Here is a 56,103-nt window from a genome sequence, read left to right as displayed (position 1 = left end):
ACACCGAGTGACCGCCCAGATAGGCGATGTCGTGAACTTTGCCCCGCGACCAGTTGTGCTCGAACGTCGGCTGTTCGGTGGTCACCAGCAACTTTTCAGGACGCAGCGCGTAGGTAATACGCTTGTCTTCCACCGACGTGGTAACGCCGTGGCCGACATAGATTTTGCGTTCCAGCTCAGGGCTGCTGATCAGCGCGTGGCCTTCCATGTCTTCGATGACTTCGCCGTCGAACAGGTTGACGTTGCCGATGAACTCACAGACCAGGCGGCTGGTCGGCGTCTCGTAGATATCGATCGGGCTGCCGATCTGCGCGATCCAGCCCAGGTGCATGATCGCAATGCGCTCGGCCATGGTCATGGCCTCTTCCTGGTCGTGGGTCACCATCACGCAGGTCACGCCAACACGCTCGATGATTTCCACCAGCTCCAGTTGCATCTGCGAACGCAGCTTTTTATCCAGTGCGCCCATGGGTTCGTCGAGCAGCAGCAGCTTCGGCTTCTTCGCCAGCGAACGTGCCAGCGCCACACGCTGACGCTGTCCGCCCGACAATTGGTGCGGTTTGCGCTTGGCGTACTGGGTCATCTGCACCAGCTTGAGCATCTCGGCCACGCGGGCCTCGACTTCGGCCTTGGGCAGCTTGTCCTGCTTGAGGCCAAAAGCGATGTTGTCCGCCACGGTCATGTGCGGAAACAGCGCGTAGGACTGGAACATCATGTTGATCGGACGTTCGTACGGCGGCATATCGGTGATGTCGACGCCGTCGAGGTAAATGCGCCCTTCGGTCGGGCGCTCGAAGCCGGCAAGCATGCGCAGCAGGGTGGATTTCCCCGAGCCGGAGCCGCCGAGCAGGGCAAAGATTTCACCCTTGTTGATCTGCAGAGACACGTCGTCCACAGCAATCGTCTCATCGAACTTTTTCGTGACCCGATCGATTTTGACCAGCACCTGTTTCGGTTGCTGACCACCCTCAAGGGATTTCTTGTAGGCGCCGGAGGCAACTGCCATGGGTGAAACTCCCAACTGTTTTTGCGCCCGGCCAATGGGGTCGGGCGCCAAGGTCTTTATTTACCGGTTTTGATCTTCGTCCAGCTGCGCGTCATGACGCGCTGGATCTTCGGCGGCAGCTCGGAGTTGACGTACAGGCGCTCCTGTATCTCCTTCGACGGGTAAACCGCCTCGTCGTTGCGAATTTCCTGATCCATCAGCTCGCCCGAAGCCGGGTTCGGGTTGGCATAACCCACCTGGTCACTGACCTTGGCGATTACGTCAGGCTTGAGGATGTAGTTGATGAACGCGTGCGCGGCCTTCACGTCCGGCGCATCCGACGGGATGGCGAGCATGTCGAACCACAGATTGCCGCCCTCTTTCGGGATCGAGTAAGCGATGTTGACGCCCTTGCCGGCTTCTGCGGCACGGGCCTTGGCCTGGAAGACGTCACCGGAGAAACCGGCTGCGATGCAGATGTCGCCGTTGGCCAGGTCAGTGATGTATTTGGACGAGTTGAAATAGGTCACGTACGGGCGGACTTTGAGCAGCTTGGCTTCAGCGGCTTTGTAGTCTTTCTCGTCGGTGCTATTCGGGTTTTTGCCCATGTAGTTAAGGACTGCGGGCAGCATCTCGTCAGCCGAGTCGAGGAACGCGACGCCGCACTTCTGCAGCTTCTTGATGTTCTCGGGCTCGAACAGCGTGGCCCAGGAGTCGATGGTGTCGACGCCCAGCACTTCCTTGATCTTGTCGACGTTGTAGCCGATGCCGTTGGTGCCCCACAGATACGGCACGGCGTACTGGTTGCCCGGGTCGTTCTTTTCCAGGCGCTTGAGCAGTTCGGGGTCGAGGTTGGAGTAATTCGGCAGCTGTGATTTGTCGAGCTTCTGAAACGCCCCCGCCTTGATCTGTTTGCCGAGGAAGTGGTTGGACGGGACGACCACGTCATAACCGGTGTGGCCGGCCAGCAGCTTGCCTTCCAGGGTTTCGTTGGAGTCGAAGACGTCGTATTTGGTCTTGATGCCGGTGGTGGACGTGAAGTCCTCCAGCGTTGTGGTGCCGATGTAATCGGACCAGTTATAAATGCGAACGGTGGAATCCGCGTAGGCACCGGCGGCGAGCGTGAGCCCTGCGCCGAGCAGCAAGCCTTTTGAAAATAAAGAAATAGACACGTGTGCAGTCCTTTTTTAGTAGGTGGGCCTGTTGCCCGTACCGATGACAGTAACGACTGCCTGTGACCCATCCGGCGCGCAACTTACCTTCGATAAACCCTTCTCGCAAAAAAACTTTTTGTGACGCGGGTGTCATGACGGGTGACGCAAAACCTGTAGGAGTGAGCTTGCTCGCGATTGCGGTGTGTCAGTCATGCATCCGGCTCAGGCAAACCGCATTCGCGAGCAAGCTCACTCCCACAGTTTGGGTGGGGCACTTGCCCCACCCGGTCAGGCTTATTTACCCGATTTGATGTTGGTCCAGCTGCGGGTCATCAAGCGCTGAGTCGCCGCTGGCAAGTCGGCGATCGCGTACAACTTGGCCAGGACGTCTGCCGGCGGGTAAACGCCCGGATCAGAGGTGATGTCCTTGTCGACGAACTCGGTTGCCGCCTTGTTGCCGTTCGGGAAGTGAACGGAGTTGGTGATTTCAGCCATCACCTTCGGTTGCAGGATGAAGTTCATGAACTTGTAGGCGCCTTCGACGTTTTCGGCATCTTTCGGGATGGCGACCATGTCGTAGAAGCTGCCTGCACCTTCTTTCGGAATGTTGTAGCTGACTTTGACCTTGCCGCCCGCCTCTTCAGCGCGCGCCTTGGCCTGGTAGATGTCACCCGAGTAGCCCACGGCTACGCAGATGTTGCCGTTGGCCAGGTCCGAGATGTACTTGGACGAGTGGAAGTAGGTGATCGAAGGACGAATTTTCTTAAACAGATCCTCGGCCTTCTGGATGTCTTCCTTCTTCTGGCTATCGGTCGGCAGGCCCAGGTAATGCAGCGCCACTGGCAGCATTTCGGTCGGCGAGTCGAGGAAGCTGATCCCGCAGCCTTTCAGCTTGGCAGCGTTTTCCGGCTTGAACAGCAGGTCCCACGAGTTGACCGGTGCATCAGCGCCCAAAGCGGCTTTGACTTTTTCAGCGTTGTAGCCGATGCCGATCGAGCCCCACATGTACGGGAATGCGTGCTTGTTGTCCGGGTCGCTGATGGACACGGCTTTCAACAAGGCAGGGTCGAGGTTTTTGTAATTTGGCAGCTTGGACTTGTCCAGCTCTTGGTAGACGCCGGCCTTGATCTGCTTGGCCAGGAAGTTGTTCGACGGAACGACGACGTCGTAGCCCGATTTACCGGCCAGCAGCTTGGCTTCCAGGGTCTCGTTGCTGTCGAACACGTCGTACACCACTTTGATGCCCGACTCTTTTTCGAAGTCGGCGATGGTGTTCGGTGCGATGTAATCGGACCAGTTATAGACGTGGAGGACTTTGTCATCGGCGTGTGCAGCAGCGGCCACTGCGCCCATGAGGGACAAGGCCAGGAGGGTTTTGCCAAATTTCTTCATGCGTACGGCTCCAGTGTTTTTATGTAAGCGGCGTCTAGACGGCGGACAGTCTGGCAATTTCCGGAAAAAAATTCAGCCTTGCAATGACTCAAGCGTCAGGTCCAGGCACTTGCGCGCCTTTTCGATCAACTCGTCGATCTCGGCGAAGGTAATCACCAGCGGCGGCGAGATAATCATGGTGTCGCCCACGGCCCGCATGATCAGGCCGTTATTGAAGCAAAAAGTGCGGCAAATCATGCCTGCGCCTTTGCCGACATAACGCTCGCGAGTGGCCTTGTCTTTCACCAGTTCGATTGCGCCCAGCATGCCGACGCCCCGCACTTCACCCACCAGCGGGTGATCGCTCAGCTCGCGCAGACGCTTTTGCAAATAGGGTGCCGTTTCGGACTTCACCCGTTCGACGATCTTTTCTTCACTCAGAATGCGAATGTTCTCCAGGCCCACTGCCGCCGCCACCGGGTGACCGGAGTAGGTGAAGCCGTGGTTGAAGTCGCCGCCCTCGTTCAACACCTTGACCACGTCGTCGCGCACGATGACGCCACCCATGGGGATGTAACCCGAAGTCAGGCCCTTGGCGATGGTCATAAGGTCCGGCTTGAGGTCGTAGAAGTCGCTGCCGAACCATTCCCCGGTGCGGCCAAAGCCACAGATCACTTCGTCGGCCACAAAGAGGATGTCGTACTTGGCGAGGATCTCTTTGATCTTCGGCCAGTAGGTGTCGGGCGGAACGATAACGCCGCCCGCGCCCTGAATCGGCTCGGCGATGAACGCGCCGACGTTGTCTACGCCCAGTTCGAGAATCTTCTTCTCCAGCTGTTCGGCCGCCCAGACGCCGAATTCGTCGGGCGTCATGTCACCGCCTTCACCGAACCAGTAAGGCTGCGGAATGTGCACGATGCCCGGAATCGGCAAATCGCCCTGCTCGTGCATGTAGGTCATGCCGCCCAGGCTGGCGCCGGCGACGGTCGAACCGTGGTAACCGTTGACGCGGCTGATGATGACTTTCTTGCTCGGCTGGCCTTTGATCGCCCAGTAATGGCGAACCAGGCGCAGCACCGTGTCGTTGCCTTCTGAGCCGGAACCGGTGAAGAACACGTGGTTCATGCCCTCGGGGGCGATGTCGGAAATGGCCTTCGCCAACTGCAGTGCCGGCGGGTGAGCGGTCTGGAAGAACAGGTTGTAGTAAGGCAGCTCGCGCATCTGCTTGCTGGCAGCGTCCGCCAGTTCTTCACGACCATAACCAATGGCGACACACCAGAGCCCGGCCATGCCGTCGAGGATCTTGTTGCCTTCGCTGTCCCAGAGGTAAACGCCCTTGGCGTTGGTGATGATGCGCGGGCCTTTCTCTTTCAACTGCTTGAAATCGCTAAACGGCGCCAAGTGATGATCACTGCTGAGGGCTTGCCATTCGCGGGTTTGCGGGTTGTTGGAACTCATGAATCACTCCAGTCAGGTATCGCGTGTGGGGCGCCGTGGATCCACTGGAATCGACGACGCCCCGGTACGTCAGACGGCAAAGAGCAGGAATTCCCGCTCCCACGAACTGATCACACGCTTGAAGTTCTCGTGCTCGGCGCGCTTGACCGCGACGTAGCCGGTGATGAATTTCTTGCCGAGGTACTTTTCGACCGTCTTGCTGTTTTCCATGCGCTCCAGCGCGTCTTCGATTGTCAACGGCAGGCGCAGGTTGCGGCGTTCGTAACCACGGCCGACGACGGGGGCGCTGGGGTTAAGCCCCTCGACCATGCCGATGAAACCGCACAGCAGGCTGGCGGCGATGGCCAGATACGGGTTGGCATCGGCGCCGGGCAGACGGTTTTCCACGCGACGGTTCTGCGGGCCGGCATCCGGAACGCGCAGGCCAACGGTGCGGTTTTCTTCGCCCCACTCCACGTTCACCGGCGCGGAGGTGTCCGGCAGGAAGCGGCGGAACGAGTTGACGTTGGGCGCGAACAGCGGCAATAGCTCGGGGATCAGCTTCTGCAAGCCACCGATGTGTTGCAGGAACAGCTGACTCATCGTGCCGTCTTCATTGGAGAAGATGTTCTTGCCGGTCTCGATGTCAATGATGCTCTGGTGCAGGTGCATCGCGCTGCCGGGCTCGCCGGTCATGGGCTTGGCCATGAAGGTCGCGGCCACATCGTGCTTGAGCGCGGCTTCGCGCATGGTGCGCTTGAACACCAGGATCTGGTCGGCCAGAGACAGCGCGTCGCCGTGACGGAAGTTGATTTCCATCTGCGCGGTGCCGTCTTCGTGAATCAGCGTGTCCAGGTCGAGGTTCTGCAGTTCGCACCAGTCGTAGACGTCTTCGAAGAGCGGGTCGAATTCGTTGGCGGCTTCGATGGAGAACGACTGACGACCGGTTTCCGGACGACCCGAGCGACCCACCGGTGGCTGCAGCGGGTAGTCGGGGTCGTCGCTGCGCTTGGTCAGGTAGAACTCCATCTCCGGCGCCACAATGGGCTGCCAACCTTGATCAGCGTAGAGCTTGAGAACTTTCTTGAGGACGTTGCGCGGGGACAGCTCGATGGGGTTGCCTTGCTTGTCGTAGGTGTCGTGAATCACCTGCGCAGTCGGCTCGATGGCCCAGGGCACCAGAAACACCGCGCTCTGGTCAGGACGGCAGAACATGTCGATGTCTGCGGGGTCCAGCAATTCGTAGTAGATGTCGTCTTCGACGTAATCGCCCGTCACGGTCTGGAGCAGTACGCTTTCCGGCAAGCGCATGCCCTTTTCAGCAATGAACTTGTTGGTCGGTGAAATCTTGCCCCGTGTGATACCGGTGAGGTCGGCGATCATGCATTCGACTTCGGTAATCCTGTGTTCTTTCAACCAATCGGTGAGCTGGTCGAGGTTGGTACTCATAAATACCTCAGGGTTTTAATTCCTGGTCGCCGTCATGGCGGTCAGGCGTTCTTTGAAGCGCTGGCGTTACGGTGCTGCTCGTTTTCCACAGGCATCGCCAATTGCCTGGAAGACTCAAAGATAGTCGTGCTTGTGTATAAAGCGCGGCGACGGATGCCGCGGAAAGTCAGGGCCGGATACGTCAGCGGAAGCAAAAGACGCGCCCGCTGGAACCGCTGCGCGGATAAAGAGTAAGGTGTCGAGGTGCCGCACAGAGGCATGCGCAGTGCCCGGCGCGCTGACTGGGCCGCTACACTGAAAGCATGTGATGTGAAAAAGCAGGTGCCCGAATGGCTGAGTGCAGGCGGTGAGGCCGATCAGCGGAAGGCGAAGCATGAGACCCCCGGTATTATTGCTGTTATGGGTTGCAATCGAGCTTAGCGTTGTTCATTTTTTTCCACAACACACCCGTAAAAAATAAAACACGCCCTGCTCAAACCCGCAGTTTGCATGACCTTCGGCGCACAACATTTGCCCTAAAGTGCGGCGAAAATAGCTCTTTGGCGCCCTTTTAGGGCAAATCAGGGCTCCCTTGACTTCGTCTGGCCTTTCGGATTGACTGAAACCCGTAATGCTCGATGATTGATATTTTCAACAACAAAGGTGTTGCATCATGTCGGTACCCCCGCGTGCCGTTCAGCTCAACGAAGCGAACGCGTTCCTTAAGGAACATCCTGAGGTTCTATACGTTGACCTTCTGATTGCAGATATGAATGGAGTGGTGCGCGGCAAGCGCATCGAACGCACCAGCCTTCATAAGGTTTACGAAAAAGGCATCAACCTCCCAGCTTCCCTATTCGCACTGGATATCAACGGCTCGACGGTGGAAAGCACCGGTCTGGGTCTGGACATCGGTGACGCTGACCGAATCTGCTATCCAATCCCCGACACTCTCTGCAATGAGCCCTGGCAGAAGCGTCCTACCGCACAACTCCTGATGACCATGCACGAGCTGGAAGGCACGCCCTTCTTCGCCGATCCGCGCGAAGTGCTGCGCCAGGTTGTCAGCAAGTTCGACGAGATGGGCCTGACCATCTGCGCTGCATTCGAGCTTGAGTTCTACCTGATCGATCAGGAAAACGTGAACGGCCGTCCGCAACCGCCACGTTCGCCGATTTCCGGCAAACGTCCGCACTCGACACAGGTCTACCTGATCGATGACTTGGACGAGTACGTCGACTGCCTCCAGGACATTCTGGAAGGTGCAAAAGAGCAAGGCATTCCGGCCGACGCGATCGTCAAGGAAAGTGCTCCGGCGCAGTTCGAAGTGAACCTGCACCACACTGCAGATGCGCTGAAAGCCTGTGATTACGCGGTACTGCTCAAACGCCTGATCAAGAACATCGCCTACGACCATGAGATGGACACCACCTTCATGGCCAAGCCGTATCCAGGCCAGGCGGGTAACGGCCTGCACGTGCACATTTCGATCCTTGATCGCGATGGCAAAAACATCTTCACCAGCGAGGATCCCGAGCAGAACGCCGCATTGCGTCATGCGATCGGCGGTGTGCTCGAGACCCTGCCCGCGCAGATGGCGTTCCTTTGCCCGAACGTCAATTCGTACCGCAGGTTTGGTGCTCAGTTCTACGTTCCAAACTCGCCGTGCTGGGGTCTGGATAACCGCACCGTGGCCGTGCGCGTGCCTACCGGGACGGCTGACTCGGTACGTATCGAGCACCGGGTTGCCGGTGCGGATGCCAACCCGTATCTGCTGATGGCATCGGTGCTGGCAGGCATTCACCACGGCCTGACCAACCAGATCGAGCCCGGTCCGCCCGTAGAAGGCAACTCCTACGAGCAGAACGAGCAAAGCTTGCCGAACAACCTGCGTGATGCACTGCGCGAGCTGGACGACAGCGAAGTCATGGCCAAGTACATCGATCCGAAGTACATCGATATCTTCGTTGCGTGCAAGGAAAGTGAGCTGGAGGAGTTCGAGCACTCCATCTCCGACCTTGAATACAATTGGTATCTGCACACGGTTTGATGGCTGCACGAGTTACGAAAACGCCACCTTTTCGAGAGAATCGGTGGCGTTTTTCATTCTCCCGGCTGCCACTGTAGAATGCCCGCGCCACCGACCGAGAGAGCGCCGATGACCCGCCTTGCCCCACCCCGCAAACCGCGTGCACGCAGTCAGGCGCGGATCGACTCGATCCTCGATGCCGCACGTGCGCTGCTGGCCTCCGACGGCGTGGCAAGCCTCTCCATCTACAGCGTCGCCGAGCGGGCCGAGATTCCGCCCTCCTCCGTGTATCACTTCTTCGCCAGCGTTCCGGCGTTGCTGGAAGCGCTGACGGCTGATGTCCACGAGGCGTTTCGCGAAAGCCTGCAGCAGCCCATCGATCATGATCAATTGAACCAGTGGCGAGACCTGTCCCATGTGGTGGAGTCGCGCATGCTCGCGATTTACAGCGACGACGCTGCCGCGCGACAGCTGATCCTCGCCCAGCACGGTTTGACTGAAGTCACTCAGGCGGATCGTCAGCACGACATTGAACTGGGCAACCTCATGCACGCGCTGTTCGCCCGGCATTTCCAACTGCCGACGCTGCCCGATGATGTTGAGGTGTTTGCCCTGGCGCTGGAACTGGCCGACCGGGTGTACGCGCGCTCGGTGCAACTGCACAACGCGATTACCCCGCGCATGGCCGAGGAAGGATTGCGGGTATTTGATGCGTATCTGGGGTTGTACCTGCCGGCGTATTTACCGAAGCGTTCCATCGAGCAATAACGCAGGTCAGTTGTGGGGGCGCCACCCCGATCACGCCCACACGTCCTCGACCAGCCCGAAGCCCGAGTCAGACGCTAAACCTGTGGGAGCGACCGGGGTGGCGCTCCACCTTGCTCGCGAGAGCATTCTGTCAGACAGCCTAACTATTACTGACCCACCGCATTCGTGAGCAAGCTCACTCCCACAAATCCTCGATCAGCCCGAGGCCCGAGTCAGACGCTGGAGTTGTGGGAGATCGCTTGGGATCCAGCATCGATCACAACTTGGCGATCGACACCTCGGTGGACTTCACGAACGCGATCACTTCGCTGCCGACCACCAGCTCCAGCTCTTTGACGGAGCGAGTGGTGATAACGGAAGTGACGACGCCCGACGCGGTCTGCACGTCGATCTCGGACAGCACATCGCCGGTGACGATTTCCTTGATGGTGCCTTTGAACTGGTTACGCACGTTGATGGCTTTGATAGTCATGGTAAGGCTTCCTTTGTGAGATCAGTTCCGGAGGCAAGATTGCCTCTGGAGTTAGTTGGCCCATCGCAGTTGCGTGGGCAGCGGTGAAGTCGGTTCGGGTTCGGGCGGGCTGCCGGGCAGCGACAACACGCGGTTAAGCACTTCGGTTTCCAGCGCGGCCAGTCGGTAAGAGCCGCGTGCCCTCGGACGGGCCAGATCAACCTGCAGGTCAAGACCGATGCGGCCCTCTTCAATCAGCAAGACCCGGTCGGCAATGGCGACCGCTTCGCTGACGTCGTGGGTCACCAGCAACACCGTGAAACCATGCTTCTTCCACAGGTTTTCGATCAGTTGCTGCATCTCGATTCGGGTCAGGGCATCCAGCGCGCCAAGGGGTTCATCGAGCAACAACAAGCGCGGCTGGTGAATCAGCGCACGGGCCAGCGCCACCCGTTGTTTTTGCCCACCTGATAACGCAGCCGGCCATTCATTGGCGCGCTCGGCCAAACCCACGGCCTCCAGCGCTTCCAACGCTTTGCCACGCCAGTCGCCGCTGAGACCAAGGCCGACGTTGTCGATGATCTTTTTCCAGGGCAGCAAGCGCGCTTCCTGGAACATCAGTCGCGTGTCTTCCCGCGCATCCGCCAACGAGCCATTACCCGCCAGCAGTTGGCCGCTCGACGGTTGATCGAGTCCTGCCAGCAGACGCAACAAAGTGCTCTTGCCGCAGCCGCTTCGGCCCACGACCGCGACGAACTGGCCGGCCGGGATGTGCAGATCGATGTCTTTCAGTACTTCCCGCGAGCCGAACGTCTTTTTCAGCTTGCGGACCTGCAAGGGAATCCCGCGCAACAGGTTTGCCGGTTGTTGGAGATTGCTCATTGCGCGCCACCTTTAGCCACTTGATACGCCGGGTGCCAACGCAGGCAGACCCGTTCCAGACCACGCGCCGCGAGGTCTGCCAATTTGCCGAGTACGGCGTAGAGCACGATCGCCAGCACCACCACGTCGGTCTGTAGAAACTCTCGGGCGTTCATCGCCAGATAGCCGATGCCGGAGCTGGCCGAGATGGTTTCCGCGACGATCAGGGTCAGCCACATGAAGCCCAGCGCGAACCGCACGCCGACCAGAATCGAAGGCATCGCGCCCGGCAGAATCACATGGCGGAACAGTCCGAAGCCGCTCAAACCGTAGCTGCGGGACATCTCCACCAACGCCGGATCGATGTTGCGAATGCCGTGGTACGTGTTCAGGTAAATCGGGAACAGCGTGCCGAGCGCGACCAGAAATATCTTCGCGGTCTCGTCGATGCCGAACCACAGGATGACCAGCGGAATCAGCGCCAGGTGGGGCACGTTGCGGATCATCTGTACGGAGCTGTCCAGCAGGCGTTCGCCCCATTTCGACAGCCCGGTGATGAAGCCCAGAGCCAGGCCGATCCCGCCGCCGATGGCAAAGCCGATCCCGGCACGCCAGCCACTGATCGCCAGATGAGTCCAGATTTCCCCGCTGCGCACCAGCGTGACGCCGGCCTCAATCACAGCGCTCGGCGCCGGCAGAATGCGGGTCGACAGCCAGCCCGCGGTGACCGCCAGTTGCCATATCGCCAACAACAGGACCGGTAGCAACCAGGGCGCCAGTCTGTGGGTGATTTTTTCCACGCTCATGGAGTTGTCTCCTTCCAATGCCGGGCTTACTGGGCTTTCGCGACAGCAGCGGGTGGCGTCCAGATCACATCAGCGATGCGCAACGGTTTAGGGATCAGCTTGAGCTGATAGAAGGTGTCGGCGATTTTCTGTTGCGCGGCGACGGTTTCAGGCGTGATGAACGAGGCGCCGTAGCCCTGACGCTTCACCGATGTGCGGGTGATGTCTTCCGGCAGGCCGAGCAGTGGCGCGACCTGTTTGGTCACCTCTTCCGGGTTGGCCTTGGACCATTCGCCGACCGCGCGCACTTCTTCCACCAGGGTCTGAATCACCTTGGGATGCTGCTGCGCATAGGGTTTCGTCGCCAGGTAGAACTGGTTGTTGTCGACGATGCCTTTGCCGTCGCGCAGTGTCTTGGCTTGAAGCTGCTGCTCGGCGGCAGCCTGGTACGGATCCCAGATCACCCAGGCATCGACGCTGCCGCGCTCGAAGGCCGCACGCGCATCGGCGGGCGGCAGGAAAACGGTCTGGATATCGGTGTACTTCAGGCCGGCGTCTTCCAGCGCGCGCACCAACAGGTAGTGCACGTTGGAGCCCTTGTTGAGGACGACTTTCTTGCCTTTGAGGTCTTTGACCGAGGTAATCGGCGAATCCTTCGGCACCAGAATCGCTTCGCTGGTGGGCGCCGGCGGCTCGGAGGCGACGTACAGCAGATCAGCGCCAGCGGCCTGGGCAAACACAGGCGGTGTTTCGCCCGTCACGCCGAAGTCGATCGAACCCACGTTCAGGCCTTCAAGCAACTGCGGACCACCGGGAAACTCGGTCCACTGAACCTGCACGCCTTGATCGGCGAGTTTCTTCTCGAGCGAGCCTTTGGCCTTGAGCAATACCAGCGTGCCGTATTTCTGGTAACCGATGCGCAAGGTATCGGCCTGGGCCTGAGTAAGGACGCCGCAGGAAACCGCCGCAACAAACAGAGCGACCAGGCTTCGACGCAAAATAACGGTGCCCATGGCACGCTCCTTTGGTGTGTAGCTAACAGGTGGCACCTGCTCGTCCGATGGCGGACCAGTAAGGCGGAAAGGGATTCATTGCCGGCGATCTCGCCAGGACGGAGAGACCATAACAGGGGATAGTTATTCTCTAAAATCATATTTATTCATTTGGTTAGCACCAAAACGAATATACGGATTGTTTAGCTCTTCGGTAATACGCGATCCCGTGGGAGCGAGCTTGCTCGCGAATCGGCCGATACATGCACTGAAATTCGCGGCGGCTGGAATACAGCATTCGTGAGCAAGCTCACTCCCACATGGGCTGTGTTGGCTGTGCGATAGCGCTGTGTCAGAACCCTCGTAAATAGCCAACATGTTCAGCGTTCACAGCACAAAAAAAGGGCCGATAAATCGGCCCGAATGTCATGGTTGAAACCGGTGTATCAGCGATTCGGTTGTGGCGTCAGGCGCAGGTAAGGGGTAACGGCGGTATAGCCTTTAGGGAAGCGTTCCTTGATCTCTGCTTCGTCTTTGATCGACGGCACGATGACAACGTCTTCACCATCCTTCCAGTTAGCCGGCGTGGCGACTTTGTAGTTGTCGGTCAGCTGCAGCGAATCGATTACCCGCAGGATCTCGTGGAAGTTGCGACCGGTGCTGGCCGGGTAGGTGATGGTCAGGCGCACCTTCTTGTTCGGATCGATCACGAACAGCGAACGCACCGTCAGGGTTTCGCTGGCATTGGGGTGAATCAGGTCATAGAGCTCGGAAACCTTGCGATCTTCGTCCGCCAGGATCGGGAAGTTCACAAGGGTGTTCTGCGTGGTGTTGATGTCGCCGATCCACTGGGTGTGGGATTCGGCCGAGTCCACGGACAGGGCAATCGCCTTGACGTTGCGCTTGTCGAATTCGTCTTTGAGTTTTGCGGTGAAGCCCAGCTCGGTGGTGCATACCGGGGTGAAATCGGCAGGATGAGAGAACAATACCGCCCATTTACCGTCAAGCCATTCGTGAAACTTGATCGGTCCTTCGCTGGAGTTCTGTTCGAAGTCGGGTGCGATGTCGCCAAGTTTGAGGCCCATTCAGTCGTGCTCCTTGGATGGTGAGGTATGAATCACTGTGCATGCCAGCATCTGAAAACAAAAGGAACGATTGGTGCTGGATGACATTGTTTCAGGCATAAAAAAGCCCCGCCGAAGCGGGGCTCTCTTCAACACATCACGCTTATTTGAACGCGTAGGTGTAGTTGAGGACCACACGAGTCTGGTCGGTATTCTGCTGCGAAGCGTACAGATCTGTATCGGAGCGCAGGTTCGCGCGACGAACTGTAACGCCGAAGCCTTTCATGAAGCCGTCCTGGAACACGTAGTCGATGCGCATGTCACGTTCCCACTCCGAACCACGACCCAGCGATGCGTTCTGCAGACGAATCTGATCGCCATACAGGTAAGCGATGGCAGCTTTCAGACCAGGGACGCCCAGGCGTGCGAAGTCATACGAGTACTGACCGAACTTGGTCTGCTCACCGGCGCGGGTGAAGTTGGTGATCATGCTGTCGGTGAACAGGTAAACGCTGTTACCGCCTTCACCTTCGTTACGACCATTGGAGAGGTTGTTGCGGGTAACGTTGCCGTTGCTCATGACCGGCATGCCGCCGTCATCGCTCACCGACTGGTAACCCAAGAGGAATGCGTTGCCACCCAGGGTGTAGGTGAACATGGCAGTCCAGGTGTCGTTGTCAACTTCGCCCTGGCCGTCTTTGCTGTAGCCGTTGGAGAAGCGATAGCCGGTGTTGACTTCCTGATGGGCGTTCTTGCCATCGGAAGTGCTGTGGAAGTAACGCAGGTCGGTCTTGAACGACTGGTCCTCTGCGATCGGCAGAATGTGGACCAGGCCCAGGAAGTGCTGCTTGTAGTAGTCTTCCAGGTTCGCGTAGTAGTACTGAACGGTCAGGTCTTTGGTGACTTTGTAGTCGCCGCCTGCGAACTGGAAGTTGTTCGAACCTTTGTAACCACCGGCCAGGGACATGTCAGCGTAGTTACTGGAAGCACGACCGGCAGCTTGGGTCAGCTTACCGGCGGTCAGTGTCAGACCGTCGAGTTCCTTGGAAGTGACGATGCCACCTTGGAAGGTCTGCGGCAGCAGACGACCGTCGTTCGATACGAGGATCGGCAGGTTAGGCTGCAGAGCGTTACCGACTTTCAACTCGGTCTTCGAGACTTTGACCTTGGCGTTGGCCCCAGCGCGAGCCCAGTCAGCCACCGGCGTACCGTCGGAAGTTGTAGGGGAAACGGTGTTCGCAGTACTGCCGTTAGCGGCACGGTTGTCGATACCGCCGCTCAGGTTGATGCCGTACATGCCCTGAACGTCGAGGCCGAACCCAACAGTACCCGGGGTGTAACCCGAGATAAAGTTGAACAGGAAACCCTGAGTGGTCTGACGCTGGTCTTGCCCTTTGGCGCCAGTCGACGACGGCTCGCGCGGATCACCTTCGAAATACAAAGTACGGGAACTGAGTGTCGCTTTGCTGTCATCCAGGAAACCAGCTGCACCGGCCTGAGTAGCCAAGACACCTGCGTATACGGCCAAGGCCAGGGTGGACTTCTTCATTGTGTATCGCTCCTCATGAATCTAATTTTTGTAGTTCCCGGGCCAGAGCCTAAGGCTCAAAACCGAGGATGCGCGATTAGCGCCGGACCTGACTCGGCGAGTCAATGGCCCCAAGACTAATTGACTAGACCGCGGTACAGCTGGCTGCAAGGTAAGGGAAATCCTTTAAACCTAAAAAGACTTGTTAGACCTGCTTTTATGCCAAGCAGTTATATGTCACAAGCCGTTTCAGCCGTCCGTTGCGGAGTGTATCGGCCCGAATCCCTAATTCCCAAAACATATTTCATTGCCGTTCGTCAGATCGATATGTTTAGCGGTGACGTACGACCGGAACTTGACCGGCAAGTCACGGTCTTCCTGCGAAGTCGGGTGAGAATTGCCTCTCCAACCGACTGAAATACATGGAATTTCTTTTCCGGTAGTCGCAAACGTTGCAGTTGTCACCCTGCTCCCCGTCTGTTTTCTGACGAAGCCAGAAAAAACCTCATCGGGGAGAAAACCACGGCAAAACTCGGCGCCGTATCGTGCATCCATCCAGATCAATCCGTGAGAAACGCCCCATCCCTGCAGGTACATCGCTGAACAGGCGTCGCGATCGTATTTACAAATTGTGACGATTCGATGAATCGTCCATGAGCTCGGTGTTTTTCCTCTCGCGATGCTCACCCATCAAGCCCGCGCGTATAGGAATTAACACTAAGCAAATTCCAAAAGGTTATTTATTTCGACTTTCTTAGATCATTTACGCTCTGCGGCATTCGAAGGCGGTGTGCCTTTCTACGGAGCGTCACCATGAAACTGCTCAAACCCCTACGCGTCCTGGCCGCCTTGTGGCTTGCCGGCTCGGCACTCTTCGCCCAGGCCGCTGACTTCACCGTCGCCTACCAGACCACCGTGGATCCGGCGAAGGTCGCTCAGGCTGATGGCGCCTATGAAAAGGCGACGGGCTCGAAGATTTCATGGCGCAAATTCGATAATGGCGCGGACGTGATCACGGCGATCGCGTCGGGTGACGTCCAGATCGGCTACCTCGGCTCCAGCCCTCTCACCGCGGCGGCAACGCGCAAAGTACCGGTGGAAACGTTCCTTATTGCCACCCAGATCGGCGCTGCCGAGGCGCTGGTTGCGCGTAATGGCTCCGGCATCAACGGCCCACAGGATTTGATCGGGAAGAAGATCGCCGTGCCGTTCGTATCGACGGGCCACTACAGCCTGCTCGCTGCCCTGAAGTACTGGAAAATCGACCCGGCGAAAGTGACCATCCTCAATCTCGCCCCACCGGCCATTGCGGCGGCATGGAAGCGCGGCGACATCGACGCCACATACGTCTGGGACCCGGCGCTCGGCGTGGCTAAGGAGACTGGCAAAGTGCTGATCACCTCGGGCGAGCTGGCGAAAGTCGGCGCGCCGACCTTTGATGCGTGGATCGTGCGCAAGGACTTCGCCGACAAGCATCCTGAGGTCGTCAAAGCCTTCGCCAAAACCACCCTGGAAGCCTACGCCGCCTATCGCAAGGACCCCGCCGCTTGGCTGGCCGATGCCAGCAATGTCGACAAGCTGGTGAAACTCTCCGGCGCCAAACCTGGCGACATCCCGGGCCTGTTGCAGGGCAACGTCTACCCGCTGGCGGCTGATCAGGTAACTGAACTGGGCGCGCCGACCACCGACGCCATCACCAAGACCGCAGCGTTCCTCAAGGAACAAGGCAAGGTCGACGCCGTCCTGGCCGATTACACCCCTTACGTGAGCGCGAAGTTCGTCACCCAGTAAGCGAAGGCGTCCACCCGATACCGAGCCGGCTTCGACAGCCATGCCGTTGACGCACATCTATTAGAAGCGGAGTCCATGCCATGGCCCTGTTACAGCTGGAGCGCATCAGCGCACAGTATCCCGGTGCGGCCGAGCCGGTGCTGTCGGATATTTCCCTGACCCTTGGTCCGCAGCAACTGCTTGTTGCCCTGGGCCCATCCGGCAGCGGCAAGACTTCGTTGTTGAACCTGATTGCCGGGTTCGTCGCGCCAAGCGCAGGCCGCATCACCCTTGATGGCGTCCCGGTGAACGGCCCCGGCGCCGAGCGCGGCGTCGTGTTTCAGGATGACGCTCTGCTGCCTTGGCAGGATGTACTGGCCAACGTTGCATTCGGGCTGGAGCTGGCGGGCATGCCCCGTGAAAAACGCGAGAACAAAGCGCGGGACATGCTGGCGCTGGTCGATCTCGCCGGCTTCGAGAAGCGCCGTATCTGGGAATTGTCCGGCGGGCAGAAACAACGTGTGGGCCTTGCCCGCGCATTGGCGGCCGATCCGCGCGTGCTGCTGATGGACGAACCTTTCGGCGCCCTCGACGCCTTCACCCGCGAACAGATGCAAGAACTGCTGCTGCAAGTCTGGCAACGCAGCGCCAAACCGGTCTTCCTGATCACCCACGACATTGAAGAAGCGGTGTTCCTGTCGACCGATCTGATTCTGCTTGCACCCAACCCCGGTCACATCGTCGAGCACCTGAAGCTGGACTTCGGTCAGCGTTACAGCGCAGGTGAATCGGCCCGTGCCATCAAGTCCGACCCTCGCTTCATCGAAACCCGTGAGCACGTGCTCGCGCGGGTATTTTCCCAGCGGCAAAGCATTCGGGAGCAACGGGCATGAGTATTTATCAATCGCCGGAGCCCGCCCTCACTCGCGCGCCGGTGCAAACAGCACCGCGCCAGCCCTCTTCTTTCTATGTGAGCACGCGCGCCATCAGCGTGCTGACCCTCGCTTTCCTGCTGGGCGGCTGGTGGTTGGTCACAGCCCTTGAGTGGGTCGAACCGCTGTTTCTTCCGCCGCCTGCCGCTGTGCTGGAAAAAGCCTGGCTGTTGATGACCAAAGGTTACATGGACTCCACGCTGTGGCAGCACTTGGGGGCGAGCCTGCAACGCATCGGACTGGCGCTGTTCTTCGCCGTGCTGACGGCCATTCCCGTCGGCATCGCCATTGGTCATAACCGAATCGCGCGTGGGATTTTCGACCCGCTGATCGAGTTCTACCGCCCGGTGCCGCCCCTGGCCTACCTGCCGTTGATCGTGATCTGGTGCGGCATTGGCGAATTCTCCAAGGTCCTGCTGATTTATCTGGCGATCTTCGCGCCGATCGCCATCGCCACCGCGACCGGTGTGCGCACGGTCGACAGCGCAAAGCTGCGCGCAGCTCAGTCTCTGGGCGCCAGCCGCTGGCAGCTCATCCGTCACGTCATCCTGCCCAGCGCGCTGCCCGACATCCTGACCGGCGTGCGCATCGGCCTTGGCGTGGGTTGGTCGACGCTGGTGGCGGCCGAGTTGATCGCCGCCACCAGTGGCCTCGGCTTCATGGTCCAGTCCGCCGCGCAGTTTCTGGTGACCGATGTAGTAGTGCTGGGAATTCTGATCATCGCGCTTGTCGCCTTCGCGCTGGAAATGGGCCTGCGCGCACTGCAACGCAAGCTTGTGCCCTGGCACGGCCAGAATCACTGAATCCAAGACCTTATTACTGACCACGCCGACACTTCGGCGCCGAACACACGAGAACACCATGAGCATTGACATCCACCCGCTCAGCCCGGCGTTGGGCGCACAGATCAGCGGCGTTGACCTCAGCCGCGACCTGACCGATGAACAACGCAACGCCATCGAGCAAGCGCTGCTTGATCATCAGGTGCTGTTCTTCCGGGATCAGCCGATCACGCCGCAACAACAAGCGCGATTCGCCGCCAACTTTGGTGACCTGCACATCCATCCGATCTACCCCAACGTGCCGGAACAGCCTGAAGTGCTGATCCTCGATACCGCGGTCACTGACGTGCGCGACAACGCCATCTGGCACACCGACGTCACCTTTCTGCCGACCCCTGCGCTGGGCGCGGTGCTTAGCGCCAAGCAGGTGCCGGCTTACGGTGGGGATACGTTGTGGGCGAGCGGCATCGCTGCGTTCGAGGCGCTGTCCCGGCCGATGCAGATGTTGCTCGATGGCCTCACCGCGACCCATGACTTCACCCGGTCATTCCCGCTGGAGCGCTTTGGCAATACGGCTGAAGACCTCGCGCGTTGGGAGGAGACCCGCCGCAAGAACCCGCCGCTGTCGCACCCGGTCATTCGCACGCACCCGGTGAGCGGTCGTAAAGCATTGTTCGTGAACGACGGCTTCACCACCCGGATCAATGAATTGGAAGCCGGCGAGAGTGAGGCGATCCTGAAATTACTGTTCGCCCACGGTACGCGTCCGGAATTCACCCTGCGCTGGCGCTGGCAGGCAAACGACGTGGCGATGTGGGACAACCGCGTAACCCAGCATTACGCAGTCGACGATTACCGCCCGCAGCGCCGCGTGATGCACCGCGCAACGATTCTGGGGGATGCGCCGTTTTGATAAAACGCCGGCAGGCGCGCTATGGATTTGCGTCATAACGCCTGACGCCTTCCCGGCTAAAGCCGGTCCCACAATTTAGGATTCAGCGAGCCCACTGCAGGCGCGCTGATGCGTTTAGTGGGACCGGCTTCAGCCGGGAAGAGGCCACTAGGTGCGCTATGGATTTGCGGCATAACGCCTGACGCCTTCCCGGCTAAAGCCGGTCCCACAATTTAGGGTCAGCGAGCACACTGCATGCACGCGACGCTTTTAGGGGGACCGGCTTCAGCCGGGAAGAGGCCACTAGGTGCGCTATAGATTTGCGGCATAACGCCTGACGCCTTCCCGGCTAAAGCCGGTCCCACAAATTTGAGGGTCAGCGAGCCCAAAGACATCCATGTACCCAGATGTAATGGAGGCCGATAGTTGATGCGCAACCTTGCCGCTCCGTTTTGGCGTGCATCACTTTGGTCACTCGGCACGGGTAAATGCGCGAATAGCGTGCAAAAACGCTCACCAAATATCCAACTCCGAAAGTCGATTCGAACCTCGTCCCTATACCCGTCTATAAAAGGCGCGGCCTGAAAGGCCCTAAACCCGTCTCCTGCAGGACATTACGAATATTCCTACAGAAATTTCTTAAAACTGGCACGCACGCTGCAATAGGTTATACATCACCAGTTTTGGGGACCTTGGTACAGGCAGGCCGGGGATTCCCCTCTTTTATTCCTCCCGGAGACTGACCTCCAGTCTCCAGCGCCCGTCCTGGGTCGCACCGCGCCAGTCGCCGTGCAGAGGACGGGCCGCCAGCAGGTTCAGCAACAACCCCTTATCACTTCGTTGCACCCTCCAGCGCACATCTTTGCCGTTGAGCTTCAGCTCGCCTTTCTGCGCCTGACCCTGGGCGTTGAACAGCAGCGCCACAGCACCGTCGATGTGTTCACCATGAAGCTGCGGCTCGCGGTTGAACCACACGGCAACGCCGTTCGGCAGCACTTCGACGGTTTGCAGCTGGATGGGGTCCGGGGTCGTCACGCGGCCGATCATCAGCCCGACCATCACACCAACGATCGCCACCGAGCCCAGAAACTTGGGCCATAGCTTCGGCCTGGGGTCTTCTTCAGGGGTAGAATGCATCCCGTCCTTTCGTTCGGAGCCGTGCATGTTTCACGTGATCCTTTTTCAACCAGAAATTCCGCCGAATACCGGCAACATCATCAGGCTCTGCGCCAACAGCGGCTGCAGCCTGCATTTGATCGAGCCGCTGGGCTTCGAGCTGGATGACAAGCGCCTGCGTCGAGCCGGCCTTGATTACCACGAATACGCCACGCTGCATCGTCACGCCGACCTGCCGAGCTGCCTTGAAAGCATCGGCCACCCGCGGCTGTTTGCTTTTACCACAAAGGGCTCGCGGGTTTTCCACGATGCGCAATTCGAGGAGGGTGATGCCTTCCTCTTCGGCCCGGAAAGCCGAGGGCTGCCGCCGGAGGTGCTGGATCCGCTGTCGAGCGACCAACGCCTGCGCCTGCCGATGCGCGACGGCTGCCGCAGCCTGAATCTGTCGAATACTGTCGCGGTAGCGGTGTATGAAGGCTGGCGGCAGTTGGGGTTCAAGTAACCCACCCGCAGCACCGTCGAATGCCGCCCACAAAAAAGCGCCCTCACAGGCGCTTTTTTATTGCAGCGACAACGCTTACTGAACGGTAGGCGTTGGCGTTTCGCCGCTTTCCTGCATGCGTTGCAGTTCTTGCGCGTACAGGGCGTCGAAGTTCACCGGCGCAAGCATCAGCGCAGGGAACGAGCCACGGACAACCAGGCTGTCGATGGTTTCGCGAGCGTACGGGAAAAGAATGTTCGGGCAGAACGCGCCCAGGGTGTGGCTCATCGAGCTGGCATCCAGGCCCTTGATCAGGAAGATACCGGCTTGCTGGACTTCAGCGATGAAGGCGATTTCGTCGCCGTTCTTCACTTCGACCGACAGGGTCAGCACGACTTCGTAGAAGTCATTTTCCAGCTGCTTCTGGCGGGTGTTCAGGTCCAGGCTGACGCTCGGGGTCCATTCTTGACGGAAGATCGCCGGGCTTTTTGGCGCTTCGAACGACAGGTCACGGACGTAGATGCGTTGCAGGGAAAACTGCGGTGCTTCTTCTTCGTTGGAAGTGGCGCCGTTATTCGGTTGATCAGTCATCTCAGATCCTTACATTGGGGTCTTGTAGGCTTCCGGGCTGTGCAAAAAACCATCGTTTCCACATCCCGGTTCGAATTCAGGCGCTCAGCAGCTTATCCAGCTTGCCGGCGCGCTCCAGCGCGAACAGGTCATCGCAACCGCCAACATGGAACGGACCGATCCAGATCTGCGGAACCGAGGTACGCCCGGATTTCTTGGTCATTTCAGCGCGAATCTGTGGCTTGCCGTCGACCTTGATCTCTTGGAAGCCGACACCCTTGCCCGCCAGCAACGACTTGGCGCGGGAGCAATAAGGGCAGTAATCGCTGGAGTAGACGACGACGTCAGTCATTTCACTTCACCAGCGGCAGGTTGTCACCGCGCCATGACGAAATACCACCGGACAGCTTGGCGGCGTTGAAGCCCGCTTTCAGCAGTTCGCGTGCGGTATGGCCGGCGTGCTGGCCAGCGGCGTCGACGATGATCAGGGTTTTAGGCTTGAATTTCTCCAGCTCCGAAGTGCGAGTCAGGATTTTGTCCTGGGGGAAATTCACCGCGCCGACGATGTGGCCGGCAGTGAAGTCTTTCTTGGCGCGGACGTCGATGACAACGGCTTCGTCGCGGTTGACCAGAGCGGTCAATTCGCCGGTGCTCAGGCTGCGGCCGCCTTTGCTAAGCTCGGTTGCGATCAGCAGGCCCAGCAGGATGACGAAAGCACCCGTCAGCAAATAGTGATTCGTGGCAAATTCAATCAGGTGAGCAACCATCATCAGGTTCCAGGGCGTTAAAATGTCGGCCAGTATACACAGCACCCAAGGTCGGCCAAAGCCCGTACGGCAGTGACGTCGTTTAGCTTGTTGCCGATTTGAACTTGTCCCTAAACTGTCGATCTTTTTTCTACTTCACCTATTAGCCAAGAGTGGGATTCATGACTACCACGCCTAAACCTTTGGTTCTGATCATCCTGGACGGCTTCGGTCACAGCGACAGCCACCACGGCAATGCGGTCTACGCAGCGAAGATGCCGGTCTTCGATCGCTTGTACCAGACCATGCCAAACGGCTTGATCTCCGGGTCCGGCATGGATGTCGGTCTGCCTGACGGGCAGATGGGCAACTCCGAAGTCGGCCACATGAACCTGGGCGCCGGCCGCGTGGTGTATCAGGACTTCACCCGCGTGACCAAAGCGATCCGCGACGGCGAGTTCTTCGAAAATCCCGCCATCTGCAAAGCAGTCGATCAAGCGGTCGGCGCCGGCAAGGCCGTGCACATCCTCGGCCTGTTGTCCGATGGCGGCGTTCACAGCCATGAAGATCACCTGGTGGCGATGGTCGAGCTGGCCGCCAAGCGCGGCGCCGACAAGATCTACCTGCACGCCTTCCTCGATGGTCGCGACACGCCACCGCGCAGTGCCCATCAATACCTGCAGACCATGGAAGCAGCCTACGCGCGCCTGGGCAAAGGTCGCACCGCCACGATCATCGGCCGTTACTTCGCCATGGACCGCGACAATCGCTGGGACCGTGTCGAATCCGCCTACAACCTGATCGTCGACGGCACTTCGGAATTCCACGCCGACAACGCCAAGGCCGCGCTGGACGCCGCTTATGAGCGAGGCGAGAACGACGAATTCGTTAAAGCCACCAGCATCGGCGCGCCGGTGACAGTCGAAGACGGCGACGCGGTGGTGTTCATGAACTTCCGTTCCGACCGCGCCCGCGAACTGACCCGCGTATTTGTCGAAGACGATTTCGCGGACTTCGCCCGTCGCCGTCAGGCCAAGCTGGCCGGCTTCGTCACGCTGACCAAGTACGCCGCCAACATCGACGCACCCGCGGCGTTCGAAAAGGCCGGCCTGCACAACGTGCTCGGCGAATACCTGTCGAACAACGGCAAGACTCAGCTGCGCATCGCCGAGACCGAGAAGTACGCCCACGTGACGTTCTTCTTCTCCGGTGGCCGTGAAGAACCCTTCCCTGGCGAAGAGCGCATCCTGATCCCTTCACCCAAAGTGGCGACTTACGACCTGCAGCCAGAAATGAGCGCGCCGGAAGTCACCGACCGAATCGTCGACGCCATCGAACATCAGCGTTATGACGTGATCGTCGTCAACTACGCCAACGGCGACATGGTGGGCCACAGCGGGATCATGGAAGCAGCCGTCAAGGCCGTTGAGTGCCTGGACGTTTGCGTCGGGCGCATCACCCAGGCGCTGGAAAAGGTCGGCGGCGAAGCGCTGATCACGGCCGACCACGGTAACGTCGAACAGATGACCAACGAGGAGACCCACCAGCCTCACACCGCTCACACCACCGAGCCGGTGCCGTTCATTTATGTCGGCAAGCGTGACCTGAAGGTGCGCGAAGGCGGCGTCCTGGCGGACGTCGCGCCCACCATGCTGACGCTGCTTGGCATGGAAATCCCGCAAGAAATGACCGGCACGTCGATTCTGGTCGCCAAGTAAGCCTCTCGAACCGGTCCGCCAGTCGCTGGCGGGCCGGTTTTGTATGAAATCTCTGACGGCCAAGTCGTCCGAGCGTTTTTTTTGCAGCCACCGCCGGGCATACTAGTCCCGTCTTCACTCCTGGTATCGCCCAACCTCATGCTTCGCGCCCTGATCACCCTCGCTTTGATTTGTATGCTCAATCCGGCCTTCGCCGACGATGATCGCGCACAAACGCAGAAACAGCTGGATGCCACGCGTCAGGACATCACCGAACTGAAGAAAGCGCTGAGCCAGCTGCAGGAAGAAAAGTCAGGCGTTCAGAAAGACCTGCGCTCCACTGAAACGGAGATGGGCAAGCTGGAAAAGCAGGTGGAGGCCCTGCAAAAAGAACTAAAAAAGACTGAAAGCGAGCTGCAACGGCTCGACCAGGAGAAAAAAAAACTCCAAAGCGCACGCGTTGAACAACAACGACTGATCGCCATTCAGGCCCGCGCTGCGTACCAGAGCGGCCGCCAGGAATACCTCAAACTGCTGCTCAATCAGCAGAACCCAGAGAAATTCGCCCGCACCCTCACCTATTACGATTACCTGAGCCAGGCGCGCCTGGAGCAGTTGCGCAACTTCAATGAAACCCTGCGCCAGCTGGCCGGCGTCGAGAAAGACATCGACCTGCAGCAAGCGCAGCTCCTGGTGCAGAAGAGCTCGCTGGATGACCAGAAAGCCCAGCTCGATACCGTGCGCCAGGAACGGCAGGTGGCGCTGGCCAAGTTGAATCAGGACTACAAGGTTCGCGACCAGAAGCTGCAGTCGCGGCAGCAGGATCAAGCCGATCTGACCAAGGTCCTCAAGACCATCGAAGAAACCCTCGCCCGCCAGGCCCGCGAAGCCGAAGAGGCGCGCCAGAAGGCGTTGCTCGCGCAGCAAGAGGCCGAGAAACGACAGCGCGAGCAGGAAGCGCTGGCGAAAAGCCGTGAAAAAGACAACAGCAAGGACGACAGCGATGAAGCGCCGCGTCGTCCGATCAAAGCGCCCGGCGCGATGGTTTCCAGTGCCGGTCAGTCGTACGGCGGCGCTTTTGAGCAAGCAAAGGGAAAACTTCCTTGGCCCGTCGATGGTCGATTGTTGGCGCGATTCGGTGAAAGCCGTGGCGATGACGAGCGCACCAAGTGGGACGGCGTGTTGATCAGTGCCGCTGCAGGCAGCCAGGTCCGCGCGGTGCACGGTGGTCGGGTGGTCTTTGCCGACTGGTTGCGCGGCGCCGGGCTTCTGGTCATTCTCGACCACGGCAATGGTTATTTGAGTCTGTACGGTCACAACCAGAGCCTGTTGAAAGAGGCCGGTGACGTCGTAAAAGCTGGAGAAGCGATCTCCACTGTCGGTAACAGTGGTGGCGGTCAGGACACTCCGGCGTTGTATTTCGCTATTCGTCAGCAGGGTCGCCCTAGTGATCCGGCCCAATGGTGTCGCACTCAAGGATAAGTCGACACCTCACTCAGGAGTTCGTAAGACATGCTGTTTTCGTCCCGCCTCACCTCGCTGGCCCTGACTATCGCCGTCGTTATCGGTGCTCCTCTGGCCCAGGCTGCCGGTGCCGCCCCTGCTGCTGCGCCAGCCGCCACTGCGCCCGCCAATGCCGCGAACATCAAGGCGCCGCTGCCGCTCGACGAGCTGCGCACCTTCGCCGAGGTCATGGACCGGATCAAAGCCGCGTACGTCGAACCCGTAGATGACAAGACCCTGCTGGAAAACGCCATCAAGGGCATGCTCAGCAATCTCGATCCCCACTCCGCTTACCTGGGCCCGGAAGATTTCCAGGAGCTGCAGGAAAGCACCAGCGGCGAGTTCGGCGGGCTGGGCATCGAAGTGGGCGTCGAAGACGGCTTTGTAAAGGTGGTCTCTCCCATCGATGACACCCCTGCGTCCAAGGCTGGCATTGAGGCAGGCGACTTGATCGTCAAGATCAACGGCACGCCGACCCAGGGCCAGACCATGCAGGAAGCCGTGGACAAGATGCGCGGCAAGCTCGGCGAGAAGATCACCCTCACGCTGGTACGTGACGGCGGCACCCCGTTCGACGTGACGCTGGCGCGTGCGACCATTCAGGTGAAGAGCGTGAAGGCGCAGATGCTGGAGCCGGGTTACGGCTACATCCGCATCACCCAATTCCAGGTCAAGACCGGTGAGGAAGTGGGCAAGGCGCTGGCCAAGCTGCGCAAAGACAACGGCAAGAAGATGAGCGGCCTGATCCTCGACCTGCGCAACAACCCGGGTGGCGTGTTGCAGGCGGCAGTCGAAGTGGCTGACCACTTTCTGACCAAGGGCCTGATCGTTTACACCAAAGGCCGCATCGCCAACTCCGAACTGCGCTTCTCGGCAGACCCGGCCGACGCCAGCGAAGGCGTGCCTCTGGTTGTGCTGATCAACGGCGGCAGCGCCTCGGCGTCGGAGATCGTCGCCGGTGCCTTGCAAGACCAGAAGCGCGGCATCCTGATGGGCACCGATACGTTCGGCAAAGGCTCGGTGCAAACCGTTCTGCCCCTGGCCAACGACCGCGCGCTGAAGATCACCACGGCGCTGTATTACACGCCGAACGGCCGCTCGATTCAGGCTCAGGGCATCAACCCGGACATCGAAGTCAAACGCGCCAAGCTCACCGCCGAAGCCGATGGCGACAACTACAAAGAGGCCGATCTGCTCGGTCACTTGGGCAACGGCAACGGCGGCGCGGACAAACCGACCACCAAGGCCAAGGCTGGCAAGGCGCGTCCGCAGGACGATGACTACCAGATGAACCAGGCCCTCAGCTTGCTCAAGGGTTTGAGTGTCACGCGCGGCAATTGAGATGCGCGTCTGGTTGACCGGGCTTATTTGCGCCCTTGCCGTCACAACGGGTGCTGCACACGCAGCGCCCGCCGAATCCTCAGCGACCGCCGGCAAAGCGCCGAAGGTCGCCTATCTCAGTTTGATCATCGACGATCTCGGGCAAAACCCTGAACGGGACAGCCGCGCGCTGGCCCTTCCCGGCCCCGTGACGCTGGCGATCATGCCCGACACCCCCCACGCCACCGACTTCGCCCGCCAGGCGCACAAGGCTGGCAAGACGGTCATGCTGCACATGCCCATGGATCCGGCGACCGGGCCCTACGCCTGGCATCCCGAACTGCCCCTGCCCGAGCTCGAATCGCGCCTGAACGCTGCGCTGCTGAAAGTCCCCTACGCCGCTGGCATCAATAACCACATGGGCAGCCGCATGACCGCTGAGCCGGTGGCCATGGGCTGGCTGGTAGGTGAGCTGCAGCGACGTCATCTGTTTCTTGTCGACAGCCGCACCAGCGCCAAAACCGTTGCGGCGGCTGAAGCCCAGAAGATTGGGCTGGCCAGCGTGTCCCGGGATGTCTTCCTCGACGACGAGCGCACCGCAGAGGCCATTAGCGGCCAGCTTCAGACGGCGATCAAGCTCGCTCACAAGCAAGGCTCGGCCGTAATGATCGGCCATCCCTATCCGGTGACGCTCGACGTGCTTGAGCGCGAGCTGCCCAAGCTTAAATCCCAAGGTATAGAGCTGATCGAGATCCGCCACATGGTCACTGAGCGCGGAAATGAGGCGATGGCCGGCCATGGCAAGAACGGGCGTTATCGCTAGGCCGAAGGCGCTTCGCCAGAGGTCCGATAAGTGATCAGAGGTATTTGGCGAAAATCGAATCGGCCACGCCTTCCTTGCGGAGCTGGTCCAGCGCGTTTTGCAAGCGGGTGACTACGGCATCGGGGGTGTCTTTGTTCAGCGCCAAAAACAGTTCGGCGCTGTTGAAGCGCAGCACGGTCTTCAATCCCGTAATGCCCTCCTGCCGCGCCAGGTACCGCCCCGCCGGATCGCCGGTGGCCCACAGATCGAGCTGACCATCGACCAGCTTCCTGGCGTTGTCTTTGTCGCTGAGCACGGTGATCGGCTTCATGCCCTGACGCGCAAGCTCCACTGCGATGGCGTCGCCCTTGTAGGCCCCGATTCGGTAAGACCGCGCGGCCTCAAGCGTGCTCAGCTGGATTGGGCTGTCAGCCCGCGCCAGAAGAATCCAATCGTCGGGGCCAATGGGGCCGACCCACTTGAAGAGCGTTTCGCGCTCGGGCAATCGCGCAGTCACAAAGACGCCGTAGCCGGGATTGTCCATCGCCAGTTTGTAGATGCGATCCCAAGGGAAGCGCAGGGTCATGTTGTAGCCGATACCGGCGCGCTTGAAGGTCTCGCGCACCACTTCGACGGCGATGCCCTTGATGTTGGCTTCCTGGGCGAAATTCTTGCCGTCGGTGGCCATGTTGTAAGGGGGGAAGTTTTCGGTCAGAAGGACCATCGAATAGGCCGGTGCATCGTCGGCCCGGGCGGCTCCTGACAGCAACGTCGCGACGCTGATCAGTGCAAGAAAAACACCTTTGAACATATCCCTGGCACCTGATCCTGACGACGGCAAGAGAGTGCCGTTAACGATCTGCAAAGTCCAGTTCGGCGGTAGGCATGGTCGTTTTCGGAGCAGGTCGGTCATGACCCCGCCGCGGCGCACGCCCCCCAATGTGGGAGCGAGCTTGCCCGCGAAGAATGCTAAGCGGCCGCCGATATTCAGCGGCTGAACGGCCGGAGGCGCCTCAGCGAACCACGATCCCTTGGGCCGCCATGTACGCCTTCGCTTCTGGCACGGTGTATTCGCCGAAATGGAAGATACTCGCTGCCAGCACGGCGCTGGCGTGGCCTTCCAGCACGCCGGCGGCCAGATGTTCAAGATTGCCCACACCACCCGATGCGATGACCGGGATGCCAAGGGCATCGCTGATCGCCCGGGTCACGCCAAGGTCGAAACCGTTCTTCATGCCGTCCTGATCCATGCTGGTCAGCAGGATTTCGCCAGCGCCCAGGTCTTCCATCTTCTTCGCCCACATCACCGCGTCCAGGCCCGTCGGCTTGCGACCGCCGTGGGTGAAGATTTCCCAGCGCGCTGTTTCACCGGGCAGCGAGACCTTCTTGGCATCGATGGCCACAACGATGCACTGCGAGCCGAAACGGGCAGCGGCTTCGCCGACGAACTCGGGGTTGAATACCGCAGCGGTATTGATCGACACCTTGTCGGCGCCGGCGTTGAGCAGGTTACGGATGTCCTGCACCGTGCGCACGCCGCCGCCCACGGTCAGCGGAATGAACACCTGACTGGCCATGCGCTCGACGGTATGCAGCGTGGTGTCGCGGCCATCGACGCTGGCGGTGATGTCAAGGAAGGTAATCTCGTCGGCACCCTGCTCGTCATAACGCCGGGCGATCTCGACCGGATCACCGGCGTCGCGGATGTTCTCGAACTTCACGCCCTTGACCACACGGCCGTTGTCGACGTCGAGGCAAGGGATGATGCGTTTGGCGAGGGCCATGGGCCGGTTCTCCGAAAACGGTTGGGAATCTGCCCAACATCACAACATTCTGATTTGAAGCACCTCCCTGTAGGAGTGAGCTTGCTCGCGATGCGCCGGGTCAGTCAGCAAACATACGTCTGACACACTGCTATCGCGAGCAAGCTCACTCCTACACGGGGGCGTGCCAGTCAGCCTTTGTACGAATCACAAAACGCCTGTGCTTCAGCCACATCCAGTGTGCCTTCATAGATCGCACGACCGGTGATTGCGCCGATGATGCCCGGTGCTTTTGCGTCGAGCAGCGCTTTGATGTCGCCCAGGTTGTGGATGCCGCCCGAGGCGATTACCGGAATGCGGGTCGCAGCGGCCAGCGCGGCGGTGAACGGGACGTTGCAGCCCTGCATCATGCCGTCTTTGGCAATATCGGTATAAACGATGGCCGAGACGCCGTCGGCTTCAAAGCGTTTGGCCAGATCGATCACCTGTACGGTACTGACTTCGGCCCAGCCGTCGGTGGCAACGAAGCCGTCTTTGGCATCCAGGCCCACGATCACTTTGCCCGGGAACGCGCGGCAGGCTTCGGCGACGAAGTCAGGATCCTTGACCGCCTTGGTGCCGATGATCACGTAACTCACGCCGGCTTTGACGTAGTGCTCGATGGTGTCCAGCGAGCGGATACCGCCGCCGATCTGGATCGGCAGATTCGGGTAACGACGCGCAATCGCCGTCACGACCTCGCCATTGACTGGTTGGCCTTCGAACGCACCGTTCAGGTCCACCAAGTGTAGGCGACGGCAACCGCCCTCGACCCATTTGGCAGCCATGCTCACCGGATCATCGGAGAACACCGTGGAATCTTCCATCCGGCCCTGGCGCAGACGTACACAGGCGCCATCTTTAAGGTCGATCGCGGGAATAATGAGCATTCTTTTTCCTTCGTCAAAAAGAGCTGCGAGCCGCGAGCTATAAGCTGCAAGTCTGCGCATCTAACCATTCTTGCAGCTTGAAACTTGCCGCTTCTAGCTGCTTTTCTCCAACGCCCACAGGTCGCTTTCGATGCTTTCGAAACGCTCCTTGAGGTGCGTCTGAACATCGAAGATCGCCCGGTTGTAGTAATGCGGTGCGATCTCGCGGGTGAACAATTCCAGAATTTCAGCCGCTTCAAACGAACCCAGGTCTAGTTCGAAACGGTCTTCCATGAACCGCTTGATCGTGTGGCACGCCTCGCTCTCCTGTTCGGGAGTGAGGGTCAGAATCGGCGGTTTGGTCTTCTTGCTCATTACCGGCGGCCGTCCCACGCCGCGAAGTTCTGCAGCAACTGCAGGCCATGGGTATGGCTCTTCTCGGGGTGGAATTGCACGGCGAAGCGCGAGCCATCGGCCAATGCAGCGGCGAAGTCGCGACCGTAATGGCCACGACCAACGATCTGCTGGGGGTTCGGCGATTCGATGTAGTAACTGTGCACGAAGTAGAACCGCGCCATGTCCGGAATGTTGGCCCACAGCGGGTGATCCACGGCCTGCGCCACTTCATTCCAGCCCATGTGCGGGACTTTCAGATGCTGGCCGTCTTCGTGGAGGTCCTTGCCGAAGAAACGCACCTGACCGGGGAAAGTGCCGATGCAGTCAACGCCGCCGCTCTCCTCGCTGCGCTCCATCAGCGCCTGCATGCCGACGCAGATCCCGAGAAACGGACGGTCCTGGCTGACTTCACGCACCAGGGCATCGAAGCCCAGGCGACGAATTTCCGCCATGCAGTCGCGAATCGCACCAACACCGGGAAACACGACACGATCAGCTTCACGGATGACGTCGGCATCGCTGGTGATCAGCACGCGACCGGCGCCGACGTGCTCCAGCGCCTTGGCCACCGAGTGCAGATTGCCCATGCCATAGTCGATAACGGCAACGGTCTGCATTACAGCACGCCTTTGGTCGACGGCATCTGGCCAGCCATGCGGTCGTCAAGCTCCACCGCCATGCGCAACGCACGGCCGAACGCCTTGAAGACGGTTTCGATCTGGTGGTGGGTGTTGTGGCCGCGCAGGTTATCAATGTGCAGCGTGACGTTGGCGTGGTTGACGAAGCCCTGGAAGAACTCCTGGAACAGGTCCACATCGAAGCCGCCAACGGTGGCGCGGGTGTACGGCACGTGCATTTGCAGGCCAGGCCGACCGGAGAAGTCGATGACCACGCGCGACAGCGCTTCATCCAGCGGGACGTAGGCGTGGCCGTAGCGACGGATGCCTTTTTTGTCGCCGATGGCTTTGCTGAACGCCTGCCCCAGCGTGATACCGACATCCTCCACGGTGTGGTGATCGTCGATATGCAGGTCGCCTTTGCATTCGATGTCCAGATCGATCAGCCCGTGACGGGCAATCTGGTCGAGCATGTGTTCAAGAAAAGGAACGCCGATGTCGAATCGGGACTTTCCTGTGCCATCCAGGTTGATCGAGGCTTTGATCTGGGTTTCCAGAGTGTCGCGCTCGACGAACACCATACGTTCGGCCATCACCAGCTCCGCAAAATCATTGGGCGAAAAGGCGGCCATTATAGGCGTGTGGCAGGGAAACAGAAACATGAAGCGAGCAATGCCGGACCGAGGGAATGCGGGCCGCATGGGATAGACATGTGTGTACAAGCGAATACATTTCGGCAAAAAAAGTGGGAGCGAGGTTGCTCGCGACGAGGTCCTTACATTCGACATATCTGCCGACTGCCTGACCGCCTTCGCGAGCAAGCTCGCCCCCACCCTCACACTAACGGGTCAGCCTGAAATCTTCAGGCCGATCCCGCCATGGTTTTAGTGAAACAGCACCGCAGTTTTCTGCAGAGTGATCCACACGCCCCACGCCAACGGAATGCCCACTGCCAGCCAGGCCAGAATCGCCAACGGCTTGGTGCTCGGGTCCGCTTTCCATTCCAGCGAGGTGCTGTGGTCGGCACCGGCATCGTGACCGATGGCTTGCTCAGCCTTCAATTGCTCGTCGGTCATGAAGTATTTGTCGGCCACCGGACGCACCAGCAGGTTGCAGATAAAGCCCAGCACCAGCAGACCCGCAAGGATGTACAAGGTGATGTCGTAAGCATCGGCCCGTGCAACGCCGTGGCTCAACTGATACTCCCGCAGGTAGTTCACCAGCACAGGGCCGAGCACGCCAGCGGCAGCCCACGCGGTCAGCAGACGACCGTGGATCGCACCGACCATTTGCGTACCGAACAGGTCAGCCAGATAAGCCGGAACGGTCGCGAAACCGCCGCCGTACATCGACAGCACGACGCAGAACGCCGCCACGAACAGCGCAACGCTGCCCAGGTGACCCAGGGTCGGCACCGACGCGTAGAGCAAAAAGCCCAGCGCGAAGAACACGAAGTAGGTGGCTTTACGGCCGATGTAGTCCGAGAACGAAGCCCAGAAGAAACGACCGCCGATGTTGAACAGGCTCAGCAGACCGGTGAAGCCGGCCGCGATCGCCGCGATGGCCGCCAGTTGCGAGGCATCCAGTTGGCCGAACGGCTGATCGGTGCCTAGCAGCTTGCCGCCGAACACTTCCTGCAGCAGGGGCGAAGCCATGCCGAGGATGCCGATGCCTGCCGAAACGTTCAGGCACAGCACCAGCCAAACCAGACGGAACTGAGGCGTTTTCCACGCAACACTGACGTGCACATGGCGGTTGGTGATCATCGCGCTGTTGGCTTTCTTCGCCGGAGCGGTCCAGCCTTCAGGTTTCCAGCCAGTCGGCGGAACGCGATAGGACAGTGCGCCGCCGATCATGAAGATGAAGTAAATCACCGCCATCACCACGAAGCTCTGCCAGACGCCAACGCTGTCAGGCGTAGCGAAGTGGCTCATCAGTGCGGTTGCCAACGGAGCGCCAACCATCGCGCCACCGCCGAACCCCATGATCGCCATGCCGGTCGCCATGCCGCGCTTGTCCGGGAACCACTTGATCAGCGTCGAAACCGGCGAGATATAGCCCAGGCCCAGACCAATACCGCCGATCACGCCCGAGCCGATCCACATCAGCCAGATCTGGTGCGTATAAACGCCCAGGGCCGAGATCAGCAGACCGCCACACCAGCACAGCGCCGAGACGACACCCGCCTTGCGCGGGCCTGCGTGTTCCAGCCAGCCGCCCCAGATGGCTGCGGAGCAACCCAGGAAAATGAAGAACAGGGTGTAGATCCAGCCGAGCATGGAAATCGGCCAATCACAGCTGGACGAAATGACTTGCTCGAAGAAACCCATGTCAGCCGGGCAGGCAACAGCGGTCTTGATGCCGATTGCCTTGGACAACGGCAGCCAGAACACCGAGAAGCCGTAGGCCATGCCGATACACAGGTGGATTGCCAATGCAGCTGGCGGAACCAGCCAACGGTTGAAACCGCGTTTGGCGATAATGCGCTCTTTGGACAAGAACGCAGGCTGAGCGGCAGTACCGCCCAGAACAGTGCTCGTGGTCATTTGATTGTTGCCCCCAATTTATAGTTGTATCCCGCAAGAACAGCGACATAGTTCCGCCACCACTCTTAAAGCACGCAGGCCTCGGTGGTTTATCGGCAGGACATCTCTTTACGTGACAATTCGACGCAGCAAGGCTGGCGAATGGCGCGAGATTACCATTTGCAGCCCAAAAGAAAGCATTCTGCTATTACCTTTTTCGCGCCGTTTGTCACTGTGCCGGGCGCTGCCAATTCGAACGACGGCGTCGGTGGCGATCCAAAACCCGGTGCTTGCCTGAGAACGCTATACTCGCGGGCTAAATTTTGAACGACTCGACACAAGGACTCGCCCATGAAAGCGTTCGGCAAAATCCTGGGGCTCACCCTTCTCGGGCTGTTGCTGATCATCGTGGCTCTCGGCTTTGCCTTGACCCACTTTTTTGATCCCAACGACTACAAAGACGAGATTCGAAAACTGGTTCGCGATCGCGCCCACGTCGAGCTGACGCTCAATGGCGATATTGGCTGGAGCCTGTTTCCGTGGTTGGGCCTGGAGCTGCACGACGCCAGCGTCGCCACCTTGAGCGAGCCGACCAAACCCTTCGCCGACTTGCAGATGCTCGGGTTGTCCGTGCGTGTGCTGCCGCTGCTGCGCAAGGAAGTGCAGATGAGCGACGTGCGCGTCGAGGGCCTCAACCTGACGCTGACCCGCGACGAAAACGGCCACGGCAACTGGGAAGACATCGGCAAAGTGCCTGCCACCGCGGCCAATCCAGCCCAGCCCCCCGCCACGCCGGATGCGCCAGCTGATACCGCGTCGGCCAAGCCCGACAAGCAGTGGCAGCCGCTCAAGCTGGACATCGACAGCCTGACCGTGAACAACGCGCGGATCGATTTCAACGATATTCCCAAGGCCCGGCAATTCAGCGCCGAGAGCATCCAGTTGAGCACGGGGCCGATCCACAACGCGACTGACATCCCGCTGAAACTCACCGCATTCCTCAGCACCAACCAACCCGTCGTGCGCACCAAAACCGAACTGACCGGCAAGCTGCGTTTTGATCGCGTGCTCAAGCGTTACCAGCTCGACGACATGCGTTTCTCCGGCGATGTGACGGGCGATCCGCTGCAGGGCAAGACGCTGACGTTCTCGGCCCAGGGCCAGTTGCTGGCAGACATGTCCGCCAACGTCGCGGAATGGACCAATCTGAAGCTGTCCGCCAATCAACTGCGCGCCCTTGGCGAGCTGCACGTTCGTGATCTGGACAAGACGCCGCAGCTCACAGGCGGCATTTCGATTGCACAGTTCAACCTGCGCGACTTCCTCGATAACATCGGCCAGCCTGCGCCAGCCCTTGGTGACGGCAGCCTGAACAAACTGGAACTGGTCACCCGCATCGCGGCAACGCCCAACAGCGTCTCGCTGGATGACCTGACGGTGAAACTCGACGACAGCACCATCATCGGCCATGTCGCTGTGGAAGACTTCGCCAAACAGTCCCTGCGCCTTCAACTCAAAGCCGATACGTTCAACGCCGACCGCTACCGCGTGCCCGAGGGTGAACAGGCGAAGAGCGCCGGCGCCGCGCGCAGAGCAGAAGTTCAAGGTGCCGAGGCCGAAGCCATGGTGGCCTCGGGCACTTCGCCGCTGCCGAACCAGCCGACCCAAGGTGCATGGAGCGACGCGAAGCTTCTGCCCCTCGAGCGCCTGCGCAAACTGGATGTCGACGCCGACCTGAGTTTCGGCAAGCTGACGCTGGAAAAACTGCCGATCCAGAATGCGGCGCTGAAGACTTCTGCGCTCGATGGCGTGATCACGGTCGACAGCCTGCGCGGCGATTTGTACAACGGCAATTTCGAGGTCAAAGGCAATCTCGACGCGCGTCCCGAAGTGCCCTTGGCCAGCGTGCAGACGCATATCGCCAAGGTGCCGGTGGAGCACTTCATTCAGAGCCAGGGCACCACGCCGCCTCTGCGCGGACTGCTCAACCTCACCAGCGATGTTACCGCCAAAGGCAATAGCGAGAAGGCGCTGGTCGAGAGCCTTAACGGCACCGCCAGTTTCGCGCTGAACGACGGCGTACTGGTCAACGCTAACCTCGAGCAGCAGCTGTGCCGTGGCATTTCGACGCTTAATCGCAAGAGCTTGAGTGGCGAACCGCGCGGCAAGGACACGCCGTTCCAGCAGTTGAATGGCAATCTGGTGTTCCGCAACGGCGTGGCTAGCAACCCGGACCTGAAAGTCCGCACACCGGGCTTGACCGTCAACGGCGATGGCGACATCGACTTGCGTGTTATGGGCATGAATTACCGCGTCGGGGTGATCATCGAAGGCGACAAGAGCGACATGCCGGATCCGGCCTGCGAAGTGAACCCGCGTTTTGTCGGCATCGAATGGCCGGTGCTCTGCCGTGGCCCGCTTGAAATGGGCGCCAAGGCCTGTCGCCTGGATAACGACGGCTTGGGCAAAGTCGCCGCGAAACTGGCAGGCGACCGGATTGGCGACAAGATCGATGAAAAGCTGGGGGACAAGGTCAGTCCCGAGCTCAAGGATGCGATCAAGGGATTGTTCAAGCGTTAACCCTGACTAACAGGCGCCGCGCCGTTCAGTTGTGGGAGTGAGCTCACTCCCACATTCATTTTGGCTGACCTCCCACAGCGCGGCGTCTGGCGACGTATATAGCAACCCAACATCTTTTGATCACCGGAAGCCTTGATGCAACCCGAGCAGTTCTCCTCCGCCGTTCTCGACTGGTACGACCGCCACGGCCGTCACGATCTTCCCTGGCAACACGACATCACCCCGTACCGCGTGTGGGTGTCGGAGATCATGCTGCAGCAAACCCAGGTCAGCACGGTGCTTGGCTATTTCGACACATTCATGGAAGCGCTGCCCACGGTGCACGCTCTGGCCGAAGCACCGGAAGATGAGGTCCTGCATCTGTGGACCGGGCTGGGCTACTACACCCGCGCGCGCAACCTGCAGAAAGCCGCGAAAATCGTGGTGGCCGAGCACGGCGGTGAATTCCCCCGCGACGTGGAAAAGCTCGTCGAGCTGCCCGGTATCGGCCTCTCGACGGCAGGCGCGATTGCCAGTATCAGCATGGGCCTGCGCGCGCCGATCCTCGATGGCAACGTCAAGCGCGTACTAGCCCGCTTCACCGCCCAGGAAGGCTATCCCGGCGAGCCCAAGGTGGCGAAGCAGATGTGGGCCACGGCCGAGCGCTACACGCCGCACAGCCGGGTCAATCACTACACCCAGGCGATGATGGACCTGGGCGCCACGCTCTGCACCCGGACCAAACCCAGCTGCCTGCTCTGCCCCCTTGAGCGCGGTTGCGAGGCGCACATGCTCGGCCAGGAAACCCGCTATCCAATACCGAAACCGCGTAAGGTCGTGCCGCAAAAACGCACCTTGATGCCCATCTTCGCCAACCAGGAAGGCGCGATTCTGCTTTATCGCCGCCCTTCGACAGGGCTGTGGGGCGGACTATGGAGCCTGCCGGAACTGGACGACTTCAACGACATGCAGCATCTGGCCAATCAGCACGCCCTTGAGCTGGGCGAGCATCAAGCCTTGCCGGGCCTGATCCACACCTTCAGCCACTTTCAGCTGAGCATCGAACCCTGGCTGGTCCGGGTCCGTGAGTCCGCCCATCGCGTGGCCGAGGACGACTGGCTCTGGTATAACCTCGCCACCCCGCCGCGCCTGGGCCTTGCCGCCCCGGTGAAGAAACTGCTGAAACACGCAGCCGACGTATTGAATGCAGGAGAGTCCTCATGACCCGCACCGTGATGTGCCGCAAATACAAAGAAGAATTGCCTGGCCTGGACCGTCCGCCGTATCCGGGCGCCAAAGGTGAAGACATCTACAACCATGTCTCGCAGAAAGCCTGGGGCGACTGGCAGAAACACCAGACCCTTCTGATCAACGAGCGCCGCCTGAACATGATGAACGCCGAAGATCGCAAATTCCTGCAGACCGAGATGGACAAATACCTGTCCGGCGAGGAATACGCCAAGGCCGACGGCTACGTTCCCCCTGCCGAATAAGCCTTTGCAGACAGTGGTCGTCGTAAGCGGAGGAAATAATTCAGATTTTTTTCGACACCATGCTTGACGACCTCCTGAAAAACACGTTTAATGCGCCCCGTTGCCCAGATAGCTCAGTCGGTAGAGCAGGGGATTGAAAATCCCCGTGTCGGCGGTTCGATTCCGTCTCTGGGCACCACCTTTCGTTTTCAGGTGATGCCAAGCACACCTGGAAACACACAAGAAGCCCGCCTCGTGCGGGCTTTTTGCTTTTCACGGTTCCCCACCGTTTCCATGTAATCCTGGATAGATGTGAATGGATTCGTGAGCTCAGAGCCGGATCTGCGTGAAGACGCCCAGGTGCTGGCCGACGTCTCCGATAATCGCGCTGTGTCGTCGCTCAAATCGCGCGATTGGAGGTATGGGAGCAGATCGCCGGGCTATCGATCATGCTTGTTTTTCTTGTGCCCATTTCGCTTGCCGTGAGATCGATTGTTGCCGCCGTCATCTGCCAAGTTGCTACCCACTGCGCCTCCGGCAGCACCGCCCAAGCCGGCACCTATGGTTGACCCTGTTGAGCCACCCAACTGGTTACCAATGACAGACCCACCCGCTGATCCCAACCCGCCGCCGATAGCCGCTTCGGTCTTGCTTCCTCTTTTGGCGCCTAAAGCCCCGCCAGCGGCTCCGCCGACACCAGCACCAACCGCCGCGCCGGTGCTTCCACCCATTTGCTGTCCAATGACATTCCCAAGCGCACCGCCTATGCCTCCGCCCACTGCGGATGTTCCATCCCCAGCCGCCAGCGCGCATTGAGCGCCAAGCATTCCTAAAAGCAGTACCGGTACAGTGATTCGCATGGATTCAATCTCAAGTGGGTGAAGTAGCCTCTCGGAGAAGCATCGAGCAGGACTAAAACGACGGTGCTGGACTGGGCAAGGGAGATTCAACTCAGAGTATGTCCAGCGGGATGCTCATACCCACACATCGGCTGCCGTCGTTAAATCTTGATAGGGTAGAACTACCGGCGGGTGGCAGGCGCCGGGATGGACAGGCACAAGGAATTCCTATTCGCCACGCACCGGCTTTTTACAATTTTCCCCTAAGCGCTCGCCCAAGATCAGTTGAACGAGACCCTGATCAACCTCAGAATGCACTTCTTGAGCAACCACGGACACGGGAGGTGTGCATGAAGACTATCGAAACGTCGAGCCGCCTCATTGGAGTCGGCGTATACACGCCATCAGAAGCAGCCCTCTACACGGGCATTCCCGCCAAGGATATTCGCAGATGGCTCTTCGGCTATAAAGCGGATGGCGTGGAGCATTCCGGTCTGTGGCTACCTGAGCTGGGCGTCAACGATGAGAAGCTGCTTGGCTTCCACGACCTGCTCGAGATCAGATTTGTCCATGCCTTCCGAAAGCACGGCGTAAGCCTTCAAGCTATTCGCGCAGCATCCAGACAGGCCAAGGAAATTTTTCACCAGCACTATCCGTTCACCTGCAGAAGATTCCAGACTGACGGCAGGAGCATATTCGCCACTGTGTTTGACGAGACTGGCGACGAGGCGATCCTGGATCTGGCGAAACGTCAGTACGCATTCAGGCAGGTAATCGCGCCTTCGCTGTATGAGGGCATTGACTATACGGGTGAGGGAAAGGCGCAGCGTTGGTATCCGGTCAAGCGCAGCAAGGCAATTGTGCTCGACCCCAACCGTAACTTTGGAAAACCGGTGCTCTCCTCCGCTGGTGTCGATACGGCGTCGATTTATCAGGCTTATCTGGCGGAAGGCCAGGACGCAAAACGTGTGTCTGTGATTTTCGAAATTCCCACCGCGGCAGTGGACGCTGCGGTGACCTATGAGCACAGGATTGCTGCTTGAATTTTCTGATCGATAACAATCTTCCACCGTCCATTGCCAGAGCCTTGCACGAGCTTTGCAGCGGCGAAGGCCATGTCGTCGTCTCGCTCAGGGACAGGTTCCCAGCGGACACAAGTGACATCCACTGGATTACCGACCTCACTGCCGAAGGCGGGTGGGCGGTGGTGTCGCAAGACAAGTTCTCCAAGGGAAACGCCTAGCGGCAGGCCTTCAGAGAGTGCGGACTCCCGGTTTTCTGTCTCGCGAGGCAATGGGGTCAAACGACCTACTGGAGTAAGGCTGAAAATCTTGTCCGATGGTGGCCTGCCATCATTCGGCAGGCAGAACTGATATCGGGCGGGTCGGCATTTAAGGTGGCCTGGAAATTTTCAGCGCCCGGGAAGTTTGAGCAATTGAAAATGTAACGCGGCGCCATGCTTACCCCTCGCCATTCCGTCTCCGGGCACCACAAATACCCAAAAACTCCTGCATCGAAATATTCAGGGGTTTTTTATTGGGCGTGATTTATTAACATTGCAGGCTTGAGCCGACTAGAGGACTTCGTGATGGCATCTGTCAGCAAGCAACAGAAACGAGCCAAGCGCGCCAAGACCAAAGCCAAAGAGCAGCGAGTCGCCCGCCAGCACCCGCAGACGCCCGACCCGATCGTCCCGGACTACTTCATGCCTGATTTCTTCTCGGACGATGAAGCCGAGCTGCTCGACGACGAAACCCTGCTCAAGAATTTCGTAGAGCCCGACATCCTCGAAACAATGGACGAGGAAGAGCGGGAGGCGATGGCGGCGGTGATCAGGGGCGAGGACATCGGGATGTCGATCACTGAGGACGAAATGCTGTTGACGGAGGTCTATCAGTCCCCTGCGCCAGAGCCGTCTCATGAACAACGCCTCGCCCATTACGAAGTGCTCAAGCGTGCCGAGCAGCAAGGCTTCCTCGATCTACTCGATGCCTTCGCCAGAGGTCCGATAGCGGCCCACGCTCTCTACGACATCGACTTCGACAACTACCTCGACGTCCTGGTGAACACGCTGGGCTCCTACATGATGTGGGCCCACGGACTGGATGAGGCGACCGTTCGAGCGCGCATCCACGACGACGATTTCTATGAAGCCTTCCGCGCCGTGCTCGGCGAGATAGAGATGGAATCCACAATGGAGATGCTGGTGATCGACCGCAACAAGTACGACGAACCGGCACAAGACTGAATACAATACGCGCCCGATGATCTGGGCCATGCGAATGGCTGCACCGCACAAGGAACCGCCGTCATGGCCTCCCCCGACAAACAGCAAAAACGCGCCCAACGGGCAAAGGCCAAGGCCAAGCAGAACCGTTCCGGCAAGGCCCGGCCGAGCGTCATTCACCCGGTGCTCAATCATGCCTTCGTCAACGAGCCCTTTGATGACGTCGAGATCGACCTGAGCACGTTCGATTTCAAAGACATCGAAGAGAACGGCTTCGACCCGGCGGATTTCGACGACCTGTTCGAAGCGATGAAGCAGGCTGAATCGATCAGTTTGCTGGCGATGTGCGTGGTCTTCCTTCAGTACCCGGTGCTGGAGCTGGTGATTGCCGAGGAAGACGAGGAGCCTGCAACCGACTTCATGATGGGTCTGCTGATCACCTACCGCGGGCTCTTCCATGAGGAAGACGAAGACTCGGCCGTTGAATGGATCGGCAGCGACGCCTTCCAGACCGCCTACAACGAAGCGTCGGTGATCCTGCAGAAAAAGAACGCGCAGGGTGCAGGCGGGCGCTCTTAAAACGTTTTTTGATTTACATGACCCCGGTCAAAACGGTAGCTTTGCGCCATTACGAGAATGCAACTCCTTCTCAACTAAAGGCTGGCCGTTTTGACACTCCCAAACACTCCTTCGCCTGAACCGGCTTCAGGCGAAACGAGCCCTTACTCCCGAACCCGAATCTTGCTGCATTGGCTGTCTGCGGCCGTCATCCTGTGGGCGACCTTCAGCGGCTTCGGCGTGGCATTGCTGGATCAGAACGAGCCATTTCGGCAGTGGGTCGAGTCGTTCAATCCGCAACTGACCAGCCTGTTTATTCCGTTTTTCGTCTGGCGGTTGTGGCTGGCGATCAAAGCCCCAGCGCGGCACTCCGCTAAAAACATCCAGGCGCGACTGGCGAGCGCTGCGCACAAGGCGATCTATGCAGTGGTGGCTGGCGTATTGATTACCGGGGTGCTGATGATGAGCCATCCGGTCATGCTGCTGGCGCTGGTGCCGCTGCCACAGCTCATCCACTCAAAGATCGCGCTGCTGGAGCTGCATCAGGTGCATCACGTTCTGTGTGCCGTGTTGGCAGGGTTGGTGGCGCTGCATCTGGCGGCGGTGGTGCTGCATCAGGTGCGCGGGAGATCGGTGCTGGGCAGGATGAGCTAAGACGCTGAACCTCCCACCGTGACCCAACCGTCGAGACAAAAAAAACCGCCATCATCCCTGATAGCGGCTTCTCGACAGCGGTCGGTCACAACCGACTCACTCCCCCATCAATTCATCACAACCTTTCCAGCCTTCCCCGCCTTGCGACGGTTCGAGACGATCAAACCGGCCGCCACGACCAGGATGCTCAGCAGCCCGGTGGCGATGATTTCCATGCGGTGGCCTTCCTGGAACAGCATGATGGTCAGTACGGCGACGATGAACACGATCACCGCCCAGGTCAGGCCCGGGAACAGCCACATGCGGAAGTCGATGGCCTGGCCTGCTGCTTCACGCTTGCGGCGCATACGCAGCTGGGAGACGGCGATCACCAGGTACACCAGCAGCGCGATCGCGCCCGAGCTTGCCAGCAGGAAGTCGAACACCGCTGCGGGTGCGACGTAGTTGGCGAACACGGCGGCAAACGCGGCACCGGTCGACAGCAGCACTGCCCAGTAAGGCGTGCCGGCTTTGGTGGTGCGCTGGGAAACAGCAGGCGCGTCGCCACGTTTGCCGAGGGAGAAGAGCATGCGTGAAGCCGTGTACAGCGCCGAGTTCAGGCAACTGGTCACGGCGACCAGCACGACGATGTCGACAATCAGCTTGGCGTTCGGAATGCCCATCAGATCAAGCACGGTCTGGTACGAGCCCACTTCAGCCAGACGGCTGTCGTTCCACGGCACCAGCGAGACGACGAGGAGGATCGAGAGCAGGTAGAACAGGCAGATCCGCCAGATCACCGAGTTGGTGGCCTTGGTGATTTGCTGACCGGGATTCTTCGATTCAGCTGCCGCGATGGTGACAATCTCGGTCCCCATGAACGAGAACATGGTGGTCAGCATCGCTGCGAGCACCGCACCCATGCCGTTAGGCAGGAAGCCCTGCGTGTCGTACAAGTGGCTGACGCCGCTGACCTGGCTGTTCGGCAGCAGACCAAACACCGCCGCAATGCCCAGCAGCACGAAGCCAATGATCGCAATGACCTTGATCAGCGCGAACCAGAACTCGAACTCCCCGTAGTTCTTCACGCTGAACAGGTTGGTCGCGGTCAGCAGCAGAGTGATCACCAGCGTGAACGCCCAGATCGCCACGTTCGGGAACCACGCGTGGAGAATCGTCGCGGCGGCGTTGGCTTCCAGCGGAATGACCAACACCCAGAACCACCAGTACAACCAGCCGATGGTGAAGCCGGCCCAGTGCCCGATCGCGCGATCGGCGTAGGTCGAGAAAGAACCGGTGTCAGGCGAAGCGACGGCCATTTCCGCCAGCATGCGCATTACCAGCACCACCAGCGTACCTGCAGCGCCGTAGGCCAGAAGTACGGCCGGCCCGGCTTCGGCAATCGCGTGACCGGAGCCTACGAAGAGGCCGGCGCCGATTACGCCGGCGATCGACAGCATGGTGATGTGCCGCGGTTTGAGCCCTTGTTCAAGGTTTGAAGCGTTGGGTGTGCTGCTCATGGAACCAACCTTAGAAGGATTTTTGTACGGATCAGGACGTGTGGCGGCTCTTCGTAAAGAGAACACAACAGCTCTGTTATTTATTTTTTACGCAAGAATTACGCCAGGATGTTTCAGATACGACGTCGCAGCGGGATACGGCCGTTGCAGACGATTTCCGCAAGTCCATGAATGCAATAGCAATTCGCCAGTCGTGTAGGAAACGTTACCGAGCGCAACAGGAGGGAGACGATTGGCCGCACCGAAAATACACATTTAAAACGAAATGGCACCAAATAAGCGCACAAGACCAGCCGCCGATCGCGCCCGTGGCCGAAACACCCTTCCCCACGGCGGTTAAAGCTGGCACCATCGCGCCCTTTTTGCGCAAAGGCATTCTGAGCCGGCGCCCATCAAGCTCATCTTCATAAGCCTTCGCACAGTTCGACTGTCGCTACCGCCAAGTGGCGTCCAACTGGCCAACCCGATGAACCCACCGAACACACGAGGACTGAACATGGCCGAGGCCACGCCCGCCCTGGAAATCCGCAATCTGCACAAGCGCTATGGCGAACTCGACGTGCTCAAGGGCATCTCGCTGAGTGCGCGCGATGGCGACGTGATCTCGATTCTGGGTTCCTCCGGCTCAGGCAAGTCGACGCTGCTGCGCTGCATCAATTTGCTGGAGAATCCCCATCAGGGGCAGATTCTCATTGCTGGCGAAGAGCTCAAGCTCAAAGCCACCCGCAAGGGTGAACTGATCGCCGCCGACAACCGTCAGATCAACCGCCTGCGCAGCGAGATCGGCTTCGTCTTTCAGAATTTCAATCTCTGGCCGCACATGACCGTCCTCGATAACATCACCGAGGCGCCGCGTCGCGTGCTGGGGCAGAGCAAGGCCGAGGCCACTGAAGTTGCCGAAGCGCTGCTGGCCAAAGTGGGTATTGCCGACAAGCGTCATGCCTATCCGGCACAGTTGTCGGGCGGCCAGCAACAACGTGCCGCCATTGCACGCACGCTGGCGATGCAGCCCAAGGTCATTCTGTTCGACGAGCCCACGTCTGCCCTCGATCCCGAGATGGTGCAGGAAGTGCTTAGTGTTATTCGTGGCCTGGCCGAAGAAGGCCGAACCATGTTGATGGTGACCCACGAAATGAATTTCGCCCGGCAGGTGTCCAGCGAAGTGGTTTTCCTGCACCAAGGGCTGGTAGAAGAACAAGGTTCGCCAGAGCAGGTCTTCGATGACCCACGGTCGGCGCGCTGCAAACAATTCATGTCCAGCAATCGCTAACGGAGCAACATCGATGCAGACCCTGAGAAACATTCTGTTGGCCGCTGCCGCCACCCTGGCCATGGCATCCAGCGCCTTTGCTGCCGACACCCTGAAAATGGGCATCGAAGGCGCCTATCCGCCGTTCAACAACAAGGACGCCAGCGGTCAGGTCGTGGGCTTCGACGTGGAGATCGGCAACGCGCTGTGCGCGAAGATGAAAGTGACCTGTGAAACCGTCACCTCCGATTGGGACGGCATCATTCCAGCGCTGAACGCGCAGAAGTTCGACTTCCTGATCTCGTCGATGTCGATCACCGAAGAACGCAAGCAGGCGGTCGACTTCACCATTCCGTACTACTCCAACAAGCTGCAGTTTGTCGCGCCTAAAACCACTAACCTCAGTGGCGACCTTGCCGCGATCAAGGAGACGTTGAAAGGCAAGACCATCGGTGCCCAACGCGCAACCCTGTCCGGCACGTGGCTGGAAGACAACTGGGGCGACGACGTGACCGTCAAGCTGTACGACTCCCAGGAAAACGCCTTTCTCGACTTGGCTTCGGGCCGCCTCGACGCACTGCTCGGCGACAAATACGCCAGCTACGAGTGGCTGAAAGGCAAGGAAGGCCAGAGCTTCGAGTTCAAGGGTGACGCGCTGCCGGTTGACGACAAGATCGGCATCGCCGTGCGCAAAGACGATCCGCTGCGCGACAAGCTCAACGAAGCGCTGAAAGAAATCATCGCCGACGGCACCTACAAGAAGATCAACGACAAGTATTTCCCGTTCAGCATCCTCTGACCTGCCTGACCATCGCCCCCGTTTGCTCATGCAGACGGCGGCGTCTGTCCTTTAGACAAACAACGCCATGAACTTCGATCTCTATGGATTCGGCCCGGCCCTGGCCGCCGGCATGCTGATGACCCTCCAACTTGCGCTGTCGGCCCTCTGCCTGGGTCTCGTCCTCGGCCTGCTCGGGGCGCTGGCGAAGACTTCGCCGAATCGTGCCTTGCAGTGGCTGGGCGGCACCTATTCCACACTGGTGCGCGGCATCCCCGAATTGCTGTGGGTATTGCTGATCTACTTCGGCACGGTCAGCTCGATGCGGGCGATCGGCAAGCTATTCGATATTCCGAACCTGTCGCTGAGCGCTTTCGCTGCCGGCGTCATTGCCCTGGGCCTGTGCTTCGGCGCGTACGCCACCGAGGTGTTTCGCGGCGCCATGCTCTCGATCCCGAAAGGCCATCGCGAGGCCGGTCTGGCGCTGGGCATGTCGCGCTCGCGCATCTTCTTCAAGCTGGTGATGCCGCAGATGTGGCGCATTGCGCTGCCAGGGCTGGGCAACCTGTTCATGATCCTGATGAAGGACACCGCGCTGGTCTCGGTCATCGGGCTTGAGGAAGTCATGCGTCACGCGCAGATCGCCGTCACTTCCACCAAGCAGCCTTTCACCTTCTATATGGTCGCGGCGCTGATGTACCTGTGCATGACCGCGCTGTCGATGATCGGCCTGGCTTGGCTGGAAAAACGCGCGTCGGTGGGCTTTGCGAGGAGTGCGTCATGAGCTGGGAATTCGTCCTCAAATGGCTGCCGAAACTGCTGCACGGCGCCACCGTCACGCTGGAACTGGTCGCCGTCGCGGTGATTGCCGGCCTCATCCTCGCCATTCCGCTGGGCATCGCACGCGCTTCGCGTAGCGCCTACGTGCGGGCGCTGCCCTACGCCTACATCTTCTTTTTCCGTGGCACGCCGCTGCTGGTGCAGCTGTTTCTGGTCTATTACGGCCTGGCGCAGTTCGACGTCGTCACCAAAGGTCCGCTGTGGCCGTACCTGCGCGATCCGTTCTTCTGCGCGGCGCTGACCATGACGCTGCACACGACCGCCTACATCGCCGAGATCCTGCGCGGCGCCATTCAGGCCGTGCCGCCCGGCGAGATCGAAGCGGCTCGCGCACTGGGCATGTCCAAAGGCAAAGCGCTGCTGTACATCATCCTGCCCCGCGCGGCACGCATCGGCCTGCCCGCGTATAGCAACGAAGTCATTCTGATGCTCAAGGCCAGCGCGCTGGCGAGCACCGTGACCCTGCTCGACATCACCGGTATGGCCCGCACCATCAATGCGCGGACCTACATGCCGGAGCAGACTTTCCTCATCGCCGGGTTGATCTACTTGGTGATGTCGTTCGTGCTGGTGCAAGGCTTCAAACTGCTGGAGCGGTATTTGCGGGTGGATGCGAGCCAAGGGCGCTGAGGACCGAGGCGCATCTTAGCGGAGATCCCCCGTCGTTCAGACGCCGGGGTATCGCGCATTAAACACGGTCCATGTGGGAGTGAGCTTGCTCACGAAGGCGGCAGCTCAGCCGCCATAGATTTCCATGCCGGATGAGCGCCGCCCTGCCCCTGAATCACCGTATGCTGCACATCACCGCTCAACTGCCATAACCCCAATGCCACTCACCCCCCCACAACTCCAATCCCAATTCGCCGCGCTTGATGCCTTCCTGCTGGAGCATCAGGCCCTGTGGCGCCCACGGCCCTTCACCCATCGCCATCTGCCGTGGGAATCGCAGCACCCGGAGCTGTCACGCTGGCTGCGACAACGTTCCCTGGAAGAGGCAGAAGCGGCACACAACCACCCCGAACAGCTCGATGCGCCGCAGCCGTTTGCTCAGCTGGCTTTACAGTCGAAGGCGTTAAGCGAGATCGACGCCCTGCCGCTCGCTAGCCTGGAAGCCGTGTCATCGCGCATGAGCGTCGACGTGCCCGGCCGCAAGTGGCAACAGATCGAAGCCTTCGCCAGCCGCTTGAGCTTTCAGCGACAGCCAACCCACTGGCTTGATTGGTGCTCTGGCAAAGGCCACCTGGGTCGGCGCCTCGCCCATGGCGGCCAAGCCCTGACCTGCCTGGAATACGATGCGCAACTGGTTGAAGCGGGACGGCAACTCAGCGACAAACTGAACATCACCGCGAACCATCTGCACCAGGACGTCATGGCCGACGATGCGGCTGCGCGTCTAGAAGCCCATCACACGCCCGTCGCCCTCCACGCCTGCGGCGACCTTCATGTGCGCCTCATGCACCTCGCCAGCGACGCGCGCTGCCAACAACTGGCCATTGCGCCCTGCTGCTACAACCGCATCGAAGGCGAGCAATACGTGCCGATCTCCCAGCTGGGCAAAGCGTCCGCGCTTACGCTCTCCATCGACGACCTCGGCCTGCCCCTCAGCGAAACCGTCACCGCCGGCGCCCGCGTACGCCGCCAACGCGACACCTCCATGGCCCGACGCCTCGGCTTCGACCTGCTGCAGCGACAGCTACGCGGTGTGGACGACTATCTGCCAACGCCTTCGCTGCCCAGCGCTTGGCTCGACAAACCCTTCGCCGACTATTGCCGCGATCTCGCCGAACTCAAACAACTGCCCTCCCCGGGGAGTCAGGACTGGACCGCCCTTGAAGCAGCGGGATGGGCGCGCCTGGCCGAAGTGCGCAACCTCGAATTGCTGCGCAACCTCTTCCGCCGACCGCTGGAAATGTGGCTCATCCTCGACCGCGCGCTTTATCTGACTGAGTGCGGGTACGACGTGCAGATCGGCACCTTCTGCGACAGCAAAGTCACTCCGCGGAATCTGCTCATTCTTGCAGAACGGCCTTGAGCATTTTTTGACGCCCGAACCTGTGGATAAGTCTGTTGATGAAATTTCAGCCAACGCCCGGAAATCCTGCGCTGGAGGGGATGTAACCATTTGTTCATTTTTTGGCCAGCATAAAATTGGCGCTAAAACAGTAGCTTGCGAACGATTGAGAATGGTTCCTGAATTCGACCGATCGTCGCCTTCGGCTTGTGCTGATTGTGAATAACGGTAATCACCTTCCGGCATAAGGGCCGCGAAAAAACTGAAATTAGGGCTTTACTCGCCAGATCAAATCCCTATAATCAGCGCCCACAACGCCGGTATAGCTCAGTTGGTAGAGCAACTGACTTGTAATCAGTAGGTCCCGGGTTCGACTCCTGGTGCCGGCACCATACAAAACAAGGGCTTGCAGCGATGCAAGCCCTTTTTTTTGACCGACGCGTAACAACTGACGTAACAAGCATCATGCTATCCAGGTGGGATCCTGCGAGTCCTCGTACAGCACCCCATCGTCTCTAGCTGCGTAAACAAAGGAATTGTTATGACCGCTACTCTGACGACTGTTGCTTTGACTAAACTCCTCACGCCTCTTTTTGCAGATCTCTATAAAGGAGCCAAAGGATACGTCCAGAGCGGACTCAGTCGGTGGAGCACTGCTGCGGGCATCAAGAAAGCATGCGTGGCTCTCGGCAGGATTGAGAAGGTCAAGACGATCTGGTCACCGGAGGCGGAAGTCTCGTTGCGGCACTTTTACTTCCCGTCAAAGCTTCAGACGAAGGTAGCGGCTGGAGTGGAGCCGGAGCTCATCCCTACCACTGACATCACCCACCTTCCTGCAGGCAACCTCGTAATCGAGGGGATTGTGGGTCAGGGCAAGTCGATTTTTATGAGACACCTAGCGAGCTCGGCATTGACTCTAGGCAATGGGGTGTTAATCCCCGTTTTCATAGAACTCAGAACAATCACTTCAAAACGCTCGCTTTTAAATGCCATTTTTTCTTTTCTCGAGACACTTAGCTTAGAAGGCGGGCAAGCGACATTGGATTATCTTTCAGACAGCGGAAAGATAATTTTGTTGCTGGACGGCTTTGACGAGATACCCAGCGAGTGCGTGTCCGATGTCATTTATGAACTAGGCCATATTCAGACACGCTGCCCTGATCTTAAGATAATCATCTCAAGCCGCCCCAGAAACCACATACAAAATACCAACGGATTTCAAGTACTAGAGCTCGTCGGGCTAACTGAAGACGACTATGACCCGTTTATATCAAAACTCATCACCGCGCGAAGTAAACGCTTCGATGTGGTTGAAGCTCTTAATGACTGCAGCGAAAACATTAAGGGTGTAATCAGCACCCCGCTTATGCTGACACTGGTAGTCATCGTGTACCAAACTGAAAAGGAGATACCTTCGACACTATCGGAGTTCTTCGAAAAACTTTTTGGGATTGTATTTACAAAACATGATCGACTAAAAGCCGGATTCAATCGTCAGCATTACAGCGGCCTGTCAGAAAGGAAATTAAAACACCTTTTCGACACCTTTTGTTTCATGACGGTACGCATGGGGGGGCGACGCTCTCTTGATAATTCTGGTTTTGAACGTGCGTTCGACGACGCCATTAGCTATGCCCCAGAGTGCGCATGCGATCTAGATACGTTTAGAAATGACATCGTCAAAGTGGCTTGCCTTATGGTGGAAGAGGGCTTGGACACCACCACCTTTTTACACAAAAGCATATTGGACTATCACGCAGCGTCTTTTGTTAAAAACCTGAAAGAAGAAACAGCTGCTGACTTCTATGAAAGCGCATATAACAATCACGGGTTGTGGGGCAACGTACTGGAATTCCTAACATCCATTGATACGTCACGCTACTACCGCCACTACGTGATGAAATTTTTAAAAGAACCGACCGCTCAGCTCGCCAAAGTAATTGCTAAAAAGGACGTTACTACACTCGCTGATTACTTGGATGAACTGCTCCCCGGCCTCACCTTCGGCTTTCTTGACTATAACCTTCAGACTATAGGGCCATTCATGAATGGCAATATAGATTTTTATGATCGAATCGGCAGTGCGCTCATGAATTCACTGCCGATCAATTTCGACACAGAGCCGGACCATAAAAAAATAGACAAAGCGGTAAAATTAAGCCGCTTGGAAGACCCAAAGCAGTCCGGCCAGGATATTACTCTTCGCCAGTATCTCAGCAACTTCGATACATCTGGAATTTGGACAGAGCTATCGAATGTTGAGTTCGAATTCTCAATCTCTTGCTTTCTTGCTGAATCTGCGCTGACAGATGAAAAAGAAAAAGCGGGAATATTCCAAGCGTTATTGAAAAGCGCTCCAAAACACGAAGACCTAGACCCCGCGGCCTTCTATGAATAGCTTGGAATGACACCTGATGCACCCTCCAGGCTGTTTTGGGGGGAAGCTACACCTATGAGACTAGCGGCGCTGCGTGTGTGGAATGAATGCGCAAATGTAGAGAGATGAGTGACCATGACAAGCAGCCATGAAGCATCATTGGGCCCGGTTTAGGTTGACCCATGGGAAACCGGTTAGTTAAGGCAGTTTTTGCCTATCGTCTCTGGAAGTCACGGATTTAAAGGGCTGTAGAGTTTCGATGTGGGTTAGTTTTATAGACAGGATAGGTTAGGAACTAACCTTTTCTAACTGTAAGAAATCAAGAATAAAATATCTTTATAAATCAAATACCTAACCACTACCCCCTATTTCACCTAACCCCATTCTAACCTCGCAAAATAAGCGTCTATCCCCCGTCGTTATTGGGCTTGGCCTCTTGCGCAGGGCCTCAAATAAAAACTAACCCTTTTCCCATGGCTGAACCTAGAAACAGTCCCCAGAGATCGCGCCTACAGGCCGTTCAAAAATGGGGAGGCGTGCAGGGATCTGCAGGGTTTTCTCAGCTCCAATTCGCGTAGGAGAGGCCCGGCGTGGGCTGCGGGGAGAGGTCTGCAGGTGCGCAGAAAACTAGACCTATTTAGCCCGCAGGCGTGGCGGGGGGACGACGGCGCGCGCCAGGTGAAGACGGCCCTGCCGAGCCGGCTGGCGCACCAAAATGAGGCGAAAAAAAAGGACCAGGCCGGACGGCCCCACCAGCCGCTGCGGATCAGCTGTGGGACTGAGTTGAGTGAAGGGCAAGCACGGCCCCTGCTGCCGGGCGCGCGGTGCCTTGTGTACGCGGATAGTTCTTGCAAGGTATCACCCTCAAGTAATACATTACGGGCGTCGCTGCCAATTCAGCGACACGGGTTTGGCGACCCGATCAGCAAAAGGCGCAACAGCGCCCATCTTCACTACTGCAGGCGCTTTTTTTATGCCCGCAGTTCCGTGTTATGGCGGCTGTGCGCGGGAGACCCTCGGGTCTGCCGGGTTCCTTTTGCCCCGGTTCGCCAACCCTCGTACAGCTGCCACCCAATCGTTTGGCGACGCTTGGTGGCAGATCCATTTCGCAAAAGGATCTACACAATGACCGCCCTTATTCCGTCTAAAATCCGCGCACTTGCCCACCGCCGCATGGCTCTCGCCGCGCTGCACGCTGACTCCTCGCTGTCCACCCGCCTCAAGCGCTACAACCATCACATGCTCCAGGTGCGCGTTCTCGAAACGCACGGTGGTGCCCAATGAGAAAGCCCTACGGTCTCACTGAGGACGATCTGTTCGATCTGGAACGGGCCCGAGACTCGCTTGCCCTGGTGCATGCGCTTGCCCAGCAGGCCGATCACCCCGGGTTGTATCAGCCGCAAATGCTGGCGGGCTTTCTCGACGGTATTTGCACTGATCTGAATCGCGTCATTCGCTCCGCTACCGGCAATCAACGCCGCATCTAAAGACTGAAGGGACACGACGATGAATACCCAATTGATGCCCGTTGCATTCCACGGCGATACCGTGGTGCTGGTAGGTAAAGACGGCGAACCTTACGTGGCGATGAAGCCGGTCGTAGCCAACATGGGGCTGGACTGGAAAAGCCAACACGCCAAGCTGGGCGTGAAGTTCGGTTCAGTTATGGCGGAAATCACCACAACTGGCGTTGACGGAAAACAGTACGGAATGACCTGTCTGCCACTGCGCAAGCTCGCAGCCTGGCTCTACTCCATCAGCCCCAACAAGGTGGCGCCCGAGCTGCGCGACAAAATCGTGCAGTACCAGGAAGAATGCGACGAGGTGCTTTGGAACTACTGGAGCAAAGGCGTCGCCACTCGTCCTGGTGCGGTCACGATTGCTCAGCAGATCAGCATGTCCAAGCATCGCTTTGCCCTGATGAAAGAGCTGATGCGCAGCCGTAATAAGGTTATGCGGGACGCGCTCGGAACTGAGATCACTCGCTTGTCGGAGTCGTTGGGCCTGGCGGTCCCGGATCTGGAAGGGCTGGGCCGCGTCGAGCCTGCCCAGGCTGATGTTGTTGCCGACTTTTGGGCTGCGCTCCTGCAGCTCGACGCGAAGGGTGTGGCCTACAACCACTCGAAAAGACCCAACCTGGTAGCCCTCAACATGCCGCACTTGGCCGAGCTATTTGCCCAGCATGGCATACCGATCGTGCTTGGCTCTGGGGTTACAACCGCGTTGAAAAGCAGTGTGAACCCGCGATTCATCGATCTAAAGGCGGTAGACAGCGTTATCAGGAAAGTCACCGTCAAGTGCTGGCTGTTCGCTCAGCCGGATCTGATCCAGGCGGAGTAAATAAAAAAAGCCCTTACCGTCTAGGTAAGCGGGCGGTAAGGGCTTTGAGGTTCCGGCTCCAGCGCCCGTATCGCGCGCGCGCCCTAGCCATCGAACAGCCCGGCTGAGAGGTCTAGATCGCTGCAAGACATGACGCTTTGCCGAATGCGTTCCCCCTAATAAAAAAAGTCAGCCGGACGGCAAAAGCCCATGCTAAAGTTTTCTCACGCGCCGTTTCGACAATTTTTGTCAAAAAGCGCGATGTAAATCGAGGGATTATAATGTTGGTTCAATTCAAGGTGCGGAACTGGCGCTCCATTCGCGACGAACAAACGCTGAGCATGGTAACGGCGAAAGGGGATGAGCTCCTAAATTCCAATACTTTCACGACGGCTGAGCCCAGCAAAACGTCGCTGTTACGGTCCGCCGTGATCTACGGCGCGAACGCTGCAGGAAAAACGAACGTTATTCGAAGCATGTCTGCGATGCGGGAGTTGGTAGTAGCCTCGGATGACCGTACAGACGGTGTGTTTTCTGACCCGTTTATGCTGGACGCCACCACCAGTGATACGCCTTCCGAGTTTGAGGTTGTTTTCATCATCGCGGGAGTAAAATACGTATATGGTTTCACCTCCGATTCTGTTCAATTCCATGATGAGTGGCTAATTGCTTTTCCTAACGGCAGAGCGCAGAAGTGGTTTTTGCGCGAATGGAACGCCGTAGCTGGCAAGCATGAATGGGACTTCGGCAGCGCTTTGTCAGGCTTGAAAAAGACTTGGCAGGATGCAACACGCGAAGACTCTCTTTTTCTTACAACCGCCGTAAAGCTGAATAGCAAGCAGCTTAAGCCTATCTATAACTGGTTCAAAAACACTCTTAGAGTCGCTTCCATCAATGGGTTTACTGACAATTACACCGCAAAACTCTGCACCAATGAAAAGTCTAAAAATGAAGTTTTACGCTTTTTAAAATCCGCAGATCTGGATATTGCCGACATTGATGTAGAAGCTGAAAAATTCTCCGCAGAGCATCTGCCCGACTCGCTTCCAGCTGAGGTGAAGAACCAGATTTTGGAGTCAGCTAAAGATCGGGACATTTTTAATGTGAAAATGCTCCATAAGACAAGTGACGGCATCACCGTGGAATTTGATTTGTATGACGAATCAAACGGAACGCAAAAGCTATTTTCATTTTCAGGACCGTGGCTCGAAGTTTTAGAAAAAGGCCGAATCTTATTTATCGATGAACTGAATGATAGCCTGCATCCTACTATCGTTAAGTTTTTAATCCAGTTCTTTAACAGTGATATTACAAACCCGAACAATGCACAGCTAGTATTTACCACGCACGAGACATCAATACTCGATCAAAATATTTTCCGTAGAGATCAAATCTGGTTCTGTGAGAAAGATAATAGTCAGGCTACGCATCTCTACCCACTGACAGATTTCAGTCCGCGTAAAGGAAGAGAGAACCTTGAAGAGGGTTATCTTGCTGGCAGGTACGGTGCGCTGCCTTTCATTCAAGATTTTGTATTTGAGTAGACTATGGGTACTGATAATCTTTATCATCGCAAAAGGCAAAGTGCCCAGAATGTAACTCGGGGCAAGGCGGTTCGAGCTCCATATGCCAAAGTTTTGATAGTATGCGAAGGTGAGAAAACTGAGAAAAACTATTTCGAAGAGATAAAAAAATATTACGAGCTAAGTTCTACGAACATCGCGATAGATACTGAATGTGGGTCGGCACCTATTAACGTTGCTCGGCATGCGATCGAGTTGTATGGCGCGGAGATACGATCAAGGAAGGATCCGTTTGACAAGGTCTATTGCGTTTTCGACCGAGACACGCACTCAACCTTCGACCAGGCTCTAAACCTCATCGAATCGCAGAACCCAAAGGGCGTTTTTGAGGCTATAACGTCAACACCTTGTTTCGAATACTGGTTCCTTCTTCACTTCAACTACACTCAAAAGCCATTCAGAGCCACTCATAACCGTAGCGCAGCAGAGCAGTTAAAAAAACATCTCAAGTCTACCTACTGGCCTAGCTATGAAAAAAACGCGCTGAACACGTTCGCCGAACGCTTCAACGATCTGAATCAAGCAAAAATTTGGGCAGCACAGATCCTAAATGCGTCTAAAGCGGGTGGCAGTTCGGATCCGTTAACGAATGTTCATGAATTAGTAGATTATCTGCAGAATATAAAATCGTGAGCCCAGCCCCTTACCGACCTAGGGCACTAGGACTCACCAACACTACATCACGTAAGAAACACGGGGAAAATTTATGCTAGACGAGAAAAGCCTCAACACACTGATCGCGGTGCTGTCTGACAAATTTTGTGCTGCCGAAGTTCGAGCTGGGGCCGCGAGAGGATTAGGATATATTGGTGGCCACGCTGCTCGCATTGAACTAATCAAAATCACTGAAGACCGATTTACTGATGCGGCAGTTCGTGCAGCGGCCGCTGAAGCCTTAGGCCATGCTGCTAGGGATTAAGACAGCAAAGCCCGCACGCGGGCTTTTCCCGCTATTTGCCCTGGACAGCAGGGTCGATCAATCAAACGTCTTCCATTTAACCACCTCTTCCCCAAGCCACTCATTCACCTGCTGCAAGCGCGCTTGAATAGGCTCAAGCTCATTCATTGCCCACATCCGGGCGGCATCAGTGATTGAACCAAAGCCGCCAGCATTTTGGGGCACGATTCCCATCAGCTGTGGTGGAATACGTAGAGCGGCCAGCATGTCATCCCTGCTGATATTTTTAATTGAACTGAATTCATCCTTGGCTGCAACCTCACTAACAGGTATCAGCTGAATCCCATCTTTTTTTCCGTTGGGCGCATACATGAAGAGATTGCGGAAATTTCCAGGTCCTTTTGAGGACTTAAGTGCGTCGCGCAACGACTGAACGTCCGCCTCATTTTGGGCGGCGTCTGTCATGTACATGATGAATCCAGCGTGACTGCCGTTGTTGTAGTACTTGCGCCGAAACAGCGTTGCGGACTCGTTCAACAACGCGCTCTGCAGCGCGGGGAGCCACTC

55 protein-coding genes, 2 tRNA genes and 1 pseudogene (2 of these 58 cut by a window edge) are annotated in these 56,103 nt (G+C 58.4%); 33 read left to right on the top strand and 25 right to left on the bottom strand.

The window, feature by feature from the left end:
• The 5 genes from potA to AC07RO_RS19225 form a co-directional block, all read right to left on the bottom strand.
• On the bottom strand, positions 1-1,006 hold the 5' portion of the coding sequence (gene potA / locus AC07RO_RS19245) for a polyamine ABC transporter ATP-binding protein (protein ID WP_282369842.1). The gene continues 137 nt to the left of window position 1, outside the view; only the first 1,006 of its 1,143 coding nucleotides appear in the window; the start codon lies at positions 1,004-1,006; the stop codon falls past the left edge of the window.
• Between the two features lie 56 nt (positions 1,007-1,062).
• Positions 1,063-2,157 carry a polyamine ABC transporter substrate-binding protein gene (locus AC07RO_RS19240; RefSeq protein ID WP_192171270.1) on the bottom strand — a complete coding sequence of 365 codons (1,095 nt, stop codon included), beginning with the start codon at positions 2,155-2,157 and terminating at the stop codon, positions 1,063-1,065.
• A gap of 276 nt (positions 2,158-2,433) precedes the next feature.
• The gene (locus AC07RO_RS19235) at positions 2,434-3,531 is read right to left on the bottom strand and encodes a polyamine ABC transporter substrate-binding protein (RefSeq protein WP_192171271.1); all 1,098 of its coding nucleotides are present in this window, start codon (positions 3,529-3,531) and stop codon (positions 2,434-2,436) included.
• Positions 3,532-3,603: 72 nt separating this feature from the next.
• Positions 3,604-4,968, bottom strand: a complete 1,365-nt coding sequence (locus AC07RO_RS19230) for an aspartate aminotransferase family protein (RefSeq protein ID WP_346627999.1) — start codon at positions 4,966-4,968, stop codon at positions 3,604-3,606.
• Between the two features lie 69 nt (positions 4,969-5,037).
• Positions 5,038-6,396 (bottom strand): glutamine synthetase family protein, encoded by a 1,359-nt coding sequence (locus AC07RO_RS19225; protein WP_037016227.1) that lies wholly within the window; start codon positions 6,394-6,396, stop codon positions 5,038-5,040.
• A 652-nt stretch (positions 6,397-7,048) separates the two neighbouring features.
• Here AC07RO_RS19225 and AC07RO_RS19220 point away from each other — a divergent pair.
• Positions 7,049-8,425, top strand: coding sequence for a glutamine synthetase family protein (locus AC07RO_RS19220; protein ID WP_065987362.1), 1,377 nt, complete (start codon positions 7,049-7,051; stop codon positions 8,423-8,425).
• A 108-nt stretch (positions 8,426-8,533) separates the two neighbouring features.
• Entirely contained in the window at positions 8,534-9,172 is a 639-nt protein-coding gene (locus AC07RO_RS19215) for a TetR/AcrR family transcriptional regulator (RefSeq protein ID WP_423571047.1), read from the top strand.
• A gap of 256 nt (positions 9,173-9,428) precedes the next feature.
• Here the strand turns inward: AC07RO_RS19215 and AC07RO_RS19210 are convergent, their stop codons facing one another.
• The 6 genes from AC07RO_RS19210 to AC07RO_RS19185 form a co-directional block, all read right to left on the bottom strand.
• On the bottom strand, positions 9,429-9,644 hold the full coding sequence (locus AC07RO_RS19210) for a TOBE domain-containing protein (RefSeq protein WP_037016233.1): 216 nt from the start codon (positions 9,642-9,644) through the stop codon (positions 9,429-9,431).
• Between the two features lie 51 nt (positions 9,645-9,695).
• Positions 9,696-10,505 carry an aliphatic sulfonates ABC transporter ATP-binding protein gene (gene ssuB, locus AC07RO_RS19205; RefSeq protein ID WP_282365529.1) on the bottom strand — a complete coding sequence of 270 codons (810 nt, stop codon included), beginning with the start codon at positions 10,503-10,505 and terminating at the stop codon, positions 9,696-9,698.
• Positions 10,502-11,290, bottom strand: coding sequence for an aliphatic sulfonate ABC transporter permease SsuC (gene ssuC / locus AC07RO_RS19200; RefSeq protein WP_192171275.1), 789 nt, complete (start codon positions 11,288-11,290; stop codon positions 10,502-10,504). Before ssuC ends, ssuB begins: the two co-directional genes overlap by 4 nt.
• Positions 11,291-11,316: 26 nt before the next feature.
• Positions 11,317-12,282 carry a sulfonate ABC transporter substrate-binding protein gene (locus AC07RO_RS19195; RefSeq protein WP_463583584.1) on the bottom strand — a complete coding sequence of 322 codons (966 nt, stop codon included), beginning with the start codon at positions 12,280-12,282 and terminating at the stop codon, positions 11,317-11,319.
• 425 nt (positions 12,283-12,707) lie between these two features.
• A complete protein-coding gene (locus tag AC07RO_RS19190) occupies positions 12,708-13,346 on the bottom strand; it encodes a peroxiredoxin (protein ID WP_346629442.1) in 639 nt (212 codons plus the stop codon).
• Positions 13,347-13,488: 142 nt separating this feature from the next.
• On the bottom strand, positions 13,489-14,874 hold the full coding sequence (locus tag AC07RO_RS19185) for an OprD family porin (RefSeq protein WP_192171278.1): 1,386 nt from the start codon (positions 14,872-14,874) through the stop codon (positions 13,489-13,491).
• A gap of 792 nt (positions 14,875-15,666) precedes the next feature.
• Between AC07RO_RS19185 and tauA the strand changes: the two genes are divergently transcribed.
• The 4 genes from tauA to tauD all read left to right on the top strand — a co-directional run bounded on the left by tauA (position 15,667) and on the right by tauD (position 19,250).
• The gene (gene tauA, locus AC07RO_RS19180) at positions 15,667-16,644 is read left to right on the top strand and encodes a taurine ABC transporter substrate-binding protein (protein ID WP_495086824.1); all 978 of its coding nucleotides are present in this window, start codon (positions 15,667-15,669) and stop codon (positions 16,642-16,644) included.
• Between the two features lie 80 nt (positions 16,645-16,724).
• Positions 16,725-17,516: a taurine ABC transporter ATP-binding subunit gene (tauB, locus tag AC07RO_RS19175; protein WP_423571059.1), complete on the top strand. Its 792-nt coding sequence runs from the start codon at positions 16,725-16,727 to the stop codon at positions 17,514-17,516.
• Positions 17,513-18,358 carry a taurine ABC transporter permease TauC gene (gene tauC, locus AC07RO_RS19170; protein ID WP_495086823.1) on the top strand — a complete coding sequence of 282 codons (846 nt, stop codon included), beginning with the start codon at positions 17,513-17,515 and terminating at the stop codon, positions 18,356-18,358. The genes tauB and tauC overlap by 4 nt, the downstream gene beginning before the upstream one ends.
• Before the next feature lie 58 nt (positions 18,359-18,416).
• Positions 18,417-19,250, top strand: a complete 834-nt coding sequence (tauD, locus tag AC07RO_RS19165) for a taurine dioxygenase (protein ID WP_192171282.1) — start codon at positions 18,417-18,419, stop codon at positions 19,248-19,250.
• 702 nt (positions 19,251-19,952) lie between these two features.
• Here tauD and AC07RO_RS19160 read toward each other — a convergent pair.
• A complete protein-coding gene (locus AC07RO_RS19160) occupies positions 19,953-20,393 on the bottom strand; it encodes a hypothetical protein (RefSeq protein WP_192171283.1) in 441 nt (146 codons plus the stop codon).
• Here AC07RO_RS19160 and AC07RO_RS19155 point away from each other — a divergent pair.
• Positions 20,392-20,847: a tRNA (cytidine(34)-2'-O)-methyltransferase gene (locus AC07RO_RS19155; protein ID WP_495086822.1), complete on the top strand. Its 456-nt coding sequence runs from the start codon at positions 20,392-20,394 to the stop codon at positions 20,845-20,847. The two genes, AC07RO_RS19160 and AC07RO_RS19155, sit on opposite strands and share 2 nt — an antisense overlap.
• A gap of 75 nt (positions 20,848-20,922) precedes the next feature.
• Here the strand turns inward: AC07RO_RS19155 and secB are convergent, their stop codons facing one another.
• From secB to AC07RO_RS19140, 3 genes are all read right to left on the bottom strand, one after another.
• Complete coding sequence (secB, locus tag AC07RO_RS19150; protein ID WP_192171285.1) at positions 20,923-21,417, bottom strand: protein-export chaperone SecB; 495 nt, start codon at positions 21,415-21,417, stop codon at positions 20,923-20,925.
• Between the two features lie 76 nt (positions 21,418-21,493).
• Complete coding sequence (grxC, locus tag AC07RO_RS19145) at positions 21,494-21,748, bottom strand: glutaredoxin 3 (RefSeq protein ID WP_495086821.1); 255 nt, start codon at positions 21,746-21,748, stop codon at positions 21,494-21,496.
• Position 21,749: 1 nt separating this feature from the next.
• Positions 21,750-22,163, bottom strand: coding sequence for a rhodanese-like domain-containing protein (locus AC07RO_RS19140; protein ID WP_346629546.1), 414 nt, complete (start codon positions 22,161-22,163; stop codon positions 21,750-21,752).
• Positions 22,164-22,324: 161 nt separating this feature from the next.
• Between AC07RO_RS19140 and gpmI the strand changes: the two genes are divergently transcribed.
• The 4 genes from gpmI (at position 22,325) to AC07RO_RS19120 (ending at position 27,485) form a co-directional block, all read left to right on the top strand.
• Complete coding sequence (gpmI, locus tag AC07RO_RS19135; RefSeq protein WP_495086820.1) at positions 22,325-23,860, top strand: 2,3-bisphosphoglycerate-independent phosphoglycerate mutase; 1,536 nt, start codon at positions 22,325-22,327, stop codon at positions 23,858-23,860.
• A gap of 138 nt (positions 23,861-23,998) precedes the next feature.
• A complete protein-coding gene (locus AC07RO_RS19130; protein WP_495008431.1) occupies positions 23,999-25,321 on the top strand; it encodes a murein hydrolase activator EnvC family protein in 1,323 nt (440 codons plus the stop codon).
• A 30-nt stretch (positions 25,322-25,351) separates the two neighbouring features.
• The gene (locus AC07RO_RS19125) at positions 25,352-26,683 is read left to right on the top strand and encodes a S41 family peptidase (protein WP_192171289.1); all 1,332 of its coding nucleotides are present in this window, start codon (positions 25,352-25,354) and stop codon (positions 26,681-26,683) included.
• A gap of 1 nt (position 26,684) precedes the next feature.
• The gene (locus tag AC07RO_RS19120) at positions 26,685-27,485 is read left to right on the top strand and encodes a divergent polysaccharide deacetylase family protein (RefSeq protein ID WP_495086819.1); all 801 of its coding nucleotides are present in this window, start codon (positions 26,685-26,687) and stop codon (positions 27,483-27,485) included.
• A gap of 34 nt (positions 27,486-27,519) precedes the next feature.
• Here AC07RO_RS19120 and AC07RO_RS19115 read toward each other — a convergent pair whose 3' ends face one another.
• From AC07RO_RS19115 to AC07RO_RS19085, 7 genes are all read right to left on the bottom strand, one after another.
• Positions 27,520-28,275: a substrate-binding periplasmic protein gene (locus tag AC07RO_RS19115; RefSeq protein WP_282365559.1), complete on the bottom strand. Its 756-nt coding sequence runs from the start codon at positions 28,273-28,275 to the stop codon at positions 27,520-27,522.
• Positions 28,276-28,477: 202 nt separating this feature from the next.
• On the bottom strand, positions 28,478-29,248 hold the full coding sequence (gene hisF, locus AC07RO_RS19110) for an imidazole glycerol phosphate synthase subunit HisF (RefSeq protein ID WP_282365561.1): 771 nt from the start codon (positions 29,246-29,248) through the stop codon (positions 28,478-28,480).
• Positions 29,249-29,418: 170 nt separating this feature from the next.
• On the bottom strand, positions 29,419-30,156 hold the full coding sequence (gene hisA / locus AC07RO_RS19105; protein ID WP_282365563.1) for a 1-(5-phosphoribosyl)-5-[(5-phosphoribosylamino)methylideneamino]imidazole-4-carboxamide isomerase: 738 nt from the start codon (positions 30,154-30,156) through the stop codon (positions 29,419-29,421).
• Positions 30,157-30,249: 93 nt separating this feature from the next.
• Positions 30,250-30,510 (bottom strand): DUF2164 domain-containing protein, encoded by a 261-nt coding sequence (locus AC07RO_RS19100; protein WP_037016295.1) that lies wholly within the window; start codon positions 30,508-30,510, stop codon positions 30,250-30,252.
• Entirely contained in the window at positions 30,510-31,148 is a 639-nt protein-coding gene (gene hisH / locus AC07RO_RS19095) for an imidazole glycerol phosphate synthase subunit HisH (protein ID WP_192171294.1), read from the bottom strand. The genes AC07RO_RS19100 and hisH overlap by 1 nt, the downstream gene beginning before the upstream one ends.
• Positions 31,148-31,741 (bottom strand): imidazoleglycerol-phosphate dehydratase HisB, encoded by a 594-nt coding sequence (gene hisB, locus AC07RO_RS19090; protein WP_065987388.1) that lies wholly within the window; start codon positions 31,739-31,741, stop codon positions 31,148-31,150. The genes hisH and hisB overlap by 1 nt, the downstream gene beginning before the upstream one ends.
• Before the next feature lie 291 nt (positions 31,742-32,032).
• Complete coding sequence (locus tag AC07RO_RS19085) at positions 32,033-33,694, bottom strand: OFA family MFS transporter (RefSeq protein WP_346629451.1); 1,662 nt, start codon at positions 33,692-33,694, stop codon at positions 32,033-32,035.
• A 330-nt stretch (positions 33,695-34,024) separates the two neighbouring features.
• Between AC07RO_RS19085 and AC07RO_RS19080 the strand changes: the two genes are divergently transcribed.
• The 4 genes from AC07RO_RS19080 (at position 34,025) to AC07RO_RS19065 (ending at position 37,903) form a co-directional block, all read left to right on the top strand.
• Positions 34,025-36,253: an AsmA family protein gene (locus tag AC07RO_RS19080; RefSeq protein ID WP_495086818.1), complete on the top strand. Its 2,229-nt coding sequence runs from the start codon at positions 34,025-34,027 to the stop codon at positions 36,251-36,253.
• 135 nt (positions 36,254-36,388) lie between these two features.
• Positions 36,389-37,456 (top strand): A/G-specific adenine glycosylase, encoded by a 1,068-nt coding sequence (mutY, locus tag AC07RO_RS19075; protein WP_495086817.1) that lies wholly within the window; start codon positions 36,389-36,391, stop codon positions 37,454-37,456.
• Complete coding sequence (locus AC07RO_RS19070; protein WP_192130801.1) at positions 37,453-37,725, top strand: oxidative damage protection protein; 273 nt, start codon at positions 37,453-37,455, stop codon at positions 37,723-37,725. The genes mutY and AC07RO_RS19070 overlap by 4 nt, the downstream gene beginning before the upstream one ends.
• Before the next feature lie 102 nt (positions 37,726-37,827).
• Positions 37,828-37,903 (top strand) — tRNA-Phe (locus AC07RO_RS19065).
• A 241-nt stretch (positions 37,904-38,144) separates the two neighbouring features.
• Here the strand turns inward: AC07RO_RS19065 and AC07RO_RS19060 are convergent.
• Positions 38,145-38,564: a glycine zipper domain-containing protein gene (locus AC07RO_RS19060; RefSeq protein WP_495086816.1), complete on the bottom strand. Its 420-nt coding sequence runs from the start codon at positions 38,562-38,564 to the stop codon at positions 38,145-38,147.
• Between the two features lie 329 nt (positions 38,565-38,893).
• On the opposite strand from AC07RO_RS19060, the gene AC07RO_RS19055 reads away from it, so the two are divergent.
• From AC07RO_RS19055 to AC07RO_RS19035, 5 genes and pseudogenes are all read left to right on the top strand, one after another.
• Entirely contained in the window at positions 38,894-39,586 is a 693-nt protein-coding gene (locus AC07RO_RS19055) for a MerR family transcriptional regulator (RefSeq protein WP_205485148.1), read from the top strand.
• Positions 39,583-39,990: pseudogene (locus tag AC07RO_RS19050) on the top strand (PIN-like domain-containing protein). Before AC07RO_RS19055 ends, AC07RO_RS19050 begins: the two are co-directional and overlap by 4 nt.
• Positions 39,991-40,131: 141 nt before the next feature.
• Positions 40,132-40,791 (top strand): hypothetical protein, encoded by a 660-nt coding sequence (locus AC07RO_RS19045; protein ID WP_495086815.1) that lies wholly within the window; start codon positions 40,132-40,134, stop codon positions 40,789-40,791.
• Between the two features lie 63 nt (positions 40,792-40,854).
• Positions 40,855-41,349, top strand: coding sequence for a hypothetical protein (locus AC07RO_RS19040; RefSeq protein ID WP_346628017.1), 495 nt, complete (start codon positions 40,855-40,857; stop codon positions 41,347-41,349).
• A gap of 90 nt (positions 41,350-41,439) precedes the next feature.
• Complete coding sequence (locus tag AC07RO_RS19035; RefSeq protein WP_495086814.1) at positions 41,440-41,982, top strand: cytochrome b; 543 nt, start codon at positions 41,440-41,442, stop codon at positions 41,980-41,982.
• A 107-nt stretch (positions 41,983-42,089) separates the two neighbouring features.
• Here the strand turns inward: AC07RO_RS19035 and gabP are convergent, their stop codons facing one another.
• Positions 42,090-43,481 (bottom strand): GABA permease, encoded by a 1,392-nt coding sequence (gabP, locus tag AC07RO_RS19030; protein ID WP_192171303.1) that lies wholly within the window; start codon positions 43,479-43,481, stop codon positions 42,090-42,092.
• A gap of 496 nt (positions 43,482-43,977) precedes the next feature.
• On the opposite strand from gabP, the gene AC07RO_RS19025 reads away from it, so the two are divergent.
• From AC07RO_RS19025 to AC07RO_RS18965, 13 genes are all read left to right on the top strand, one after another.
• Complete coding sequence (locus tag AC07RO_RS19025) at positions 43,978-44,751, top strand: ABC transporter ATP-binding protein (protein ID WP_495086813.1); 774 nt, start codon at positions 43,978-43,980, stop codon at positions 44,749-44,751.
• 13 nt (positions 44,752-44,764) lie between these two features.
• A complete protein-coding gene (locus AC07RO_RS19020) occupies positions 44,765-45,529 on the top strand; it encodes an ABC transporter substrate-binding protein (protein ID WP_192171305.1) in 765 nt (254 codons plus the stop codon).
• A 67-nt stretch (positions 45,530-45,596) separates the two neighbouring features.
• Complete coding sequence (locus AC07RO_RS19015; protein ID WP_065987400.1) at positions 45,597-46,292, top strand: ABC transporter permease; 696 nt, start codon at positions 45,597-45,599, stop codon at positions 46,290-46,292.
• Positions 46,289-46,978 (top strand): ABC transporter permease, encoded by a 690-nt coding sequence (locus tag AC07RO_RS19010; RefSeq protein WP_495086812.1) that lies wholly within the window; start codon positions 46,289-46,291, stop codon positions 46,976-46,978. Before AC07RO_RS19015 ends, AC07RO_RS19010 begins: the two co-directional genes overlap by 4 nt.
• A gap of 196 nt (positions 46,979-47,174) precedes the next feature.
• On the top strand, positions 47,175-48,380 hold the full coding sequence (locus tag AC07RO_RS19005) for a methyltransferase (protein WP_495086811.1): 1,206 nt from the start codon (positions 47,175-47,177) through the stop codon (positions 48,378-48,380).
• A gap of 295 nt (positions 48,381-48,675) precedes the next feature.
• Positions 48,676-48,751: transfer RNA gene (locus AC07RO_RS19000), tRNA-Thr, on the top strand.
• A 149-nt stretch (positions 48,752-48,900) separates the two neighbouring features.
• A complete protein-coding gene (locus tag AC07RO_RS18995; RefSeq protein WP_495086810.1) occupies positions 48,901-50,757 on the top strand; it encodes an NACHT domain-containing protein in 1,857 nt (618 codons plus the stop codon).
• Between the two features lie 1,104 nt (positions 50,758-51,861).
• Complete coding sequence (locus AC07RO_RS18990; protein ID WP_162835411.1) at positions 51,862-52,020, top strand: hypothetical protein; 159 nt, start codon at positions 51,862-51,864, stop codon at positions 52,018-52,020.
• Positions 52,017-52,223: a hypothetical protein gene (locus AC07RO_RS18985; protein ID WP_037016330.1), complete on the top strand. Its 207-nt coding sequence runs from the start codon at positions 52,017-52,019 to the stop codon at positions 52,221-52,223. Before AC07RO_RS18990 ends, AC07RO_RS18985 begins: the two co-directional genes overlap by 4 nt.
• 19 nt (positions 52,224-52,242) lie before the next feature.
• Positions 52,243-53,076 carry a phage antirepressor N-terminal domain-containing protein gene (locus AC07RO_RS18980; protein WP_495086809.1) on the top strand — a complete coding sequence of 278 codons (834 nt, stop codon included), beginning with the start codon at positions 52,243-52,245 and terminating at the stop codon, positions 53,074-53,076.
• Between the two features lie 260 nt (positions 53,077-53,336).
• Positions 53,337-54,599 carry an AAA family ATPase gene (locus tag AC07RO_RS18975; RefSeq protein WP_495086808.1) on the top strand — a complete coding sequence of 421 codons (1,263 nt, stop codon included), beginning with the start codon at positions 53,337-53,339 and terminating at the stop codon, positions 54,597-54,599.
• A 3-nt stretch (positions 54,600-54,602) separates the two neighbouring features.
• Positions 54,603-55,271, top strand: a complete 669-nt coding sequence (locus AC07RO_RS18970) for an RloB family protein (RefSeq protein ID WP_495086807.1) — start codon at positions 54,603-54,605, stop codon at positions 55,269-55,271.
• Between the two features lie 73 nt (positions 55,272-55,344).
• Positions 55,345-55,557, top strand: coding sequence for a HEAT repeat domain-containing protein (locus AC07RO_RS18965; protein WP_495086806.1), 213 nt, complete (start codon positions 55,345-55,347; stop codon positions 55,555-55,557).
• A 57-nt stretch (positions 55,558-55,614) separates the two neighbouring features.
• Here the strand turns inward: AC07RO_RS18965 and AC07RO_RS18960 are convergent, their stop codons facing one another.
• A protein-coding gene (locus AC07RO_RS18960; RefSeq protein WP_495086805.1) for a phage portal protein crosses the window boundary here: on the bottom strand, positions 55,615-56,103 show its end. The gene runs 552 nt beyond the window's last position; 489 of the gene's 1,041 nt are visible here — the last part of the coding sequence; its start codon lies off the right edge, out of view; it ends in the stop codon at positions 55,615-55,617.

This window comes from Pseudomonas sp. GW821-FHT07F05 (assembly GCF_059418765.1).
This window is presented reverse-complemented; position numbering and strand designations above follow the sequence as displayed.

Excerpts from the sequence above, each read along its gene's own strand:
- AC07RO_RS19235 (WP_192171271.1), bottom strand. The coding sequence starts at position 3,531 with ATGAAGAAATTTGGCAAAACCCTCCTGGCCTTGTCCCTCATGGGCGCA.
- AC07RO_RS19230 (WP_346627999.1), bottom strand. The coding sequence starts at position 4,968 with ATGAGTTCCAACAACCCGCAAACCCGCGAATGGCAAGCCCTCAGCAGT.
- AC07RO_RS19225 (WP_037016227.1), bottom strand. The coding sequence starts at position 6,396 with ATGAGTACCAACCTCGACCAGCTCACCGATTGGTTGAAAGAACACAGG.
- AC07RO_RS19220 (WP_065987362.1), top strand. The coding sequence starts at position 7,049 with ATGTCGGTACCCCCGCGTGCCGTTCAGCTCAACGAAGCGAACGCGTTC.
- AC07RO_RS19215 (WP_423571047.1), top strand. The coding sequence starts at position 8,534 with ATGACCCGCCTTGCCCCACCCCGCAAACCGCGTGCACGCAGTCAGGCG.
- AC07RO_RS19210 (WP_037016233.1), bottom strand. The coding sequence starts at position 9,644 with ATGACTATCAAAGCCATCAACGTGCGTAACCAGTTCAAAGGCACCATC.
- ssuB (WP_282365529.1), bottom strand. The coding sequence starts at position 10,505 with ATGAGCAATCTCCAACAACCGGCAAACCTGTTGCGCGGGATTCCCTTG.
- ssuC (WP_192171275.1), bottom strand. The coding sequence starts at position 11,290 with ATGAGCGTGGAAAAAATCACCCACAGACTGGCGCCCTGGTTGCTACCG.
- AC07RO_RS19195 (WP_463583584.1), bottom strand. The coding sequence starts at position 12,282 with ATGGGCACCGTTATTTTGCGTCGAAGCCTGGTCGCTCTGTTTGTTGCG.
- AC07RO_RS19190 (WP_346629442.1), bottom strand. The coding sequence starts at position 13,346 with ATGGGCCTCAAACTTGGCGACATCGCACCCGACTTCGAACAGAACTCC.
- AC07RO_RS19185 (WP_192171278.1), bottom strand. The coding sequence starts at position 14,874 with ATGAAGAAGTCCACCCTGGCCTTGGCCGTATACGCAGGTGTCTTGGCT.
- tauA (WP_495086824.1), top strand. The coding sequence starts at position 15,667 with ATGAAACTGCTCAAACCCCTACGCGTCCTGGCCGCCTTGTGGCTTGCC.
- tauB (WP_423571059.1), top strand. The coding sequence starts at position 16,725 with ATGGCCCTGTTACAGCTGGAGCGCATCAGCGCACAGTATCCCGGTGCG.
- tauC (WP_495086823.1), top strand. The coding sequence starts at position 17,513 with ATGAGTATTTATCAATCGCCGGAGCCCGCCCTCACTCGCGCGCCGGTG.
- tauD (WP_192171282.1), top strand. The coding sequence starts at position 18,417 with ATGAGCATTGACATCCACCCGCTCAGCCCGGCGTTGGGCGCACAGATC.
- AC07RO_RS19155 (WP_495086822.1), top strand. The coding sequence starts at position 20,392 with ATGTTTCACGTGATCCTTTTTCAACCAGAAATTCCGCCGAATACCGGC.
- AC07RO_RS19160 (WP_192171283.1), bottom strand. The coding sequence starts at position 20,393 with ATGCACGGCTCCGAACGAAAGGACGGGATGCATTCTACCCCTGAAGAA.
- secB (WP_192171285.1), bottom strand. The coding sequence starts at position 21,417 with ATGACTGATCAACCGAATAACGGCGCCACTTCCAACGAAGAAGAAGCA.
- grxC (WP_495086821.1), bottom strand. The coding sequence starts at position 21,748 with ATGACTGACGTCGTCGTCTACTCCAGCGATTACTGCCCTTATTGCTCC.
- AC07RO_RS19140 (WP_346629546.1), bottom strand. The coding sequence starts at position 22,163 with ATGGTTGCTCACCTGATTGAATTTGCCACGAATCACTATTTGCTGACG.
- gpmI (WP_495086820.1), top strand. The coding sequence starts at position 22,325 with ATGACTACCACGCCTAAACCTTTGGTTCTGATCATCCTGGACGGCTTC.
- AC07RO_RS19130 (WP_495008431.1), top strand. The coding sequence starts at position 23,999 with ATGCTTCGCGCCCTGATCACCCTCGCTTTGATTTGTATGCTCAATCCG.
- AC07RO_RS19125 (WP_192171289.1), top strand. The coding sequence starts at position 25,352 with ATGCTGTTTTCGTCCCGCCTCACCTCGCTGGCCCTGACTATCGCCGTC.
- AC07RO_RS19120 (WP_495086819.1), top strand. The coding sequence starts at position 26,685 with ATGCGCGTCTGGTTGACCGGGCTTATTTGCGCCCTTGCCGTCACAACG.
- AC07RO_RS19115 (WP_282365559.1), bottom strand. The coding sequence starts at position 28,275 with ATGTTCAAAGGTGTTTTTCTTGCACTGATCAGCGTCGCGACGTTGCTG.
- hisF (WP_282365561.1), bottom strand. The coding sequence starts at position 29,248 with ATGGCCCTCGCCAAACGCATCATCCCTTGCCTCGACGTCGACAACGGC.
- hisA (WP_282365563.1), bottom strand. The coding sequence starts at position 30,156 with ATGCTCATTATTCCCGCGATCGACCTTAAAGATGGCGCCTGTGTACGT.
- AC07RO_RS19100 (WP_037016295.1), bottom strand. The coding sequence starts at position 30,510 with ATGAGCAAGAAGACCAAACCGCCGATTCTGACCCTCACTCCCGAACAG.
- hisH (WP_192171294.1), bottom strand. The coding sequence starts at position 31,148 with ATGCAGACCGTTGCCGTTATCGACTATGGCATGGGCAATCTGCACTCG.
- hisB (WP_065987388.1), bottom strand. The coding sequence starts at position 31,741 with ATGGCCGAACGTATGGTGTTCGTCGAGCGCGACACTCTGGAAACCCAG.
- AC07RO_RS19085 (WP_346629451.1), bottom strand. The coding sequence starts at position 33,694 with ATGACCACGAGCACTGTTCTGGGCGGTACTGCCGCTCAGCCTGCGTTC.
- AC07RO_RS19080 (WP_495086818.1), top strand. The coding sequence starts at position 34,025 with ATGAAAGCGTTCGGCAAAATCCTGGGGCTCACCCTTCTCGGGCTGTTG.
- mutY (WP_495086817.1), top strand. The coding sequence starts at position 36,389 with ATGCAACCCGAGCAGTTCTCCTCCGCCGTTCTCGACTGGTACGACCGC.
- AC07RO_RS19070 (WP_192130801.1), top strand. The coding sequence starts at position 37,453 with ATGACCCGCACCGTGATGTGCCGCAAATACAAAGAAGAATTGCCTGGC.
- AC07RO_RS19060 (WP_495086816.1), bottom strand. The coding sequence starts at position 38,564 with ATGCGAATCACTGTACCGGTACTGCTTTTAGGAATGCTTGGCGCTCAA.
- AC07RO_RS19055 (WP_205485148.1), top strand. The coding sequence starts at position 38,894 with ATGAAGACTATCGAAACGTCGAGCCGCCTCATTGGAGTCGGCGTATAC.
- AC07RO_RS19045 (WP_495086815.1), top strand. The coding sequence starts at position 40,132 with ATGGCATCTGTCAGCAAGCAACAGAAACGAGCCAAGCGCGCCAAGACC.
- AC07RO_RS19040 (WP_346628017.1), top strand. The coding sequence starts at position 40,855 with ATGGCCTCCCCCGACAAACAGCAAAAACGCGCCCAACGGGCAAAGGCC.
- gabP (WP_192171303.1), bottom strand. The coding sequence starts at position 43,481 with ATGAGCAGCACACCCAACGCTTCAAACCTTGAACAAGGGCTCAAACCG.
- AC07RO_RS19025 (WP_495086813.1), top strand. The coding sequence starts at position 43,978 with ATGGCCGAGGCCACGCCCGCCCTGGAAATCCGCAATCTGCACAAGCGC.
- AC07RO_RS19020 (WP_192171305.1), top strand. The coding sequence starts at position 44,765 with ATGCAGACCCTGAGAAACATTCTGTTGGCCGCTGCCGCCACCCTGGCC.
- AC07RO_RS19015 (WP_065987400.1), top strand. The coding sequence starts at position 45,597 with ATGAACTTCGATCTCTATGGATTCGGCCCGGCCCTGGCCGCCGGCATG.
- AC07RO_RS19010 (WP_495086812.1), top strand. The coding sequence starts at position 46,289 with ATGAGCTGGGAATTCGTCCTCAAATGGCTGCCGAAACTGCTGCACGGC.
- AC07RO_RS19005 (WP_495086811.1), top strand. The coding sequence starts at position 47,175 with ATGCCACTCACCCCCCCACAACTCCAATCCCAATTCGCCGCGCTTGAT.
- AC07RO_RS18995 (WP_495086810.1), top strand. The coding sequence starts at position 48,901 with ATGACCGCTACTCTGACGACTGTTGCTTTGACTAAACTCCTCACGCCT.
- AC07RO_RS18990 (WP_162835411.1), top strand. The coding sequence starts at position 51,862 with ATGACCGCCCTTATTCCGTCTAAAATCCGCGCACTTGCCCACCGCCGC.
- AC07RO_RS18985 (WP_037016330.1), top strand. The coding sequence starts at position 52,017 with ATGAGAAAGCCCTACGGTCTCACTGAGGACGATCTGTTCGATCTGGAA.
- AC07RO_RS18980 (WP_495086809.1), top strand. The coding sequence starts at position 52,243 with ATGAATACCCAATTGATGCCCGTTGCATTCCACGGCGATACCGTGGTG.
- AC07RO_RS18975 (WP_495086808.1), top strand. The coding sequence starts at position 53,337 with ATGTTGGTTCAATTCAAGGTGCGGAACTGGCGCTCCATTCGCGACGAA.
- AC07RO_RS18970 (WP_495086807.1), top strand. The coding sequence starts at position 54,603 with ATGGGTACTGATAATCTTTATCATCGCAAAAGGCAAAGTGCCCAGAAT.
- AC07RO_RS18965 (WP_495086806.1), top strand. The coding sequence starts at position 55,345 with ATGCTAGACGAGAAAAGCCTCAACACACTGATCGCGGTGCTGTCTGAC.